General features: G+C 64.6%; 39 protein-coding genes. 20 read left to right on the forward strand and 19 right to left on the reverse strand.

Annotated features, from left to right (window positions below):
* The coding region (locus tag BN1233_RS15520) for an alpha-amylase family glycosyl hydrolase (protein ID WP_046864431.1) at nucleotides 1-615 on the reverse strand (615 nt) is incomplete at its 3' end.
* Nucleotides 616-1,088: 473 nt separating this feature from the next.
* On the opposite strand from BN1233_RS15520, the gene BN1233_RS15525 reads away from it, so the two are divergent.
* Together BN1233_RS15525 and BN1233_RS15530 are read left to right on the forward strand one after the other, a co-directional pair.
* On the forward strand, nucleotides 1,089-2,246 hold the full coding sequence (locus BN1233_RS15525; protein WP_046864432.1) for a DUF3182 family protein: 1,158 nt from the start codon (nucleotides 1,089-1,091) through the stop codon (nucleotides 2,244-2,246).
* Nucleotides 2,230-3,039 carry an alpha/beta hydrolase family protein gene (locus BN1233_RS15530; protein ID WP_046864433.1) on the forward strand — a complete coding sequence of 270 codons (810 nt, stop codon included), beginning with the start codon at nucleotides 2,230-2,232 and terminating at the stop codon, nucleotides 3,037-3,039. Before BN1233_RS15525 ends, BN1233_RS15530 begins: the two co-directional genes overlap by 17 nt.
* Nucleotides 3,040-3,429: 390 nt before the next feature.
* Here the strand turns inward: BN1233_RS15530 and BN1233_RS15540 are convergent, their stop codons facing one another.
* From BN1233_RS15540 to BN1233_RS15550, 3 genes are all read right to left on the reverse strand, one after another.
* Entirely contained in the window at nucleotides 3,430-4,020 is a 591-nt protein-coding gene (locus tag BN1233_RS15540) for an NUDIX hydrolase (RefSeq protein WP_048709248.1), read from the reverse strand.
* A 59-nt stretch (nucleotides 4,021-4,079) separates the two neighbouring features.
* Nucleotides 4,080-5,465 carry a cytochrome P450 gene (locus BN1233_RS15545; RefSeq protein ID WP_046864436.1) on the reverse strand — a complete coding sequence of 462 codons (1,386 nt, stop codon included), beginning with the start codon at nucleotides 5,463-5,465 and terminating at the stop codon, nucleotides 4,080-4,082.
* Between the two features lie 200 nt (nucleotides 5,466-5,665).
* Entirely contained in the window at nucleotides 5,666-5,953 is a 288-nt protein-coding gene (locus tag BN1233_RS15550) for a hypothetical protein (RefSeq protein ID WP_147707273.1), read from the reverse strand.
* 326 nt (nucleotides 5,954-6,279) lie between these two features.
* Here BN1233_RS15550 and BN1233_RS15555 point away from each other — a divergent pair, with 326 nt between their 5' ends.
* From BN1233_RS15555 to BN1233_RS15565, 3 genes are all read left to right on the forward strand, one after another.
* Entirely contained in the window at nucleotides 6,280-6,768 is a 489-nt protein-coding gene (locus BN1233_RS15555; protein WP_046864438.1) for an aminoacyl-tRNA deacylase, read from the forward strand.
* A gap of 59 nt (nucleotides 6,769-6,827) precedes the next feature.
* The gene (locus BN1233_RS15560; protein ID WP_046864439.1) at nucleotides 6,828-7,169 is read left to right on the forward strand and encodes a hypothetical protein; all 342 of its coding nucleotides are present in this window, start codon (nucleotides 6,828-6,830) and stop codon (nucleotides 7,167-7,169) included.
* Nucleotides 7,170-7,317: 148 nt separating this feature from the next.
* Entirely contained in the window at nucleotides 7,318-7,608 is a 291-nt protein-coding gene (locus tag BN1233_RS15565) for a hypothetical protein (RefSeq protein ID WP_046864440.1), read from the forward strand.
* A 28-nt stretch (nucleotides 7,609-7,636) separates the two neighbouring features.
* Here BN1233_RS15565 and BN1233_RS15570 read toward each other — a convergent pair whose 3' ends face one another.
* Nucleotides 7,637-7,900: a DUF1127 domain-containing protein gene (locus tag BN1233_RS15570; protein WP_082145487.1), complete on the reverse strand. Its 264-nt coding sequence runs from the start codon at nucleotides 7,898-7,900 to the stop codon at nucleotides 7,637-7,639.
* A 106-nt stretch (nucleotides 7,901-8,006) separates the two neighbouring features.
* On the opposite strand from BN1233_RS15570, the gene gcvA reads away from it, so the two are divergent.
* The gene (gene gcvA, locus BN1233_RS15575; RefSeq protein WP_046864442.1) at nucleotides 8,007-8,921 is read left to right on the forward strand and encodes a transcriptional regulator GcvA; all 915 of its coding nucleotides are present in this window, start codon (nucleotides 8,007-8,009) and stop codon (nucleotides 8,919-8,921) included.
* A 280-nt stretch (nucleotides 8,922-9,201) separates the two neighbouring features.
* Here the strand turns inward: gcvA and BN1233_RS15580 are convergent, their stop codons facing one another.
* From BN1233_RS15580 to BN1233_RS15600, 5 genes are all read right to left on the reverse strand, one after another.
* Nucleotides 9,202-9,588 (reverse strand): RidA family protein, encoded by a 387-nt coding sequence (locus BN1233_RS15580; protein ID WP_197094602.1) that lies wholly within the window; start codon nucleotides 9,586-9,588, stop codon nucleotides 9,202-9,204.
* A 105-nt stretch (nucleotides 9,589-9,693) separates the two neighbouring features.
* Nucleotides 9,694-12,411, reverse strand: a complete 2,718-nt coding sequence (locus BN1233_RS15585) for an ATP-binding protein (RefSeq protein ID WP_244470925.1) — start codon at nucleotides 12,409-12,411, stop codon at nucleotides 9,694-9,696.
* Complete coding sequence (locus tag BN1233_RS15590; protein WP_048709250.1) at nucleotides 12,408-12,671, reverse strand: hypothetical protein; 264 nt, start codon at nucleotides 12,669-12,671, stop codon at nucleotides 12,408-12,410. Before BN1233_RS15590 ends, BN1233_RS15585 begins: the two co-directional genes overlap by 4 nt.
* A 2-nt stretch (nucleotides 12,672-12,673) precedes the next feature.
* Entirely contained in the window at nucleotides 12,674-13,042 is a 369-nt protein-coding gene (locus tag BN1233_RS15595) for a response regulator transcription factor (protein WP_046864445.1), read from the reverse strand.
* 97 nt (nucleotides 13,043-13,139) lie between these two features.
* Complete coding sequence (locus BN1233_RS15600) at nucleotides 13,140-14,774, reverse strand: helix-turn-helix domain-containing protein (RefSeq protein ID WP_048709252.1); 1,635 nt, start codon at nucleotides 14,772-14,774, stop codon at nucleotides 13,140-13,142.
* A gap of 163 nt (nucleotides 14,775-14,937) precedes the next feature.
* Between BN1233_RS15600 and BN1233_RS15605 the strand changes: the two genes are divergently transcribed.
* From BN1233_RS15605 to BN1233_RS15640, 8 genes are all read left to right on the forward strand, one after another.
* Nucleotides 14,938-16,290 carry a substrate-binding protein gene (locus tag BN1233_RS15605; RefSeq protein WP_046864446.1) on the forward strand — a complete coding sequence of 451 codons (1,353 nt, stop codon included), beginning with the start codon at nucleotides 14,938-14,940 and terminating at the stop codon, nucleotides 16,288-16,290.
* A gap of 187 nt (nucleotides 16,291-16,477) precedes the next feature.
* Nucleotides 16,478-17,506, forward strand: a complete 1,029-nt coding sequence (locus BN1233_RS15610) for a branched-chain amino acid ABC transporter permease (RefSeq protein WP_046864447.1) — start codon at nucleotides 16,478-16,480, stop codon at nucleotides 17,504-17,506.
* A gap of 4 nt (nucleotides 17,507-17,510) precedes the next feature.
* Nucleotides 17,511-18,647 (forward strand): branched-chain amino acid ABC transporter permease, encoded by a 1,137-nt coding sequence (locus BN1233_RS15615; protein ID WP_046864448.1) that lies wholly within the window; start codon nucleotides 17,511-17,513, stop codon nucleotides 18,645-18,647.
* Between the two features lie 17 nt (nucleotides 18,648-18,664).
* Nucleotides 18,665-19,441 carry an ABC transporter ATP-binding protein gene (locus BN1233_RS15620; protein ID WP_046864613.1) on the forward strand — a complete coding sequence of 259 codons (777 nt, stop codon included), beginning with the start codon at nucleotides 18,665-18,667 and terminating at the stop codon, nucleotides 19,439-19,441.
* Between the two features lie 8 nt (nucleotides 19,442-19,449).
* Nucleotides 19,450-20,202 (forward strand): ABC transporter ATP-binding protein, encoded by a 753-nt coding sequence (locus BN1233_RS15625; RefSeq protein ID WP_046864614.1) that lies wholly within the window; start codon nucleotides 19,450-19,452, stop codon nucleotides 20,200-20,202.
* A 192-nt stretch (nucleotides 20,203-20,394) separates the two neighbouring features.
* Nucleotides 20,395-21,639, forward strand: coding sequence for a metallophosphoesterase family protein (locus BN1233_RS15630; RefSeq protein WP_046864449.1), 1,245 nt, complete (start codon nucleotides 20,395-20,397; stop codon nucleotides 21,637-21,639).
* Complete coding sequence (locus BN1233_RS15635; protein WP_048709255.1) at nucleotides 21,636-25,229, forward strand: YhaN family protein; 3,594 nt, start codon at nucleotides 21,636-21,638, stop codon at nucleotides 25,227-25,229. The genes BN1233_RS15630 and BN1233_RS15635 overlap by 4 nt, the downstream gene beginning before the upstream one ends.
* A gap of 409 nt (nucleotides 25,230-25,638) precedes the next feature.
* Complete coding sequence (locus BN1233_RS15640; RefSeq protein ID WP_046864616.1) at nucleotides 25,639-26,562, forward strand: DMT family transporter; 924 nt, start codon at nucleotides 25,639-25,641, stop codon at nucleotides 26,560-26,562.
* Nucleotides 26,563-26,705: 143 nt separating this feature from the next.
* Here BN1233_RS15640 and BN1233_RS15645 read toward each other — a convergent pair whose 3' ends face one another.
* Entirely contained in the window at nucleotides 26,706-26,927 is a 222-nt protein-coding gene (locus BN1233_RS15645; protein WP_046864450.1) for a tautomerase family protein, read from the reverse strand.
* Between the two features lie 196 nt (nucleotides 26,928-27,123).
* On the opposite strand from BN1233_RS15645, the gene BN1233_RS15650 reads away from it, so the two are divergent.
* Nucleotides 27,124-27,822, forward strand: coding sequence for a winged helix-turn-helix transcriptional regulator (locus BN1233_RS15650; protein WP_046864451.1), 699 nt, complete (start codon nucleotides 27,124-27,126; stop codon nucleotides 27,820-27,822).
* A gap of 32 nt (nucleotides 27,823-27,854) precedes the next feature.
* On the opposite strand, the gene BN1233_RS15655 is transcribed toward BN1233_RS15650, so the two are convergent.
* The 3 genes from BN1233_RS15655 to dctP form a co-directional block, all read right to left on the reverse strand.
* Nucleotides 27,855-29,225, reverse strand: coding sequence for a TRAP transporter large permease (locus tag BN1233_RS15655; protein WP_046864452.1), 1,371 nt, complete (start codon nucleotides 29,223-29,225; stop codon nucleotides 27,855-27,857).
* Between the two features lie 3 nt (nucleotides 29,226-29,228).
* Complete coding sequence (locus BN1233_RS46915; protein WP_046864453.1) at nucleotides 29,229-30,338, reverse strand: TRAP transporter small permease subunit; 1,110 nt, start codon at nucleotides 30,336-30,338, stop codon at nucleotides 29,229-29,231.
* A gap of 82 nt (nucleotides 30,339-30,420) precedes the next feature.
* A complete protein-coding gene (gene dctP / locus BN1233_RS15665; protein ID WP_046864454.1) occupies nucleotides 30,421-31,542 on the reverse strand; it encodes a TRAP transporter substrate-binding protein DctP in 1,122 nt (373 codons plus the stop codon).
* 633 nt (nucleotides 31,543-32,175) lie between these two features.
* On the opposite strand from dctP, the gene BN1233_RS15670 reads away from it, so the two are divergent.
* Complete coding sequence (locus BN1233_RS15670; RefSeq protein ID WP_046864455.1) at nucleotides 32,176-32,481, forward strand: hypothetical protein; 306 nt, start codon at nucleotides 32,176-32,178, stop codon at nucleotides 32,479-32,481.
* A gap of 92 nt (nucleotides 32,482-32,573) precedes the next feature.
* On the opposite strand, the gene BN1233_RS15675 is transcribed toward BN1233_RS15670, so the two are convergent.
* Complete coding sequence (locus tag BN1233_RS15675) at nucleotides 32,574-33,560, reverse strand: DUF808 domain-containing protein (RefSeq protein ID WP_046864456.1); 987 nt, start codon at nucleotides 33,558-33,560, stop codon at nucleotides 32,574-32,576.
* Nucleotides 33,561-33,820: 260 nt separating this feature from the next.
* Nucleotides 33,821-34,615 (reverse strand): class I SAM-dependent DNA methyltransferase, encoded by a 795-nt coding sequence (locus tag BN1233_RS42945; RefSeq protein WP_147707275.1) that lies wholly within the window; start codon nucleotides 34,613-34,615, stop codon nucleotides 33,821-33,823.
* Nucleotides 34,616-34,717: 102 nt separating this feature from the next.
* Between BN1233_RS42945 and BN1233_RS15685 the strand changes: the two genes are divergently transcribed.
* Nucleotides 34,718-35,110 (forward strand): phage holin family protein, encoded by a 393-nt coding sequence (locus tag BN1233_RS15685; RefSeq protein WP_046864457.1) that lies wholly within the window; start codon nucleotides 34,718-34,720, stop codon nucleotides 35,108-35,110.
* Nucleotides 35,111-35,152: 42 nt separating this feature from the next.
* On the opposite strand, the gene BN1233_RS15690 is transcribed toward BN1233_RS15685, so the two are convergent.
* The 3 genes from BN1233_RS15690 to BN1233_RS15700 all read right to left on the reverse strand — a co-directional run bounded on the left by BN1233_RS15690 (nucleotide 35,153) and on the right by BN1233_RS15700 (nucleotide 38,916).
* Nucleotides 35,153-36,934, reverse strand: coding sequence for a Rieske (2Fe-2S) protein (locus BN1233_RS15690; RefSeq protein ID WP_244470926.1), 1,782 nt, complete (start codon nucleotides 36,932-36,934; stop codon nucleotides 35,153-35,155).
* Between the two features lie 137 nt (nucleotides 36,935-37,071).
* On the reverse strand, nucleotides 37,072-38,148 hold the full coding sequence (locus BN1233_RS15695) for an MBL fold metallo-hydrolase (protein ID WP_082145470.1): 1,077 nt from the start codon (nucleotides 38,146-38,148) through the stop codon (nucleotides 37,072-37,074).
* 213 nt (nucleotides 38,149-38,361) lie between these two features.
* Entirely contained in the window at nucleotides 38,362-38,916 is a 555-nt protein-coding gene (locus BN1233_RS15700; RefSeq protein WP_046864459.1) for a L,D-transpeptidase, read from the reverse strand.
* Between the two features lie 309 nt (nucleotides 38,917-39,225).
* Between BN1233_RS15700 and BN1233_RS15705 the strand changes: the two genes are divergently transcribed.
* The 3 genes from BN1233_RS15705 to BN1233_RS15715 form a co-directional block, all read left to right on the forward strand.
* Nucleotides 39,226-41,211: a transglycosylase domain-containing protein gene (locus BN1233_RS15705; protein WP_052763804.1), complete on the forward strand. Its 1,986-nt coding sequence runs from the start codon at nucleotides 39,226-39,228 to the stop codon at nucleotides 41,209-41,211.
* Nucleotides 41,212-41,311: 100 nt separating this feature from the next.
* The gene (locus BN1233_RS15710) at nucleotides 41,312-42,715 is read left to right on the forward strand and encodes an amidase family protein (RefSeq protein WP_046864460.1); all 1,404 of its coding nucleotides are present in this window, start codon (nucleotides 41,312-41,314) and stop codon (nucleotides 42,713-42,715) included.
* 105 nt (nucleotides 42,716-42,820) lie between these two features.
* Nucleotides 42,821-44,095: App1 family protein phosphatidate phosphatase (locus BN1233_RS15715; protein WP_048709259.1), on the forward strand; the 1,275-nt coding region annotated here is incomplete at its 3' end.

The raw sequence follows: 44,095 nt of genomic DNA on the forward strand, positions 1-44,095 counted from the left end.
CGCGTGATAGTAGTACTGGCCCGTTGCCTCGTCCCATTCCCAGGCACTGCCGCCGAAGCGACTCAGCCAGTTGTTCGGCGGGCCACCGTCCGGCCCGGGATCGCGCCAGATATACCAGTCGCGTTTCGCACTATCGCGAGACGAGCGGCTCTCCTGAAACCAGGGATGTCGATCGGACGTGTGGTTCGGCACGAAATCGAGGATGAGTCTGATGCCGCGAGCGTGCAGGCGCTCTGTCAGCTTGTCGAGATCATCGACTGTTCCGAAGAGTGGGTCGACATCGGTGAAATCGGCAATGTCATAGCCGAAGTCCTCCATTGGCGAACGGTAGACTGGCGAAAGCCAGACAGCGGAAACTTCGAGCCAGGAGAGGTGATCGAGCCGCGACAGGATACCCGGAAGATCTCCCTTTCCGTTGCCATCGGTGTCCTGGAACGACAGAGGATAGATCTGATAGGTGACGCCCCAGCGCCACCACGGCAGCGCGCCGTGCTCGCTTGCCGGAAAGATCCGGCTCTCGGACCAATCTGCTTCGGTTGCAGCCTGACTTTTCTGCGCGGTTGCGGATGGCCCGAAAGATGAGCGGGATGAATGTCGAGAGTTCGGTTGCTGCATCGCGAGTGGCTTGGCCGGGTGCTGCCGAAGACGGGGTATGCCAACAGTTGAAATCGCAAAAAGTTCGAAAACGAGTGCGAACAATCAGCTCACTGTACGAAACTTTAACATGAGTTATTCTTGCGAACTGTCATCCATGTTCCCGGTTGCGCAGCAAAGCATTGAAGTGAGTGGAAACAACTGGCCGATCCCTGTGTGCTCGCGTGATACGCTCAACCATAAGAGAAGCCCCACCGACACGAGGGATGTCGGCGGGGCTCAGTCCGAGGAGGGACGTGCGGAGCTGCACTTTTGGAATCCTACCTCCTGGAATGAGGACGATCACTGACACAGGTGAAACTGGGCTGGAAATTTGCAGATCCAGGGACGAGCCGGGCGAGAGCGAGCCCGGAACCTGGACGACCACTCCCGACGTTGATTCTCGAACGTGCAATTGCTGGCCGAATGCAGAGCGGCACGAGGAGCGGGGTTGATTGGCTGGTCTCTCTACGAGCGGTGCTGGAACTCCTGCCCCTCTTGGGCGGCAGGGATATGTCGTCCTTTATGCACCCGATGCTCGCAGCTTCTCCCACACCCATGAAAGGGCCACGCGCACCGAGATCGCGAGGCGCCTCGCGGCGCTCAAGCGGTTCGACTTTACGGGCGATTACGATCCGTCGAGGTGTTACGCGGCTCCCGTCTATTTCGTGCCGAGCGATACGCTGGTCGGCGTTAGGACCGTCGATGAGCTTGGCATCCGGAGCGAGCATGACCTGTTCGGCGGCGTGGTTCCCCATTCTTTCGTTGCCACGAAGGCAATCACCCATCCGCTCGTCGAACCCGATCCCTGTTCGCCTGCCGGCTGGTCTCACGAGTTCAGTCGCCGCGTGTGCGACGCCGTCCTCTTCGGCTTTACGGCATTCGCGTCTGAGGATGCGCGCCGAGCCGGATTGCGCGTCATGGAGCGCGGACCGGTGCGCATCAAGCCGGTGCGGGCAACCGGCGGACGCGGGCAGGTGGTCGTCTCCACGCCTGCAGAGCTCGACACTGCCCTGGCCCTGATGAATTCCGCCGAGCTCTCCGACCATGGCCTCGTGCTGGAGGAAAACCTCGGTGAGGTGACGACGCGCAGCGTCGGGCAGGTGCGCGTTGCGGAGCTCGTCGCGACATATCACGGCACACAATCCCTCACGACGGACAATAGCGGAGAGACCGTATATGGCGGGTCCGAGGTCGTGATCGTGAGAGGTGGTTTCGACGCGCTGCTTGAGCTCGATCTTCCCGAGGAGGCGCGGATCGCGGTGGCTCAGGCGCGTGCCTACGATGCCGCGGCGACGGAGTGCTTCACCGGCATGTTCGCATCGCGCCGGAACTATGATGTCGCGCAAGGATGGGATGCCGCGGGACGCTGGCGGTCCGGCGTTCTCGAGCAATCCTGGCGCATGGGCGGCGTGAGCGGCGCCGAGGTTGCCGCCCTGGAAGCCTTCCGTACCCAGCCCGCGCTCCGGGCCATGCGCGCCCGTTGTGTCGAGATCTACGGAGAGAGCGATCCGCCGCCCCCGCAGGCGGTGTTATACTTCCGCGGTATGGACGAGCGGATCGGACTGCTCACCAAATACACGTTGGTAGAGGCCTATGACGACGCGCGATGAGTCGGTCGAGATTCGGGTCGGGGAAGATCAGCATATCGCCGGCACTCTGATCGCCCCCCGGACGATGATCCCCGGCATGCTGTTCGTGCACGGCTGGGGCGGCAGCCAGGAGCAGTATCTCGCACGCGCGCGCGAGATTGCGGCGCTCGGCTGCATCTGCCTGACCTTCGATCTGCGCGGCCATGCGGAGACGGACGCGCAACGCGAGACCGTCACGCGGGAGGACAATCTTCGCGATCTCGTTGCGGCCTATGATGTGCTGGCCACCCGACCGGGCGTCGATCCATCGGCGATCGCCGTCGTCGGAAGCAGTTACGGCGGCTACCTGGCCGCGATCCTCACCTCGCTGCGGCGTGTTCGATGGCTCGGGCTGCGAGTGCCTGCGCTCTACAAGGACGACGACTGGGCCCTGCCGAAAATGCGGCTCAAGAAGCCCGAACTCGCGGCATATAGGCGGCGCGCCGTCAGCCCCAACGAGAACCGGGCGCTCGAAGCCTGCGCGGCCTTCAAGGGGGACGTCCTGATCGTCGAATCCGAGCACGACGACGTGGTCCCTCATCCGGCGGTCGCCAGCTACATGGCGGCTTTCGAGAACGCGCACTCAGTGACATACCGGGTGATCGAAGGAGCCGATCACGGGCTGTCCGAGAAGGCGTGGCAGCAGGCCTATACGTCCCTCCTCGTCAACTGGGCGACGGAGATGGTGCTCGGGGCCAGGGAAGGCGGATCTGCTCCGGAAGCCCAGACTCAGGTCAGGCCCTCTCCGAGCAGGGAACCGCCAAGTCCGGGTTGAGGCAAAGCTGGCGGAGGTCCGAGGCCTGGCGCAAGGCTGCGCCTCGCTCGCGCTGCGGCGAACCTTTCATCCTCTGCCGTGTTCTCGATGAGACATGCTTTGAGGAGCGCTCGCCTCTTCGCCATCGCGAACGGAGTGAAGCAATCCAGGAGCGCATCCGTCGACGGGTAGATTGCTTCGCCTGCGGCTCGCAAGGACGGAGTGGATCCGCGTCAGGCCTGATGATTACAGGCCGCAATGACGCAGTGCGTCCTGCACTACTCCATTCCTGGCAATGCTCCACCCGCTCTCATTTCCTCCTCGTCATTGTGAACGAAGTGAAGCAATCCAGACCGCAGCCTCAGGATGAAGCACTCCGCCTGCGGCTTGCGATGACGGAAGCGCGTTAAACTACTTCACGCATGAATCCTGAATCCCGTCTCGCAGAGCATCGGCGGCATGGAGGCCGATCATCAGCAGGCCGACATGCGGGGCGTCGATGATCTCCCCGCTCAGGGCCATCCGGATCGCCTCGCTGACGGGCACGCGCACCACGACGACATTCTCGTCGGGCTCCGGGGTGGCGGGCCCGATGAAGCGCGCGGGCTGCGCAAGGACGAGGTGCACGCGATTCGTATGCGTGGCCGGGTTGGGCGAGAGGCTGGTCACGAGGCGGAAGGCATCGGCCGTGTAGCCGGTTTCCTCGGCGAGTTCGCGCGCGGCCGCCGTAATGGGGCTCTCGTCACCGGCATCCATGATGCCGCCCGGCAGTTCGAGCGTGAACCCGCCATAGGCATGCCGATATTGCCGGACGAGCAGGATGTGATCCTCCTCGTCCAGCGCCACGACATGTGCCCAATCGGGATATTCGAGGACGTAGTAGGGCGCGACATCCACGCCGTCGCCAGTGACGCAATCGTCGGCCCGCAGGCTGATCCAGCGGTCGCGGTGGATGTGCCGGGAGGCTCGCACTGTCCAGGGACTCAAGGGGTGTTTCGTCATGTCGCCTGGATAGCAGAATCGGGCCTGGATGCATCCGTCGGGGGCAGAGACCTTGCGCCTTATCGCGGCACCAGTCTCGCCCAGACTCCGCCCTTCGGGCGCAGCGTAATGGATGGCATCGGCGTGACGGGGCGATCCGATTGCCACTCGAGCCGATAATGCTGCGCGACCATGGCGAGGATCAGCACGGCTTCCGTCATGGCGAAGCGATTGCCGATGCAGATGCGGGGCCCGCCCCCGAACGGCATATAGGCGAAGCGCGGCAGGCGTTTCGCGAAATCGCCGTTCCACCGCTCGGGGCGGAATTCCAGCGGTTCGTCGAACCAGCGCGGATCGCGATGCATGACCCAGGGGCTGATATAGACCGTCGTGCCGCCTGCGACCGGGTAGCCGCCGATCTCGCAATCCGCGACCGCCTCGCGCCCGAGCGCATAGGCCGGCGGATAAAGACGCATCGACTCGGTGACGACCTGCTCCGTGAAGCGCAGGCGCGGCAGGTCGTCGAAGGTCGGGGTGCGGCCCTGTAGGATATTTCGGACTTCTTCAGCCAGTCGCGCATCGACGGCGGGATGCAAGGCGAGCAGATACCAGGTCCAGGACAGGGTGAGGGCCGTGGTCTCGTGCCCGGCGAGGAGCAACGTGACGACCTCGTCTCGGATCTGGTGCGTGCTCATCGGCTGGCCGAGCTCGTCTCTCGCCGTCATCAGCGTCGAGAGGAGATCCCCGCGATCGTCCGGTGCCTGCTGCCGTTCCTCGATGATCCGGGCGACGAGTTCATTCATGAACCGGACGCCGCGACGGTAGCGAAGATTTCCCGGGAGAGGGAGCCAATCGGGGATGCGGAAGGGGCGGCGAAAGCGAAGAGCGATCTGCTCGAGGACCTCATCGAACCGGTCGTGGATCGTCTTGATGTCCTGATCGGATTCGGCGCCGAAGAGCGTCTGTGCGGCGATCCGGAAGGTCAGGCCCATGGCCTCGAAATGAAGATCGCGACTCTGCCCCGGCTGCCATTCCCGGAGTATGGCGTCCGTGTACTGCGTCATGGTCTCGCTGTAGCGGCTCAGGTGTGGGCCCGTGAAGGCCGGCGCCGCCAACCGGCGCTGCCGGTGCCAGAATGCGCCTTCGCTCGTCAGGAGCCCCTGGCCGAAAATCGCTTCGACATGCCGCCAGAAGAGGCGGTGCTTCACGAAGTTCGAGGCCTCCTTGACGAGAACCTTTTCGGCGAGGTCCGGATGGCCGAGGAGGATGGCAGGCCACCCCGCGAGGTGAAAGCTCACGACGTCGCCGTATTCCCGCACGCATTGCGTGAAGAAGCCCAGGATGTCGCTCCCGAGCGCGGGCAGGCTGCCGAGAAGCGGAACTCCTTTCGGCCCGGGTGGGCGAACTTCCGTTGGCTTCGTGTATCCTTCGACAGCCGGTTGGCGGGATGAAATGTCTGGGGCCATCGCTTGCGCCGGATTGCCGGGACGAGAGCATGAGCCGTCCGCTGGTCAGGTCAACAGCACTTTGGCTGTTCGGCTTGGTGCGGGATTTTACGATATTCGATGACGTCGCGCAGCCGGGTGAAGAGAGAAACACTGCTCCGCATCACGAAAGTTGCAACATCCGATCAGCTTCACTCCTCCCGAAGAGGAACTCGCTCGTCCTATCGCAAAGGACGCTCTCTGACACGACCGATCGGGATTGCATCATAAAGGCGCAGGGCTGCATCGACGCGGCCGAGCGCGCAATAGGACTGCGCAGTGTAGAAGAGCGAGATGATATGGCCGAACTCGGCGTCGCTGAGATCGGTTGCCTGTCTGTGCTGCTCGATGAGATCGCCGATGTGGGCTTCCCAAGCCTTGCAGGCTTCCGACAAAGGCGGGCGAGCGGGCCAGGACAATGTCTGCGCGGCGCATGGCTCGTGAATGGCAATCGCCATCACTCCGCTCATGCAGGCTCGAGCGCACCGGCGAAGGCAGGTCGGACAGGGTCGGGCCGTCATGATAGCCTCGGTCCGCGAGCGAAGCAGTTTACGCGCACTACATTGTCTTTTCCAAAGAAATGCGGTGCTCTCGCGAACACGCGAGTCAGGCGCTTCGATCAGCGCAAGCTTAGCCTTGAAACCTGCCGCCGAACGATACTCTGCGGGTGGGTCGACGCATTGTAGGGCCCCGGCAACAGGCGTATCATGCCGGGCAGTGAGCAGCCGTGCGTCCGAGCCGGCGCGTGGAGTCCCCTTCCGGCTGTACGGCGCATGACGACGCCAGGAGGGACATCATGACCATGACTCCGACACTGCAGCAATATCTGTCTGACCGACAGATTTCCTACGACATCGTCCCACACGAACCGACCATGTCGTCGACACGCACGGCCGAGGCCTGCCACATTTCCGGAGATTGCCTGGCCAAGGGCGTCCTCATTCGCAACAAGGGTGGCTACATGCTCGCCGTCCTGCCGGCGTCGCATCATGTCCGCCTCTCGGACCTCCAGGATCTGCTTGGCCCGGATGTCGAAATCGCCCAGGAGACCGAGCTCGGCAGGTTGTTCCCCGACTGCAATCGCGGCGCCGTTCCGCCTGTCGGTTCCTGCTACGGTCTCGACATGATCATCGACGAAAGTCTTGCGTCGCAGCCCGAGATTTATTTCGAAGCTGGCGACCACGCGACCCTGGTTCACATGAGCAAGGACCAGTTCGCGAAGCTGGCCGATCGCGCCCGGTATTGGCGCTTTAGTACCCGTGACGCCGGCGTCTCGGTGCACTGAGCGAGCATGGTCGACGAACGGCGAAGTTGCCTGACCGCCGCGAGGGAGTGGACGAGCCCATGATCCGCGCATCCTGCCACACGGCCGATAATGCGCTCTGCGTGGATTTCGACGCGACGGACTGGTTCCGGGACGCGGACCCTCACAGCATTCGTGAAGTCGCGGCGCGGAACTGGTCCTGTCCATGGATCTCCGACGCCCTCGAGACGCGTCCGGGTTACGAGAGGCTCCACCGCCTCGTCGATCATGCCCGGTATCGGCTACAGGCGGAGTCGCTCGAGGATCCGCTCTGGTCGACGTTCGAATGCGTGGTGAACGGAGCCGAAGCCATGGCGTGGCTGGACGAGAATCGACCCGAGATTACGGCCATGCTCCGCGATCGGTTCGGACCGAAATCCTGATTGTCCATGACTCGTCAGCGCTCAGGCGATTCTTCGACTGAGCGCTGACGAGCGGTCTGCTGCATTGGCACGCGGGGAGTCGTGCTTTCCGCGCGATTGTGCGATTCTCCTTCGGGGCTGCGCATCCTCGATGGAACGGAAGGCGGCCATGTACATGACCATCCGGAAGTTTTCCCGCATGCGTTCGGTGTCCGAGGCGGCCCGGCGGGCCGAGTCCGGGATCGGGCAGATCCTGAGGCGCTCACCCGGATTCCGGGGTTATTACGTGTTCGATGCAGGCGACGGTGTCGGCGGTTCGGTCACTCTGTTCGAGAGCAAGGAGACCGCGCTTGCGGCGAACGAGAAGGCGTTGGCGTGGGTCCGGGCGAGCCTGTCCGATCTCCTCGATGGGGAGCCCGAGATCACGACGGGGGAAGTGCTGGTCGTCATCTCGGGATGATGTGCCGCTTGCCTCTTTGCTACGGCTGTCAGAAAGCGCGATTGCGGCGATCGTCCCCTTGGGACGGCAGCAGCAGAGTATGCCACGACGTCGTCGGATCGAGATGTTCGACATCGTTCCGCGTCAGGCCGATATCGGCCAGTGCACGGTCGTCCAGCTGATGGAGAACGCGGCGCGTGGCTCGCGCATCGAGCCAGGCCTCGACGCGCAGCAGAATGCGCAGGAGGCGGCCGCTCTCGGCCGGCGCAGCGGGAACATGGCGAAGATTTGCTATGGTGGTTCCGAAGGCCATGATGGTCTCCTTCGACGGCATTTCTCTATGCGGAATACTGCTCCTGTCGTAGGATCGGAGCAAACGAGAAGTCCTTCACCTTTGCCCAAGTTGGGCTTGGCCTCCGATGCAACGCCGTCGTCTTCCACCCCTGACATCCCTGCGAGCCTTCGAAGCCGCAGCGCGGCACCTCAATTTCGAAAAGGCCGGGGATGAGCTCGCCGTCACGGCGAGCGCCGTCGGGCAGCAGGTGAAAACCCTCGAGGCGTGGCTCGGGCGTCCTTTGTTCGATCGGCTTCCGAGCCGGGGAGTGGTCTTGACGAGCGTCGGTGAGCGCTATGCGTCGTCCCTGTCCGAACTCCTCGACCAGCTGCACGAGGCGACTGCACGGGCGCTGCGGCCGGAAACGTCACGCGTCCTGACGGTCAGCACGATGCCGAGCTTTGCCGCGAACTGGCTCATCCCGCGCCTCGGACGTTTGCGCGAGCATCACCCTGATCTCGACGTGCGGGTCTCGGTCACTACGGAACGTACGGATTTCGCGCGTGAGGATGTCGATGTCGTGGTCCGGTTCGGCCGCGGCGTCTGGCCGGGCCTGCGCTCGGATCTTCTGATGGAAGAGACTTTCTTTCCGGTCTGCAGCACCGCGCTTCTCGCCGATCCTGCACGTCCGCTGCGGGAGCCGGGCGATCTGCGCCATCACACCTTGCTGCACGAAATCGTCGACGGAGTGCCCGATTACATTACATGGGATCGCTGGCTGGCCGCGATGGGCGTGGAAGGCATCGACACGTCACGCGGGCCGCGTTATCCCCATACCTATCTGACCCTCCAGGCGGCTGCTTCGGGCCAAGGGGTTGCGCTCGCGACGAGCGTTCTGATCGGCGATTATCTCGACGCGGGCCGCCTCGCGAGACCATTCCCTCACGAGGTGAAGGGCACGTATCAATACTACGTCGCATGTCCGGAGGCGTTCGCGAACAGATCGGCGGTCGTCGATTTTCGGACCTGGATTCTGGCGGAAGCAGACGCTCAACGGTGAGAAGGTGACCTCTCAGCGCACCCGTCGACGGGTAGATTGCTTCGCCTGCGGCTCGCAAGGACGGAGGTGTGGCGGAAGTGGCAGTGCATCGTGCCTGCGACTCGCAAGGACGGCAGTGGGTCCGGCGCTACTCCGTTTCCGGCCCTGCTCTTCCCGCTCTCACACCCTCTTCGTCATTGCGAACGAAGTGAAGCAATCTACCCGTCGACGGGTGGTTCGCCTCGTCCGCAACTCGCTCTCAGAACAGAAGCATCAGCCGCGCGATGGACAAGGCCGCCCACTACGGCCGGCGTGCAACGAAGTCGATCTCCACCAGAGCGCCGACGGCGAGCGCGGTCACGCCGACGCAGGTCCTCGCGGGAAGCTTTCCCGGCGCGAAATAAGCCTTGTAGACCTCGTTCATCGCGTCGAAGTCCCTCTCGAAATGCGTGAGGAAAACACGCGCCGACGCGACATTCTCGAGCGTCAGCCCGAGCCCTTTGAGAACGAGGATGAGGTTGTCCATCACGCGCCGCGTCTGGGCCTCCACGCCCTCGGGTAACGGCGCGTGATCATGATCCGGGTCAGTCGGCATCTGTCCCGTCAGGAAAATCCAACCATCCGTCTCGGTGGCATGGCAGAAGGGCCCGACGGGCGTTGGCGCCGCTTCGACCATATGAAATGTAATACCGGCCATCTTTGACTCCTTGTGGGATGTGGTTCGTAGAAAAGAAAGGGGTATCGGACAGACGATCGCGTGGCGGGCGAAGCGCTTGGCTTGACGAGAAACCGCTCACGCGTCCTGCAATTCCCGCATGAGTGGAAGCGTCAGCCGGAAGCATGCGCCCGGCTGTGCGTCCTCGACGAGCTCCAGCGTGCCTCTCATCCGGGCGACGATCCGGTGACTGATGTTGAGGCCGAGACCGAGGCCCGGCCTCGTCGCCATGTCGTGATCGCCGCGGGCGAAGCGATCGAAGAGGTTGGCGCGGATGGAGGGGGGCACTCCGGGGCCGTTGTCGGAGATTTCCAGGATGTATGTGCCATCCTTCGCGTGCGAGCGAATCCGGACTACCGGATCGGGGGCGTCGTTGTACTTGGTTGCGTTCGAGATGATGTTGATGAGCACCTGGCACAGGCGGTCCGCATCCGCGAGAACGGTGCTCTCGGCAGCTCGCTCGACGAATTCGATGCGCATGTCGCGCTGGCGCGTCAATGCCTCGCAGACTTCGAGAGCGCGATCCAGCACCCGCTCGGCCTCGACGGCTCGGTTCGTCCAACCTCTCTCGCCCTGTTCGAGTGCGCTGAGATCGAGAATTTCGTCGAGTAGCCGCGTCAGCCGCACGCTCTCGTTGTGGATCGTCAAGGCGAAGCGGGCGCGCTGCTCGGGGGTCAAATCGTCGTCGTGGAGGAGGATCTCGGAGAGAGAGCGGATCGAGGTCATCGGCGTGCGAACCTCGTGGCTCACCTGGGACAGGAAATCGTCCTTCTGTTGGTGCAGCTCGCGCAGCTGCGCATTCGCCTGTTGCAGCTTCTGAGCCGTCGAGCGCAGCTCCGCCGATTTCTGCTCGAGCTCGTGCGAGTATTCGATGACCTGCTGGGTCTCGTCCGCGATCCGCATCATCTCCTCGAGCGAGACCCGGTCGCCCGACGCCACCTTGGAGAGCAGCGCGTGCGCCGAGGCCGCTCCGATCGAGCCGGCGAGCTCGCGCTCCACGCGGCCGATGAATTCCGGTGACGTCTCATGCTGGCGTATCCCGGTCCCGCTTTCCCGCGCCACGGCCTCGAAGAGGGCCTGGGCCCGCTCCCAGCCGAGGACACGCTCCGCGACGAAGAAGAGGTCGTTCGCGGCCGCCGATCCGTGCATGGACACCGGCTGGCTGTCCGGCGGGCGCCGGAACACGTCGACGAACAGGGTCGCCTGGATGCGCTCGAGGGCGCTCTGCCGGGAGCACAACGAGACGGCGATCAAGGTCGTCGCGTTGAGGAACAGGCTCCAGAAGACGGCATGCACCAGCGGATCAAGACCCTTGAAGCCGAACAGCGCCTCGGGACGGAGGAACGCGATCCCCCATGGCCCTTCGGCCATCAGAGCCGCGACCGCGGGGCTCGCGGATTCGAAGCTCGGGAGGAAGGTCGTCCAGGCCCAGACCGCGGAGCCGACGATCATGCCGGCTATGGCGCCTTTCACGGTCGCTTCGCGCCAGTAGAGCGCGGCCAGCATCGCAGGCAGGAACTGCGCCACGCCCGCGAAGGAGATCAGGCCGATCGGGGCGAGCGCGTCGGAATCGCCGGTCAGCCAGAAATACAGAAAGCCGAGAAACAGGATCACGCCGATGGAGATGCGGCGGGCCCTGAGCAGGAGGCGGGCGATCGCGAGCTCTCCCGCGGATTCGAGCTTCGCCGAATGGCGTAGCGCAATCGGCAGGACGATATGGTTCGACACCATGATCGAGAGCGCGATCGAGGCCACGATGATCATCGAGGTCGCGCTCGAGAACCCGCCGATGAACGCGAACAGCGCGAGGCCGGTGTTCCCCGTCGACATCGGTAACGTGAGTACGAACATGTCCGGGTTCGAGCCCGCAGGCAGGCTCGTCATGCCGAACAGGGCGATCGGCGCCGTGAAGAGGCTCATCAGGAGCAGGTAGGTCGGGAAAGCCCAGCCGGCCGTGCGCAGATGCTCCTCGTTTGAGTTCTCCACCACGGTGATCTGGAATTGGCGCGGGAGACACAGGACGGCCGTCGACGACAGCACCAGGATGGCGGCCCAGCGCGCGGAGGATGTGCGCTCGGAGTAGATCTCGATGCCCTCCGCCTGCGCCCGTTCGTAGATTTCCGCGAAGCCGCCGCCGATTCCGAACACGACGAAGATCCCGACCGCGAGCAGGGCCAAAAGCTTCACGACGGCCTCGAAGGCGATCGCTGCGACGACGCCGAGGTGCTGCTCTTTCGCATCCACGTGGCGCGTTCCGAACAGGATCGTGAACAGCGCCATGCCGGCGGCGACGCCGAAGGCGAGGCGGGCATCATCGAGGCTCGCCAGAGCTCCGGGTTCGCTTGCCGCGGAGACGACCTGGATCGAGGTGGTGATCGCCTTCAGCTGCAGGGCGGTGTACGGCGTGATGCTCACGAGCGCGATCAGGGTCACAAGGACCGCAAGGCTGCTCGACTTGCCGAAGCGCGAGGAGAGGAGATCGGCGACTGACGTGATCCGCTGCGTCCGGCCGATGCGAACGAGCTTGCGCAGCACGAACCACCAGCCGACGAAGATCAGCGTCGGGCCGAGATAGATCGCCAGGAACTCGAGCCCGTCGCGGGCCGCCGTCCCGACGGCGCCGTAGAAGGTCCAGCTCGTGCAATAGACCGAGATCGACAGCGTGTAGATCAGGGGCGAGCGCAAAAACCGGCTTTCGCCGCGGTGCGCCCGGACATCGGACACATAGGCGAGGATGAAGAGGAGGCCGACATAGGCGACGGCCGTCAGAATGACGAGATCGGGCGACAGCATCATCCGCCGTCCTGGCTCGCATTCTGCGTCTGGCGCCGTTCCGGCCGGGGCATGCGCCACGACACGAGCCCGGCTCCCACGATCAGCAGGATCCAGACTGCGAAGAGGTAAAGCACCTCGATCGGGATTCCAAAGAGGCGGTCGCGAACCGCAAAGGCGTCGAGCAGGGGCGGGAGGAGCAGGACGGCCCCGAAGACCGGCAGCATGAAAGCGGCGTGTTCGAGCTTCCGATGGTCGCCGGATCCCTTGCCGGGCCGAGCCACCGTCAGCCCCCGCCGAGGAGCCTGCGCACGGCTCCGACCACTTCGTCATTGGCGTAGGGCTTGGTCACGAACCCGCTCGCCCCGAGATCCTCGGCGACGCGCCGGTCATGCTGCTGGCCCTTGGCGGTGAGGACGAGGACGGGGATCGTCCGCGTGCGCTCCTCGGCCCTGATCTGCTTCAGGACCTCGAAGCCGGAGCGCTTGGGCAGCATCACGTCGAGCACGAGGACGCGCGGTTTCAGCCTCACCACGGCTTCGAGGACGGCCTCGCCGTCGGTGACCGAGCTGATCGACCAGCCGGCCCGCCGCAAAATGAAGTCGAGCGATTCGAGAATGCCCGGTTCATCTTCGGCAATGAGCACGTCCACCATCGCCGCCCTCCTTCCTGCCCTCTCGCTGTCAGGGCGTCTGTGCGCCCATGGCGGTCCTAACCGCGGTTCGGCCGCCGTTTTGCCAAGCTTTTCCGACTTAAGCCGAATCATGCTTCCGCGCCAAGTCCGGGGCAGGGCCTACCAAGGGGGTGCGCAAGGTCGCGCCGCCGCTCGGGTCGAAGGCTTCCTCCTGCCGATGGGTGCACTCCCGACGGGTGCACAGCCGGCAGGAGGGCCCGACCGGAACGGCCTCCGCCGCATGCCCGAGGTCGAGCCCGCGCCCATAGACCGTGCGGTCCGCGTCCAGGACATCGCAGGCGAGCATGATGGAGGAATAGAACGGAGGGTCCCGGAACGTAGCGAGTCGTTTCGAAACCGCCTTGGCGATGAAGAGGTAGCGTGACCTGTCGGAAAACGTCACCAGCTGCCGAGCGATCTGGTCGGTGTTCCGGAAAGCGGCATAGATCGCCCAGAGCGGACAGGCATGGCCCGTATTGGGGAGCAGAAGCCCGGGCAGCGGGAACTGCTTGGTGAGCCGCCCGGCGGGATCGGATCTCAGGAAGCCGAAGGGAATTCCCTGTTCGCCCGGACGGCGCAGGGTCACGAGCCGGTGCGCGATCTGCTCGAAACTCGCCGTGTAGATCTGCCCGAGAAGATCGATGTCGTAGCCGTGCGTCTCTGCGTCCTCCAGGAAGCGCGAATAGGGGAGCACGATCGCCCCGGCGAGATACGAGGCCATGAAGCGCTGCGCGACCCGCCGCGCGGTTGGCGAGGTGAGACGCGGGTCTTCGGCATGGGCCTCGATCACCTGCGGGAGGGCGAGCTCGGCGAGGAGCCGCGCGAGCTGGAACTGGCGCGTCTCGGGCCTTGCCCCGCCGTAGAACCACATCACCTTCCGGTCCGGGTCGAACCCGTATTCCTGGGAGAAGCCGCCGTTATGCCTCGGGGCTGCCGTTCCCTTCTCGAAGGAAATCCCGAAGCGGTGCTCGAGCAGCGTGGCGAGCATCGCCTCTCCGAAGGGGCCCGCGGCCTCGACCTCGCGGCGAAGGGTGTCGGCGGCCTCCTCCAGAGCCGGAAAATGGCTCTTTTCCGCGATGATGAGGTCATCGACCTCGAGGCCGGGCGATACCGCGCGATGCGCAACCACCGACTGCTCGAAGGCACCCACGAAGGCGCGGGTCTTTTCCGAGAGCGCCTGTCCCTCGCGATTGATCGACGCGATGAAGCGCCGGCGGTCGGCTTCGTCGACCTCCGGAACGCTCTCGAGGATTTCGGCGGCGGAGCGCATCGCCGTGATCTGGCTGAGGATCTGATGGAGCAGCTCGGAGAGCAGCGGATCCGACCGGATCCGGTTCGCATAGACTTCCGCATTCGCGGAGGCATCGGCATAGGCCCGCCGGAACCGGGTCAGCGCCAGCGCCGCGTTCGGGAACTGCGCCACGAGATCGCGTGCCTCGCCCGCCGGGAAAGGCGTTCCTGCCAGGATAGGGTCCGAGAAGGCTTCCGTGACGGCCTGCACGAGCCGCTGTTCTCGATCTTCGGAGAGCTGCTCGAGCGGGAGCCCGAGCTGATCGGCGATGCGCCGCAGGAGGGTGCCGCCGATCTTCCGCCGGTTTCCCTCGATCAGGTTGAGATAGCTCGCCGAAACGCCGACGGCCCGTGCGAGGCCGGCCTGCGACAGGCCGAGCGCCTTGCGTCGGTTTCGGATCTTGATGCCGATCAGCGCCCGCACGGTCCCCTCGAAGTGTCAAGTGTTGACAGATTTTGACGCTGCCGCTGTGCAATGATTTACAAAAAATATCAACTGCGGCAAAGGCATATTGCTTTATTTTCCATTCGCAGCACTGTCCGCTGAAGCGAGCTCGAAGGCAGTCGCTCGCATCGCGGAGGAAGCAATGACGGATTTCGGAAACCGCCCGAGCCGGCGCACGATTCTCAAGGGGGGAGCCGTCGGACTGGTGACGGCGAGCGTGGCGCCGCTGGTCTTCAGCCGGGGCGCGTGGGCGCAGGACTTCTGCAACAATCCCACCGGCAAGAACGTGGTCTTCGGCTTCAACATCCCGCAGACCGGGTCCTATGCCGAGGAGGGCATCGACCAGCTGCGCGGCTACCAGCTTGCGGTGAAGCACCTCAACGGCGAGGGCGACGGCGGCATGCTGAACACGCTCAAGCCCTCCGCGCTCAAGGGCAACGGTGTCCTGGGCAAGAAGGTCACCTTCGTGACCGGCGACACGCAGACCAAGACCGACGCGGCCCGCGACAGCGCCCGCCGCATGATCGAGCGCGACAAGGCGATCATGATCACCGGGAGCGTCTCTTCGGGCGAGGCGATCGCCACGCAGAGCCTCTGCCAGGAGATGGGCGTCATCTATATGTCGGGGCTCACCCACTCCAACGACACGACGGGCAAGGACAAGCGGCGCTACGGCTTCCGCCACTACTTCAACGCCTATCAGTCGGGCGTCGCCATCGCGCCGTTCCTCGCCAAGGAATACGGCAGGGACCGTCGCGCCTATCACATCACCGCCGACTACACCTGGGGCTGGACGCAGGAAGAATCGATCAAGAAAGCGACGGAAGCGCTCGGCTGGCAGACCGTCGCCACGGTCCGCTCGCCGCTCGGGATCGGCGACTTCTCGCAATATCTCACGCCCGTGCTCAATTCCGGCGCGGACGTGCTGATCCTGAACCACTATGGCCACGACATGGTGAACTCGCTGCCGCAGGCGGTGCAGTTCGGGCTGCGTGATCGCCAAGCCAACGGCAAGGACTTCCAGGTCATCGTGCCGATGTTCTCCGAGCTGATGGCGGTCGGCGCCGGCGATGCGGTCAAGGGCATCATCGGGACCTCGAACTGGCACTGGAACCTGCCCGACGAGGGCTCGAAGGCCTTCACGAAGTCCTATGGCGCGGAATACGGGCAGCCGCCGTCGCAATCCTCGCATACCGGCTACGTGCAGGCGCTGCTCTATGCCGATGCTTGCGAGCGGGCTGGGACCTTCTATCCCCCGGAGGTCATCAAGGCGCTGGAAGGCTTCGAGTTCGACGGCCTCGGCAACGGGCCGACGCTCTATCGCGCGGCCGATCACCAGTGCTTCAAGGACGTGCTGGTCGTGCGCGGCAATCCCGAGCCGACGAGCAAGTTCGACGTGCTCAACATCATCGGCCAGGCCTCTCGCGAAGCCGTCACCTACGACCCGGCGATGTTCGGGGGCGAACTGGGTCCGTACGACGCCAAGAAGTGCTGAGGCCCGAGGCCCGCTCCGGGCGCATCAGCACCCGGAGCGGGCCCAACGGACCACCTGTGCGCGCATTTCGCCTCGGCAGTAAGAGCTCGCACAGGACCGCGAACCTGCAAACGAATTCAAGAGAGCAACGCGCCCCGGATGCGGGAGCGCGGCGCGCTTTGCCGTCCCGTTCGGGCGGGAGGAATGGATGGATGCGATCTTAGCGCAGTTGCTGAACGGCCTCGACAAGGGCGGCGCCTATGCTCTCATCGCGCTCGGGCTGACGCTGGTGTTCGGGACCCTGGGCGTGGTGAATTTCGCCCATGGAGCGCTGTTCATGCTCGGCGCCTTCTGCGCCGTCACCTTCCGCAAGCTGATCACGATCGAGACCGTCACCACCGACCCGCAGAAACTGTCGCCCTGGGGTGCGCCGCTTCAGATTCGGACACCCGTCGTCCAGAACTGGCTCGGGGATTTCGGAGCCTTTCTGATCGACTACTCGGTTCCGATCTCGATCCTGCTGGCGATTCCGGTGATGCTCGCGATCGGCATCGGCATGGAGCGCGGGCTGATCAAGCACTTCTACAAGCGCTCGCACGCCGAGCAGATCCTCGTCACCTTCGGTCTTGCGATCGTTCTGCAGGAGATCGTCAAGGCGTTCTACGGCGCGAACCCGATTCCGCAGCCGATGCCGAAGGATCTGCGTGGGGCGGCCGATGTCGGCGCCTGGTTCGGCATGGCTCCGCAGGTCGTGACCTATCCCTGGTGGCGGCTCGTCTACTTCCTGTTCTCGATCGGCGTGATCGGAGCCGTCTTCGCCTTCCTGCGCTTCACGACTTTCGGCATGGTCGTGCGCGCCGGCATGGCTGACCGCGAGACCGTGTCCCTGCTTGGGGTGAACATCGACCGCCGCTTCACGATCACCTTCGGCATCGCAGCGGTCGTCGCGGGCCTCGCGGGCGTGATGTACACGCCGCTTTTACCGCCCAACTACCACCTGGGCATGGATTTCCTGGTGCTCAGCTTCGTGGTGGTGGTCGTCGGCGGCATGGGCTCCCTCGCGGGCGCGGTCATGGCGGGCTTCCTGCTCGGAATCCTGCAGTCCTTCGCCTCGATGACCGAGGTCAAATCACTCCTGCCGGGGATCGACCAGATCATCATCTATCTCGTCGCCGTGACGATTCTGCTGGTTCGCCCGCGTGGCCTGATGGGTCGCCGCGGCGTCATGGAAGGCTGATCCGATGTTCGACCTGTCCAGAAGAGATCTCATCGTCCTGGGGCTATTCACCGTCGTGGTGCTGGCGATGCCGATCTGGCTCGCGCCGTTCGGCGCCGGCTATCCCGGCCTGCTCCAGAAGTTCGCGATCTATGCGATCTTCGCGATCGGCTTCAACATCCTGTTCGGGCTGACCGGCTATCTCAGCTTCGGCCATGCCGCCTTCCTGGGCGTCGGCTCCTACACGGCGGTCTGGTCGTTCAAGCTTCTGACCATGAATCCGATTCCGGCCGTGATCTTCGCCGTCGCGTTGTCGGGGTTGTTCGCGCTCGCGATCGGCTATCTCAGTCTGCGGCGATCCGGAATCTACTTCTCGATCCTGACGCTCGCCTTCGCGCAGATGTCGTACAGCCTCGCCTATTCGGTGCTGACGCCGATCACCAACGGTGAGACCGGGCTGCTGCTGAAGGTCGATGATCCGCGGGTGATCGACTTGATGTTCACCGAGCGCGGAGCCGGCCTGCCTGTGCCGTCCCTGTTCGGCATTGCGATGAACGGCTATGCAGGCTTCTACTTCTGCGCGGCTCTGCTCATCGCCACGTTCTTCCTCTCGCAGAAGATCTTCGCGTCGCCGTTCGGGCTCATGCTGCGCGCGATCAAGTCGAACCAGACGCGCATGACTTATACCGGGTTCGATACCAAGCCCTATACGCTCGCCGCCTTCGTGATCTCCGGCATGTTTGCGGGGCTCGCAGGTGGCCTGCTCGCTGTCACGGATCCGCTCGCCGGCGCCGAGCGCATGCAGTGGACGGCTTCCGGCGAGGTGGTCCTGATGACGATCCTCGGCGGCGTCGGCACCCTCGTGGGGCCGGTCGTCGGGGCCTGGCTCATCAAATATGCGGAGAACATCTTCTCGGCGTTCAACGAAGCCACGCTGCAGCGGTTCTTCTCCTTCCTGCCCGACGGCCTCGCCGATGTGATGGTCGCCATTACCAGCAAGTTCGTGGGCGAGGGATGGCATCTCACGCTCGGGCTGATGTTCGTGCTCGTGGTGGTGTTCCTGCCGGGCGGTGTGATGGAGGGCGTGCGCCGGGTATCGCAATGGCTCACGCGACGGCCCGACGCGCGCGCCGGCGCTTTCAAGGCTCAGCCGGCCGCGTAGCCGGAAAGGAACGCACGATGACCGCCACGAACACCAGGAACATCGTTCTGCACGTCGCGGACGTTCACCGGCACTTCGGGGGATTGCGCGCGCTCTCCGACATCGACCTGCAGGTCGAGGAGGGGAAGACGCACGCCATCATCGGACCGAACGGGGCCGGTAAGTCGACGCTTCTCAACGTCGTGATCGGCCGGCTGCCACCGACGAGCGGTGCGGTGATCTTCGACGGCCAGATCCTCACCGGCAAGGCGCCGCACGAGATCAATCAGATCGGGATCGCGCGGGTATTTCAGACGCCGGAGATCTTTCCTGATCTGCCGGTCTTGCACAACGTGATGGCGCCCGCGTTTTCGAAGCGGGACGGCGCCTTCCGGATTAATCTGTTCCAGCGGCTCGACACCGAGCGTGCCGTGCGCGAGGAGGCGGAATCGCTTCTCCAGGATGTCGGCCTGTTCGAGCGGCGCAACACCAATGCCGGCGCGCTTTCGCGCGGCGACAAGCGCCGGCTCGAGCTCGCGATGTGCCTGATCCAGCATCCGCGTCTGCTCCTGCTCGACGAGCCGACGGCGGGCATGTCGCGTCACGACACCAACACCACGATCGAGCTTCTTCAGAAGATCAAGCAGCGCGGCATGACCAAGCTCATCATCGAGCACGACATGCACGTGGTGTTCTCGCTGGCCGACCGGATTTCCGTGCTCGCCCAGGGCCGGATCATCGCCGAAGGGCTCCCCGACGAGATCCGGGGCGACCCGCGGGTCCACGAGGCCTATCTGGGAGGCGCAATCCAATGAACGTGATCATGATGGATGCGAATGTGATCGCAACAGCGCAGCGGCAGGATCCGGTCCAGCCGTTCTTCGCCGCCCGGGATCTGCACGCCTATTATGGCGAAAGCTACATCGTGCAGGGCGTCTCCCTCGACATCCGCCAGGGCGAGATCCTGGCGCTCCTGGGGCGCAACGGCGCCGGCAAGACGTCGACGCTGCGCACCATCGCGCGAACGGACCTGCCGGCCCTGATGACTGGAGAGATCTGGCTGCAGGGCGCTCCCCTGCACCGGATGAAGGCCCATGCGGCGGCCCGCGCCGGCGTGCAACTCGTCCCCGAGGATCGCCGCATCATCCCGGGCTTAACTGTCGAGGAGAACTTGACGCTGGCCCGGGTGGCTCCGGGCCATGGCTGGGATCTGGAGCGGATCTATGCGCATTTCCCGCGGCTCGCCGAGCGGCGGCGCCAGGAGGGTGTGACGCTCTCGGGCGGCGAGCAGCAGATGCTCTCCATCGCCCGCGCTTTGGCGCGCGAGGTCAAGCTTCTCCTGCTCGATGAGCCCTACGAGGGGCTCGCCCCTGTGGTCGTGCGCGAGATCGAGCGCATTCTGCACGACATCAAGAAGCTCGGGATCACTACCATCATCGTCGAGCAGAATGCCGTCGCGGCTCTCCAACTCGCCGACCGTGCCGTCATTCTCGATACCGGCGAGGTGGCCTTCACGGGACTGGCAAAAGAAGTCCTCGACAACGCCGAACTCCGGCGGGAATACCTCGCGATCTGACGGGGGATCCGTCGAAATCGGAGCAGGAAAGGACCTATCCCGACGCGGGAGCCCAGAGGACATTGAACGGGCGGCCGTTCGCCGCGCCCGCGTAAAGGCCCCCTCAGAGGTGCGTGGCTCTCGGGCAACAAGGAAGAATGTTCCCGATCCGTTCCGGATGACAAGCTTGGCCATGGCTGGCCAGCATCGGCCATGCGTTTCATTCATGCAGCCGATCTTCATCTCGACAGCCCGCTCTCCGGCCTGCGCGAGCGTGCCGGAGAGCGGGCCGAGGATATCGCCGGAGCGAGCCGGCGCGCCTTCGACAATCTGATTGAGTTTGCCGTTGCGGAGCGTGTCGATTTCGTCGTCATTGCGGGCGATGTGTTCGACGGCGACTGGAGCGATTACAGCTCCGGATTGTTTCTGGTCAGGGGACTCGATCGCCTGAACCGCGCCGGGATTCCGGTGATCATGATTCGCGGCAATCACGACGCCGCAAACCAGATGTCCCGGCGGCTGACCTGGCCGTCCAATGTCCGCGAGTTGTCGTCCCGCACACCGGAAACGGTGGTGCTCGAATCGCTCGATGTCGCGATCCACGGTCAGAGCTTTCCGGCCCGTGCGGTGACCGAGAATCTCGCCGCGTCGTATCCGGCGCCCCGCGCCGGACTGTTCAATATCGGCGTGCTCCACACCTCTGCGGACGGCCGCGCGGGGCACGATGTCTATGCGCCCTGCGAGCTCCGCGATCTGACTCTCAAGGGCTACGATTACTGGGCTCTCGGCCACATCCACACGCGTGAGATCCTCGCCACCGATCCTTACGTGGTCTTTCCCGGCAACCTGCAGGGCCGGCATGTCAACGAGCCGGGCGCCAAGGGTTTCAGTCTCGTGACGGTCGCGGGCGGACGTGTGACGAACGTCGAGCATGTGTCCGTCGATGTCGTGCGTTGGGCGACGCTCGTCGTCGACGTGTCCGGCGCCGAAACGCTCGAAGATCTTTGCCCGCGCGTCGGACAGGCGATTGCCGAGGCCGTCGCAGATGCCGATGGACGGACGCTCGCGGTGCGACTCGTTCTGAGGGGAGCTTGCGCGGCTCACCGGGCGCTGGCGGGAGACCCCGAGCGCCTCGCTGCGGAATGCGCCTCTCTGGCGCTCCAGTCCTGCGGCGATGTCTGGATCGAGCGCGTCGACGTCGAAACCGACCCGGCCCCACTGCGCACCGAGACGGGCGCCCTGGCCGATGTCACGCAACTCATCAGCCATGTCCGAACCGACCCGGCGGATATGGACCAGATCCGTGTCGCGTTGGAGCGCGGCCTCGACAAGATTCCTCTCCAGCTTCGGACTGAAGCCGGGTTCGCCGGCCTGTCCGCCGAGCAATGCGCCCGAGTGCTGGCCGATGCCGAGGCCCTGATCCTGCACAAACTGTCCCCTGGGGCCGCTCATCCATGAAATTCGAAGCGCTCCACCTCGAACGCTACGGCGCGTTCGAGGACGTCACCTTCGACTTCAGCGGCGACGATGTTGGGCTCCACATCATCTACGGGCCGAACGAGGCGGGAAAGTCGACAATCCTCTCGGCGATCGGTGACCTGCTGTTCGGGATTCCGGCGCGGACGCCGTACAACTTCCGGCACGATTACTCCAAGCTCCGGATCGGCGCCGAGATCGTCGACAGCACGGGCCGGACGCTCGCCTTCAAGCGCCGCAAGGCGAATGCCGGAACGCTGCTGACTGCAGGAGCGACAGAAACGACGCTTGCGGACTCGGTCCTGACTCCCTTCCTGGGCGGCGTCTCGCGCGAACTGTTCACGCGGATGTTCGGCCTCGACCATGCGCGCCTGCGTGAAGGCGGCGATCAGATGCTGCGCTCCGGCGGCGATCTGGCGCGCAGCCTGTTCGAAGCCGGCAGCGGCCTCTCCGGCATTGGAGCAGTCTTGCAGAGCCTGGAAGCCGAGATCGAGGCGATCGGCGATCTGACCCGACGCGCGAAAACCAAGCCGATCTGGCGCGAGATCGACACCTTCGTCGATGCGACGCAGAGCGTCCGCCGCGACGGCCTCAAGGCCGAGGAGTGGCGGCAGGCCGAGCAGGCGCTCGAGCGGGCGAGAAGCGAGCGTGATCGTATCGATGAAGACCTCGCGCGCATCCGCCAGCGCCGGGCGCAACTGGAGCGCGTGCGCCGCGCCGCGCCCCTGTTGAATGCGATGGAGCGGCTCGCCGCGCAGCTCGCGCAGTTCGGCGATCTTCCTGCGCTGCCGGCCGGATTCGCCGAGGAATGGCGCCGACGGGACCAGGCCCTGCGCGACGCGCGTCTTGCGCTCCGCAATGCCGAGGAGGCTCTGCGCGACGCAACGAGCGAACTCGAGCGGATCCCGGAGGCGGAGTCCATCATCGGCTTTGGGACCGAGATCGAGGCCCTGCAGGAGAACCTCGGAAAATATCGCAAGGGCGTCGCCGACGAGCCGAAGCTCATCCGGGACATTGCCGCGGACGACGCGCTGATCGGACATCATCTGGAATCTCTCGGATCGCCGCGGGATCCGGGCATGGTCGACGCGTTGGTGCCGCCCACGCCTCTGGTCGCGCGGGTCCGCGAGCTGATCCGGCACGGGGAGGGGATCGAGCTCGCCGCAGGCACGGCCGCGGCGGAGCTCAGGAAGGCGCAGGAGTCTTGGCGCCGCGCGCAGGAGAAGCTCGATGCGCTCCCGACCGTGGCCGATCCGGCCTCTCTCGTCACCATGACCGAGGAGGTGTGGCGTCTCGGGGATCTCGCGGCCCAGCACGCGAAGGTGGAGCGGGACCTCGCCGCGGCGGACCGGAACCTCGCCGAGGCGCTCCAGCGGCTGCCCCGATGGAGTGAGCCAGCCGAGGCCCTGGCCGCGCGGCCCTTACCCGATGCCGAGACAGTGCGCCTCTACGAGGACGAGCTCCGCAAGGCGCAGGAGCGGGTCGCAGCCGCGGAGCGGGCCCGCGCCGAGAAGGAGGACGAGTTCCGGCGCGTCGAGTCCGATCTGGCGGGACTTGCCGCGGCGGGCGAAGTCCCGTCGCCCGCGGCGGTGCAGGCCGCCCGGGATCATCGCGATCGGATCTGGCGGGTCGTGCGTGCGCGCCATATCGAAGGGCGAGAGCCGTCCGCCGAGGACTGTGCCGCTCTCGGAGAATTGGATGAGGTTGCCCCGCGCTACGAGACGGCAGCGCGGCACGCGGACGAACTGGTCGACCGGCGCGAAAGCGATGCGCAGCGCGTCGCCCGCTTCAGCGAGCTGCAGGCGCAACTGCTGCGCTTCAGCCGCCAGAAAGAGGTCGCGGAATCCGAGCACAAGCAGTCCACGGAGGCCCTGAGAGCGGCCGAGGCGCGCTGGCAGGATCTGTGGGCGGAGTGCGGATTCGTGCCGGGTCCGGCGCCGGGCATGCGGGCGTGGCTCGCCCAAAAGGACGAGGTGCTGCGCCTGCTCGGGGCGGTTCGGCAGGCCCGCGCGGGCGTCGAGGATGTGACGGCGATCGCCGACCGCGCCCGGACCATCCTCCTCCGGGCGGGGGAGACTCTTGGGCTGGCAACCGACGAGGCGCTGCCGGTTGCGGAGCTTGCCCGCCTCGTGCGGCACCGGATCGCGGAGACCGAGCGCGCCTGGGGCGAGCGCCGGAGCGCTGCCCAGAAACTCGACGACGAGGCCAATCGGGTTCGCGAGAAGACACTGGTGGCCGACGACGCGCAGGTCACGGCCGACCGCTGGAAATCCCAATGGGTAGAGGCCGTCGCCAAACTCGGGTTGCCGGCCGTTGCCGGGCGCTCGGAGGCGGAAGCGGCACTGACGGCCTGGGACGAGATCCGGCAGAGACTGACGAACAAGAGCCAGACCGTGCGGCGTCTCGAAGGGATTCGCCGCGACAACGCCGAGTTCCGCGACGCGCTCTCCCGGCTCGTTCAGGAACTCGGAGACTGCGATCTCGATCCTGCCGCGAATCCTGAAGAGACGGTCAGGACGCTCGTATCGAAGCTGGGCGCCGCCCGCGAGAACGCGACCCGCCGCGCCCAGGCAGCCGCTGGCCACGCGGCGTCGGTGACGGCTCTGGAGAGGGCGCAGCGTGCCCTCGAGGCCGCCAGCAGGGCCGCCGATGAACTCCGGACGGCCTACGGGCTGCCGCCCGATGCGGACGTGCTCGCTATCGCGGACCAGGTCGAGGCCCGCCGCCGCTGTGCCGCGGATCTCGAGGAGCGACGCCTCGCCTTCGTCGAATCCTGCGACGGACTCGGCGATGATGCGGTGCGCGCGGAGGTGGCTGCGATCGCGCCGGATGCGGCCGTGGCGGAACTCGCGACCCTGGATAGGGACGAGGCCCAACTGGTCGAGGAAAGCCAGGCTGCCGCCCAGCAGGAAACCAGCGCCCAGCATGCACTGGATGCGCTCGCCGGGCGCAAGAGCATCACTGCCGCGGTCCAGCAGGCCCGGAACGCGGCCCAGGCCGCGACCTTCCATCTGGAGCGCTGGCTGCGCCTGACGGCGGCCAGGAAGATGCTCGAGCGGGCACTCGAACGCTACCGGGCGGAGAACCAGCATCCTCTGGTTCGCCGAAGCAGCGAGATCTTCTCGGCCATGTCGGGCACGGGAGACAACCCGGTCGTCCGGCTCGATGTCGCCTATGGCGACGGACGCGATCCGACTCTGGTCGGCGTGCGCCGGGACGGTTCGGAATGTCCGGTCGACGGGATGAGCGAGGGCACCCGTGACCAGCTCTACCTGTCGCTGCGGATCGCTGCCGTCGAGCAGCATGTCGCGGCGAACGAGCCCTTGCCCTTCATCGCCGACGATCTCTTCATCACGAGCGACGACGAGCGCGTCCTGCCGGGCCTTGCCGCGCTGGCCGATCTCGGCCGCTCGACCCAGGTGATCCTGTTCACCCACCACCGCCACGTCATGGCGGCCGCGTCGACCTTGCCGCCGAAGGTCGTCAAGGTGCATCGCCTGCCCGTGCCGTCCCTGCCGGCGACAGCCGCGGCGTTCTCAGTCGGAGGGGCGGAGGCGGGGTTACGAGCGTGATCTCGCGCGGTAGTCCGTCAGGGATGCCCGAACCCACGGCATCTTTTTGATCGTCCGACGAACCGGTACAGAGTCCTGATCTGGACACGAACGGGTTTGCTCAGGTGACGCTATCGTTCACATATGCGGAAGGTCGATGACAACATGACGCCAGACGTCGTCGCTGCCACCTTCACCCGCCGCCCTGCGGGCGTCGACCTCTCCCTCCGGGGGAGAGGCGGAGCTTCACCTCTCCCCTGGAGGGAGAGGTCGGACGCGAAGCGTCCGGGTGAGGGGGGAAACTCTGCGCGCAGTATTGCCATCGCAGCGAGAAACTTGCGAGCTCACCGATGCTGCGCAATGTCTCTTATGTCGCGGAATCTCGTGCAATTGCGCGGAGAGCATGCCGTCGAAAGCACGCAACACTTCGATGGCTGAGTCCGCCCACAAGCGTACCAAGCGCAGCCTCGTCGACCAGGCGTGGCTCCTGATGATGCTGCCCGCCCTGTTCTGGGCCGGCAACGCCATCGTCGGCCGCTCCGTCGCAGGCGAGGTGCCGCCGGTTGCGCTTGCGTTCTGGCGATGGGCCACGGGGGCGCTGCTCCTTCTGCCGCTCGCGTGGCGACATCTCGGCCGCGATCTTCCCATGATGCTGCGGGCATGGCCGATCCTTCTGGTGCTGTCCGCGCTCGGCATCGGCGTGTTCAACACGTTCCTCTACATCGGCGCGCAGACCACCACCGCACTCAACATCGTCATGATCCAGTCCGCCATGCCGGCGCTGATCGTCGTGTTCACGTTTTTGATCTTCCGGGAGAAAGTGACCCTTCGACAGGCGCTCGGGGTCCTGGTCTCGATCGCGGGTACGCTGACGCTGGTCACGCATGGCGACGCGTCTGTGCTCCTGCAGTTTGCGTTCAATCGCGGTGACCTGTGGATGCTGGCGGGAACCGCGAGTTACGCGATGTATACGGCTCTTCTGCGCCGCCGCCCCGCCGTTCACGGTCTGAGCTTCGCGGTCGCGACATTCGCGATCGGCGCGCTGATGCTGCTGCCGTTCTACATGATGGAAACGCTCTCCGGCCACCCGATGCCGCTCAACGCTGCCTCGGTGCTCGCTGTCGGATATGTCTCCGTCTTTGCCTCGATCCTGGCTTACCTCAGCTATAATCGGGCCGTTGCACTGATCGGGCCGAACACGGCAGGCTTGACGATCTACCTCGTCCCGGTCTTCGGAACCATTCTGGCAATCGTTCTTCTGGGCGAGATTCCTCGCCTGTATCACGGTGTTGGAATTGCGCTGATTGCGATTGGCATCGTGCTCGCCACACGCAAGACGGCGAAAGCTTCGTGACGTTTCGTGATCGTAGAATTTGGAGAGCCAAATAGCAGCAAGCATCGTGGCTCTCACCTCACCCGGCTGCTGCGAAAGCAGCCGGGTGAGGTGGCGGCGCGACGTCACCAGTTATGTTTTCAATCGAACCATCCACAGCACCGCTATCGGCTCTGCTCCTGCAAAGCCTTCACGTCTGCGGTCGTCAGCGCTCTGCCGCCGATGGCCCATTCTCCACTGGCGACTTCGTAGACGCGGACCCAGGTGACGCCGCGCATAGCTTCGCCTTCGATCTCCACCATGGCATCCGTGATCTTGTTGATCATCGCTTGCTTCTGGCTCTTGTCGAAGGCGCCTTCGATGAGGTGAATGTCGACGAGTGGCATGTCGGTTCCTTTCGATGCTGGGTCTATCGCTTCGGGTCGATCCCGCGGCGTGGCCCGAACATCCCATGCCTTCCGGCCGAACGGCCAGTTCAGGAACTGAATCGCACCCGGTATAGAAACTGAACTAGCCTACGAGGCCCATACCGCGTACCCTCGCTTGGCCTTGGATGGCGCCATGCCGTCGAGGAGGCTGACCATGACCGACAGCAGCTATGAACAGTTCTGTCCCGTGGCGATGGCCGCGGAGGTCCTGTGTGCCCGGTGGACGATGGTTCTCCTGCGCGAGTTCGTCGCCGGGTCGACCCGCTTCAACGAGCTGAGGCGCGGCGTGCCGAGAATGTCGCCGGCGCTACTGTCGAAGCGCCTGAAGGATCTCGAAACAGCCGGGATCATCGAGCGCTCCCGGGTGGCCGGGGAGCCGGATCTGTTCGAATACCGATTGACCGAGGCGGGACGGGATCTGAAGCCCGTCATCGAGGCCGTCGGTAGTTGGGGGCAGAGGTGGATCAAGACCGAAGCGTCGCTGGAGAAATTGGATCCCAATCTGCTGATGTGGGATATGCGGCGCAACATCGACCCCTCTCCCATGCCGCGCCGCCGGAACACCATCCAGATCATCTTCACCGATCTTCAGGAAGCGCAGCGAAACTGGTGGCTGATCGTGGAGCCGGATCAGGACGTCGATCTGTGCTCGGTCGATCCGGGGTTCGACGTCGACCTCTACCTGTCGACCGACCTGCGGACCATGACCGAAATCTGGATGGGCTACACGCCGATCGCCCGCGCCAAGGAACAGGGGAGGCTCATCCTCACGGGAAACCGGCAGCTCGAGGCCGATCTGGGGCGCTGGTTGAGCTTGAGTCCGTTTGCGAAGGTCGGGAAACTGGTCGCGTAGAGAACAGTCCCGGCATGGAGCCAGGGTCTGCCTCAGCTCCCGGCATAGACGAGGCGCGGCAGCCAGAGCACGATTTGGGGAAACACGATGCAGAGCGTGACCCCGATGGCCTGGAGGCACAGGAACGGGACTGCGGAGCGGAAAATCATGGCCATCGAGATCTGCGGCGGCGCGACGCTCTTGAGATAGAACAGCGAGTAGCCAAAGGGCGGGCTCAGGAAGGCCATCTGCATGTTGACCATGAAGATGACGCCGTACCAGAGCGGCACGTCCGCGGATGCGAGCCCTGACATTCCGAAGACACCGTCGAAATTGAGGCTCTTCAGGATCGGCAGGAAGATCGGCACCGTCAGCAGCAGGATTCCGACCCAGTCGAGAAACATGCCGAGCACGAACAGGATCACCATCATCAGGGCGAGCACGCCGTAAGCGGCCAGCCCCGTGCCGAGGATCGACTCGGCCACGAAGGTCTGGCCCCCCTTCAGGATGAAGAAGCCGACGAACATCGTGGCGCCGAAGAAGATCCACATCACCATCGCGGTGGCCTTTAGCGTCGCGATGCCGGCATCCCGGATCGTGTCCCAGGTCAGGCGCCGGTGCACGGCGCAGACGATGAATGCCCCGAAGGTGCCGATGCCGGCGGCCTCCACCGGCGTAGCGATGCCGAAGAAGATGACGCCGAGGACGAGCAGAATTAGCAGAATCGGCATGACGGTGCCGCGCAAGAGCCTGATCTTCTCGGCGAAGTTGACCCGCTCGTTCCGCGGCAGCGCCGGGCCGAGTTTCGGGTTGATGTAGCACCGCACGGTCACGTAGGTGATGTAGAGTCCCGAGAGCAGGAAGCCGGGAAAGACGGCACCGACGAGGAGCTCGCCGAGCGACTGCTGCGCCACGACCGCATAGACGATCGCCATCACCGAGGGCGGGATGAGAATGCCGAGCGTGCCGCCAGCGAGGAGCGCGCCGCAGGCGAGCTTGGCGTCGTAGTTGCGCCTTAGCATCGCCGGCAGGGCGATCATCCCCATGGTGACTTCGGTCGCGCCGACGACGCCCACCATGGCGGCGAGCAAGGTGCAGGAGATCACCGTTGCCGAGGCGAGGCCGCCCTTCACGCCGCCGAGCCACTTGTAGACGACGTCGAACAGCTCCTCGATGATGCCGGCCTTCTCGAGGATCGCCGCCATGAATATGAACAGTGGCACCGCCGAGAGCTGATAGTCCGTCATGAACGGGAACACCCGCGCCGGCAGCATGTTCAGCATCTGCGGTTCGCCGAACACGTAAAGAAAGATGATGGCGAGGCTGCCGGTGCAGAAGGCCATCGGCAGGCCGAGAAGGAGCAGCACTCCGAGCCCGCCGAACATCAGCACGCTCAGCCATTCGATCGGCAGAGTGAGGCCCATGGCTCAGTCGATCCTTCGGGTGACGATGGCAATGTCGCGTGTGAGGCGGGCGAAACCCTGCAGCAGCAGGAGCGCCGCGCCGATCGGAATCGCGAGCTTTACGGGCCAGTACTGGACACCCCATTCGGTGAACGACGATTCACGCACCGCGATCGCATCGTGCGCGAAGGTCCAGCCGGTCACCATCATGGTGCCGACGAAGATGAAGAAGAACACCGACGTGATCACGTCGCAGATCGCGCGGCCGCGCGGCGACAGCTGGCTATAGAGGATGTCGACGCGTACATGCGTCTCGTCCCGGTAGGCGTAGGCACCGGCGATCATATATTGCATGCCGAACATCAGGAACATGCTCTCGTGGACCCAGTTGGTCGGAGAGTTGAAGACGTATCGGGCCACGACTTCGTAGTAATAGGCAAAGACGGCGAGCACGGCCCAGTAGGCCACGAATTCGCCCGACACCCGCACGAGCCGATCGATCAAACCGAGTCCCTTGGCGGCGGGCGAATGCACCAAATTGCTCGGAACCGCGGTATCGAGCGGCGCTTCAACGACGGGCGGAGGCGGCAGGGGCTCGCGCTTGCGCGCCTCCCGCACCAACCCGGGGATCAGCACGGCATCGCCGAGCAACATGAGGCCGAGCACGATCGCGGCGATGCGGGCCAGCGTGGAGGCGCGATCCTGCGTGGCTTCGGCGGCCGCGGAGGCCTCCCTGGCGGGTGCGACCTTGGCTTCGGCCTCCCGGATGCGTGTTTCGGCGCCCTCGGGACGGCGGGCAGCGCTCGCCTTCGCGCGGGCGAGTGCCCGCTCGGCCTGCTCGAGTTCGACGCGCGTACGGGAGATCGTCTCCCGCCCGTCGCGCACTTGGCCAGCCGTCCAAAGCACGGCCAGGAATACCGGGATGAACACGAAGCCCCAGCGGTTTCGCAGATAAAAGCGGTGCATGCCCGCGAAGCCCGCCGTGACGAGAAACAGATAGGCCAGGAAGAAATTCGGCCGGCCCGCGTCCGGCCGGCCGCGCTCGCGAGCGACGAGCCAAGCCGCGATCAGGGGAAACACGGCCAGTGCTGTCCAATAGAGCCAGTGCGACAGGATGAAGGTCAGCGACGGCATGGAAAACGCCTGAACGCGGAGGGAGACACCCGCGTCGCGCGGGTGCCCGGGAATCACGGAGCGATCGTCATGTCCTGGTGGATCAGAGATCGACCTTCATGCCCTGGTACATATCGGGCGTGACGTAGCCGACGCTCGGATTCTCCATGATCTCGAGCTGCTTCTGGAACAGGCGCGCGGCGTCCTTGTCCTTGTTGGCCCATTTAAACCAGATCGGCACGGCAACGCGCTGGAACTTTTCGAGATCCTCGGGTTCGAGGCGGTTGACCTCGGTACCGGCCTTCTCGAATTTGGGCCAGGTCTCCATGTCGGCCTTCTGGATGGCGCCGAAATGGATGTTCGAATAGACCTGCACCTCGTCGTCGACAAACCGCTTCAGCTTGTCGGGCAGCTTGTTCCAGACGTTCATGTTGACCACGAGATCCATCAGGTCGACCGGCTGGTAGATCGACATCAGGCCCTCGGGTCCCATCGAGATGTATTTGGTCACCTGCTGGAACCCGAGGTCCCAGTTGACGGCCGGGCCGGTATAGTCTGCCGCGTCGATGGTGCCCTTCTCGAGCGCCGAGAACACCTCGCCGCCGGGAAGCAGCGTCGTCTTGGCGCCCGCGGCCGCGAAGGTCTCGGCGATCATACCGCCGGGCACGCGCAGCTTCAGATCCTTGAAGTCCTCAAAGGAGCGGATCGGCCTCTTCGAGTGGATGATGTTGGCGCCGTGGTGGATGCGATTGACGTAATGGAGGCCCTGTTTCGCAAAGATCTCGCGCGCTGCCTGCAGGCCTCCCTTCGCGTAGAAGAACATGTCCCATTCGTGCGGGTGGCGGAGACCGAGCGTGTAGGAGCTCAAGAAGGCGGCCGCAGGCATCTTGCCGACCCAGTAGAGCGTAAACGAGTTCATCGCCTCGAGCACGCCGTTCTTGACGCCATCGAGAAGCTCGAAGTCGCCGACGAGTTCCTTGGCGGCGAAGGGCCTGAACTCGAGCTCGCCGCCCGTCTTCTCTTTGATGGTGCCGCACCAGTCCTTGAAGGTCTGCAGGCCGACGCCAGCTGGCCAGGACGTCTGGACCTTCCAGACGATGGTCTCAGCGGCAACCGCATTGCGCACGTGTGGCGCGGCGATCCCTGCGGCGGCACCGAGTGCAGTGGTCTTCAGGAACTTGCGGCGGGTCGTGTCCGACGTATCGCGATTACGGGTGTCCGTCATGATCTTTCCTCCCTCTCCAGATGTCTGTTCTTTTTCTATTTGGCCCCGGAGACCGCCTTACCTTGCAGCCTTGGCAGGGAATGCGCAAGATGATGTTGCAAGTCGTGCCCGGGCCTCTGGAAGGTTGGGCAGAATTTGGCCAAGTAAGTGGTCATTACCGGCCGGGTCGGGTATGGATGTCGACAGGTCGTCGACCACCATCTGGACAGTATCCATCTCCTCGGATGGGCGCTGGTCGCGCCGCAGTGCCTCCCCCCGACATGGGTTGCCGCGGGAATACTGAGAAAGGATGATGCTCGGGACCATCCGAAAGGAGGGGCTGTGGTCGTTGCGAGGATGGCGAAGCGATCTGGACATTGGCGCGCACGACTCCTGGATTGCCTCGCCTGAGGCTCTCATGCCCTCTTCGTCATTGCGAACAAAGTGAAGCAATCCAGGCGACCGCCACAGAACGGATGCTTTCGCCTGCGGCTTTCGAGCACGAGAAGGGCATGCGAGCGTGCGACGACAGCCCAATTCTCCTTTGCCTATATCTGTTCAAGGGATGTCACGACGAATCTCTCCTTTGCGCAGGCCCGGAGTCGGAGTGATGATCGATCCGGAGGAACGCAGGAGTGACAGAAGGAGAACGCAATGTATCTGGCCCGCTTTTCCTATGACGTGCTGCCGGTCAATCGCCAGCGCGCCATCGACTTCATCCGGCGCGAGGTCGAGGCCGCCCGGAGCAATGGCTTGAACGCTCGGTTGCTCATACCACTGACCCGCGGGCAGGGCGGCGCGGCGCTCCAATTCGAGGTCGAACTCACGAACCTCGACCAGCTCGATCAGTTCCGCAGTCACGGCGTTGGATCGAATCAGGAGACCGGTGACTGGATGCACGCTTTCAGCGAAATTCTGCTCACGCCGCCCATGGTTGAGATCCTTCGCGTCAACCCGTGATCGGATCAATCTGATCGGACGGCAACACATCACGCTCGGAGAGGGCCTGGACGGCGAGTTTGCGCGCGATCGCCCTCGTTTCAAGCCGGCAGTTACGATCTCCGATGCCCCTTCAATGATTTCCAGAGGGGCGCCAGGACAAACTCGGTCACCGGAATCAGCACCGCGCCGACGAGCAAACCGAAGATTCCCGAGCCTGCTGCCGTGACCAGCCATTCGATGGCTCCAGCGACGGCCGGCAGCGCGTGGGAAACGACCTCTGCAGCGTGGTGGATCAGGTCGCCGATCAGTCGCAGGCCATATTCCTCCAGGCCATGCAAGATGATGCCGCCTCCGACCCAGATCATCGCAGCCGTGCCGACGACGGCGAGCAATTTCAGGAAGACCGGCATGCCGCGAACGAGGCCGCGCCCGATCGCCCTCGTCAGGCCGCCGAAGGCCGAGGCCGATCTGCTCCGGGCGAGCGCGACGCCGACGTCGTCCGCCTTCACGATCAGGGCGACGCCGCCATAGACGGCCGCCGTGATGCCGACGGCGACCACCGCCAGAACGACGGCTCGCATGAGAAAGCTGCCCTCCGGAACGGCTGCAAGCGTGATCGCCATGATCTCCGCCGAGAGAATGAAATCGGTCTTGATGGCGCTCGAGACCTTCTGGTCCTCGAGAGTCTGCGCATTGCCCACCACGGTGCCGAGATGTGCCTCATGAGTATGCGCGCGATGCGGAAAGGTGGCCTCGAAGACCTTCTCCGCGCCCTCGTAGCACAGATAGGCTCCACCCAGCATGAGCAGCGGTGTGATGGCCCAGGGGGCGAAGAGGCTGAGCGCCAGGGCCGCCGGCAAAAGGAACAGCAGCTTGTTGCGCAGGGAGCCGACTGCGATCTTGCCCACGATCGGCAACTCGCGTGCGGCGGTGAAGCCGACCACATAGCGCGGCGTGACGGCCGCATCGTCGATCACGACGCCTGCGGCCTTGGCGCCTGCCTTGGCGGCCTGGCCGGCCACATCGTCCAGCGAGGCGGCCGCGACCTTGGCGAGGCTGACGACGTCGTCGAGAAGCGCGATCAGTCCGATGCTCACGGGTGTTCCTTGCGATGGCCTCCGGCAGGGCTGCCAGATGAGGGATGATGTCGAGACAGGCAACGAGCGAAATCAGCTGCCCGCGCGTTCCAGTCAATCTGGACGCGGACCGCTGCCTTCGCTGATAGCGGCAACGCTCTGCCGGGCTGGAAAGGTCCGGTCAGGGGTGACGGGCTCCTCTCCTGAGCGCGGAAGTTCGCAAGACGGGATCGGGCTCCCTCATCCGCCCTCGATCCTGTCACGCCAAGGCCGCGCTCACGTCAGCGCCGGCAGAGATAATGAATCCAGGGGTCCCGGGTATTCGCGTAATCACGCGGTTCCAGCAATCGGCCATCGAGAGCGACCGCTCGGCAGTCACGGAATCCTGCATCCGCGAGCTGACACATCTGATGCTCGATGTGGATGTAATAGGTAACCAGCGAGTAGTGCTCTCCCTCGTCGTTGCGAAGCTCGTAGGTTTCGGCCTGCCTTTCATGTCGCCTGTTGACCGATGCGTTTCGGATTCCTCTCGTGTACCGGACGAGCTGGTGTGCGAAGGATCGTAGCTCTCTGAAGGGATTGGTTCGGAGCGGGAGATGATCCGGGCTCCAGGCCGAACGCACCGATGCGGCACGGTTGTGTGACGAGAAGACAAAGGCTCCGCCAGCCGAGAGCACGTGTCTTACGTCGGCAAGGACCCGGATTCGGTCCTCGTGCTCGATGTAGTCGATCCCGTTGTAACTGAAGAGTACGAGGTCGAACGTGCCTTCGCCGAGTTGCGAAAGATCGCGGACGTCGAATGTCCGGAGGTCTACGCCGGGGTAGCGGCTCCTGCACTGCTCGATCATCTCTGGGGAATAATCGATGCCGAGATAGTTCCTGCTGATCTCGATCAGGAAGGGAGTCGTCCTTCCGCCCCCGACACCGATATCGAGAATGCGCCTGCCGCTAAACTCCGACTGCAGCCGTGACAGAATCTCCATCTCCGGCGGCTGAAGCCCCGCGGCCTTCCCGTATTCCGAGACGACGCGCGCGTTGCTGTAGGCCCTCAGGTTCAGCGAGGAGATGTCCGTCACGGGTTCCAACCCGAGGTTGTGCACTCATCATCCTGCGCGGGATGCTCGCGCCGTGCTACACTCGGCACGGGACCAATGGATTCCGGAGGAAGGCGCATTGCAATGGCAGGATTCCTGCTTCGTACACTGATCGCAGCGCTCGGGCTCTGGCTGGCATCTGAGCTGATCCCCGGCATCGACGTGCAGAACGGCGCGACTTTGGTGGTCGCGGCTCTTCTCCTAGGTCTCGTGAATGCTTTCGTGCGGCCGGTGGCCGTCATCCTGACGCTGCCGCTTTCGATTATCACGCTGGGCCTCTTTCTGCTCGTCATCAATGCCGGCATGCTGGGGCTCGTGGCTTGGCTGCTCGACGGATTCAGCATCGCGGGCTTCTGGTCGGCGCTGTTCGGTTCCCTCGTGATTAGCATCACGAGCTGGCTGGCATCCTGGTTCATCGGCCCGCGCGGGCGCGTCGAGGTCATGGTCACGCACCAGCGCTATGACGGAAGGCCCTGACGCCCACCCGTGTGCTCCGGCGCGATGCCGGCATGGGCCCGGTCATGTCCCGGCGTTCTCGTGCAATTGGCCTCCTCGAAGCAATCGCCGGGCCATGTCCGCGGTCTGCAAGGCAGAACGCTCCGTCGGGAAATGGGCCGCCAGATAGCGGGCGATCGCGACCAGGATGTGCCGGCCTTGGTCGGTGTTCCCCCACGCGTGAAACTGACGAACCCCTGCTTCGAGGATCTGATAGGCGTGGAAGCCCGCATCTTCCCTGAGGAGCGCTCGTGCAAGAGTGGCGATGAGGGCTGAAGGCGGGTGGCCCAGCCTGAGATGGCGCGCCACCAATCGACCCGCCGTTTCGACCTGCTGCTGCCGATCGAAGGCGTCGAGCAGTGCCGCTCTGATCTCATCCTGAGCGGCCGGAAGATCATCCAGCCGATCATCGCCATCACCGGGCAACCGGGCCGGTGGGACGTTCAGATACCGCGCAAGGTAGATGGCCATGGCGCCGTGGAGAACGCCTCTGACCGCCTCCGTCGCGGCGCCGGCGCGCGCACGACCGGCTTCGATCCGCTTCAAGGCCTGATGGGCGGCATTGCAGTAGGTGAAGACGTGATGAGCCGTCTCCCAATCAGCATGCTCGTTGGCCGTGCCGAATTGGGCGACCCGCAGCGCCGCCGCATAGACGAGCGAGCGCCCGAGATCGGTGGGCGCAGCCCCGTCCCGCGCCGCTGCCTGCAGCGCCTGCAGGATGGCCGAGGGATCATCACCCAGCAGGGACTCGGCCAGAGACACGTGGCCGGTCCAGGGAGCCTCGCCCCGGTTGGCCTCCAACGGATCCCGCAATTCGTCGGCTGCCGTCCCACACAGGGTGACGAGGTCGATAGGATGGCGCCAGGCAGTCATCTCTTCCGCACCGCGCGCTGCCGTCATCTGTCCAACGACGCTCGGCAGGACGGAAGCCGCATGCTCCCATCCGATGAGATCCAGACATTCGAACGCCTTGCTGACGAAGTCGAGCGAGTGCCCCGAATCGGCATAGATGCGATCCGTCGCAGTCGAGAACAGAAGGTCGGCCAGTTCGGCTTGGGGCATGCCCGTCGCGATCGCCGTGAGAAGCGTTCGTTCCGCCGCCTCCCGGTGACGGACCCCGCTCCAGCGCCGGAGCCAGCGCTCGAGGGCAGCGGGATCGGGATGGCTCGTGAGCGGCATCCGTTCCCGGCGCAGCGGCTGTCCCTCGCAGTCGGCAGCCACGCGGCGAATACCGTGGAACAGGGCGAGGTAGACCTCCTCGTCGGGCAGGATCGGCAGCAGGTTGCCGAGCCCGGTGAGGATCGTCAGGCCAGTGCTCCAGTCGTCCCGGTTCTGCACTCCGAACAACACCGCCTGCCGCAGGATGCTCGCGGGCGAGACGCCGGCTGCGAGCTGCCCCTGCACGGCCTTTGCAATGACCAGGCTCAGATCGTGGGCAAGGCCATCGTCGAGCCGCTTCTGCCAGTGACGGGAGGGATCCGCGTGGCCGAAGGCCGGCCTGATCCAGACTTCGTGGCCGTTGCGGATCTCTACCGGACAGGTCGGAACATCATCGGCCCATAGGTCGAAGGTGCAACCACTCGCAAGATCGAACCGGGCGTGGTGCCAATGGCAGGTGAGGATTCCATCCTCGACGCTGCCCCGCTCGAGCGGGAAACCCATATGCGGGCAGCGGTTGTCCAGAGCGAACACCCGTCCACCATCATGGATCAGGAGAATGGGCGGGTGGCGCCCGTGGACGACGAGCCGCCCCTTGGCCTCGAGCTCATCGAGGTTGCACGCCCACACAAAATCTGAGGCCGGCATGTCCATCGCCGAACTCCGTTCGACAGCGGCAGGATCTGCATCATAGCAGGCCCGACACCGGGGCGTGAGCATCTCGGAGCGGGCCAAAATCTGGAGGCATCTTCGAAGTGTCCGTGCCGGGATTGGCGCGCCTGAATTCACCTCTGGCCAGTGCTCTGATTATTCATCCAGATCTGCCCCGGCCTCATGGCAATGAAGCGCTGATGAGAGATGCCCAGGTTTCGCAAAGCGGTTGCAAGATCTTGTGGTGGCTGATCGACGCCCTCGTTTGTGAGCCGAAAAGTTCCCCAATGAAACCCAAGGGCGGATCGGGCTTCGAGAATACGGAACGCGCGAACCGCTTCTTCGGGGTTCATGTGCTGGGGAGCCATGAACCAGCGGGGCTCATAGGCGCCGATCGGCAGGAGGGCGATATCCAGACGGCGATGACGGGCCGCGATGTCATGAAAGTGCCGGCCGCCGGCGAAGCCCGTATCGCCTGCAAAGTAAACGGAACGACCTGCACCGCGCAGAACGAAGGATGCCCAGAGCGCATGATTTCGATCGTTGGTGGCCCGAGCCGACCAATGATGGGCTGGCTCGGCGAAAGCCAGAACACCGGGTGCGAGTTCGATGCGGTCGCCCCAATCCAGACCCGTTACCGCGATGTCCGGGTGTTGTGCGCGGATGATGGTGTCATTCCCGAGCGGAGTCAAAATTCTTGGTTGGTCGCGTTTCCAGAGACGCACAAGAGTTGGGATATCCAGGTGATCGTAGTGGTTATGCGAGACCAGCACCGCATCGATGCGGGGCAAGTTATCGAACGCAACGCCGGGCGGGTTGTGTCGTCGAGGCCCTGCAAACGGCACCGGGCTGGCGCGCTCTGACCAGATGGGATCCGTGAGGATGTTGCGGCCAGCCATCTGGATCAGGAATGTGGCATGCCCGATGAAGCTGATGCGCAGGTCGCGTCCTCCGACGCGTGCCGGAGGCGTGTCCTCGAACGGGCTCGGATAGATCTCGGGCCACGGCACCGCGCGTTCGGTGAACTGCCAGCGCAGGAAGTCACCGAAACCTCGGGGTGGCTGGCCTCCGGGGTTGAAGAAGCGCTGACCGTCGAAGTGATCGCTCAGTGGACCGCTGTAATAGAAGCCACCCTGGTTGGCGCGTGCGCTCGTAGCGCCAAGAAACGGAAGAGATCCGAGCAGTTGTATGAACCTTCTGCGGGATAGCACGTCACGCCTTTCGATCTGGATTCCGGTCCGGCATGGCTCGGCTCAGGACGCCCTCCTTCAGCAGACACCACGAGAGCAAGCAAAATCCCCGCGAGGGCATCTGCCGGTGGCTGGGATTGTCACTGATGCGGTGCAGGTCGCCGTACCTCGGCCTTATGCCCCGGAGCCGCTCAGGGCCGGAGGTCTATCGCAGCCCAAGCCGAACCGTTCGCCTCACGGACCTCTGCGGGGCCCGTAGCTACCGGACATGATCCCGACTGCGAGCGGGTCGAAGCTGGTGATCCGGCTGTAGTCACGCCCCATCCCGGACCCGCCTCCGAGCCCGATCCCGATCGAGTCCACACCCGTGATCTCGATCCGGACCTTATCGAGCCCCTCCGCCTCGACGAGGCTGAAGAGAGTCTTGGCGTTCGCCGGCGCCAATCGCACGCAGCCGTGGGAGGCGGGTGTGCCGAGGCGGCCGACGGCATGGCTTCCGTGGATGGCATGGCCTGCATCCGTGAAGAAGATCGAGTGCGGCATGGGGGCGTTGTCCCACTCCCTCGAAAAGTGCGTCCTCGCCATGCGGGACGGCGTGAAGTTGCCGGCTGGCGTGGCATAGTCGGCCATTCCGGTCGATACGGGCCAGGAATATCGTTCCTTCCCATCGACGGACACACTCATTCGCTGCGTAGTCTTGTCGATCGAAATGAACACCTCAGCGCCCGCTGCCGGAGCCAGGACCAAGGCTCCGAGAAGCATGATCACGGATGGCATCAGATCTCGCATCGGCCAGCCTCCCCTTGCTGCGCGAGTTCCCCCGACGAGGACAGTAGGAGAATTACGGCGAGAAACCGCTAAGGTTCCAATCCGGTCAAATATTCGACTGCGTGATCCGGCCGATGAGGTCCGCCGCCCTGCCGCGAACCTGTAAACCGTAGAGGGTGGCGGGCCCGCTCTTTTGCGGCCACGGAATGGTGATCGGCCGGCGGTGCCGCTGGGATGGCCCGGTCGTGTCCGGCTCTCTTTTCAGCCACAGTTTTTCTGTTTGTAGATGGACTCGGTGCCGGATGGTCCGGCGCATCGCAAAGGCTGAGGATGTCCCGTGCCTTGTTGGCTGCGCTGCTCGCGATCCTGGCGCAGCTCCTTCCCGCACAGGCCGCCGATCAGGTCTTCTTCTGGGATCTCAAACCCAGATCCCTTCAGCTCCTCGTCGCGTCTCCCCAGGTCATGGTCACGCGGACCGATTCCGGATGGGATGCGTATTGCCGCTGCCCGGTCATCCTGAAGCCGTCGGAAATTCCCGCCGTGATGAAGAAGGCCATCGTGGCGGTCGAGGACAAGCGCTATTTCGATCACGGCGGGGTCGACGTCGTTGCGCTGCTTTCGGTCTTCAAGGGCGGGCTGAAACGCGGCGGCAGCACGATCCCCATGCAGCTCCTGAAGAACTTGGTCCTGCACGATCTGCGCGGGCGTGACACGCTCAGCCAGCTCGAGCGCAAGGGAACGGAGTTCTGGTACGCCGGGCTCTTCGATGAGGCCGTTGGAAAAGAGGAGCTTCTGGCCGCCTACCTCAACCAGGTCGAATTCGGTGGCCGCGAGATCGTGGGCCTGTATCGCGCCAGCCGGCACTACTTCCGGAAGGAGCCCAAGGATCTGACACTCTACGAGGCGGCTCTGCTGGCCGGAATGGTGCAGGCTCCCGCCCGTTTCAATCCCTTGAAGGAGACCACGCGCGAGCGGGCTCACAAACGCGCTCTGCTGGTTCTGAAGCTCATGCTCGACCAGGGGAAGATCAGCGAAGCGGAGTACCGCCACGCTGAACAGACCGGGGCTCAGCCCGGCGTGCTTGCGGAGTTCAAGATCCAGTCGCAGGCCTTCACGGAATGGGTGGTGCAGAGCTGGGGCGAGAAATACGTGCAGCCCGGCGAGACGGTCCGGTTCTTCGTGACCCTCGATCCGTTTCTCCAGCACCTTGCCGAGCGACATCTCGATGAGCTTCGCAGGAGCGGCACCATTCCCCCGCGATACGATGTCGGCGCAGTGATGTTGGCGCCGAGCGGGCGCGTGCAGGCGATGGTGGGCTCGACGGACTGGCCGGAGCGGCAGTTCAACAACGCCGTCAAGGCTAACGTTCAGGCCGGCTCGACCGCAAAGCTGCCTCTGCTGATCGCGGCTTGCGAAAGCGGCAGGACACCCGAAAGCCGCGTCGTCGACCAGCCGATCTCCGGGCGCTGGCCGTCGAACGGCGCACTCGGCTACCGGGGTGAAACGACCCTCAAAGAGGCGATCGCTTCATCGCGCAATGCCGCGGCGGTTCGGCTCGCTCAGGAGATCGGAACCGGGAAGGTCGCAGAGGTGAGCCGGCGCCTGGGTCTCGATCCCGGGTCTGCGGACGATCCGACCTTCGTCCTCGGCTCCTATTCCACCAACGTGCTGAAGATGACCGCGGCCTATACCGCCGTGGCGAATGGCGGCTATCGCGTGACCCCGTCGGGCGTGCTGGCCGTCGTCGATGGCCGCGGGCATGTCCGCGCCGACTTCCTGACGACGACGCGAGCCAGGGTCATCCCGGAGAAATGCATCGAGCCGACCCGGTCCGTCCTGCGGGAGGTCGTCCGCAATGGGACCGGCCGGGCGGCCGGGCTGAAGCGCTGGGCCGCGTATGGAAAGACCGGCACGTCGTCGGGAAATGCAGATGCCTGGTTCGTGGGCTGGAGCGAGGACCGGGTGCTGGGGATCTGGATGGGGCGTGCCCGCGACGCGGACGGACCGGCCCTCGTGGGGGCAGGAGCCCCGGCGGCGTATTTCAAGCGCGTCACGGAGGCCGCGATCGAACGAATCGAGCAGCAGGACAAGCTCGAGGCGCAACGGATCGCCACTCTCCGCAAGCGGCAAGGGATGGATCCGGGCGAGCTTCTGGACTGGTTTGCCAGCATGGCCCGATCCATGACGGCCTCGGCAACCCGGGCATCCCGGGACGGGATCCTCGAAGCCCCGATTCCGCCGCCTCGCCCGCGGGGCGAGCCCGCCTCGCGCGATCCGACCCCATGGCCGCTACCGCCACCACGCCCGCAGGGCTGACCATCAAGCCGGGGTGCATGCTGCGAGACAGAGGATTTGACTCCCGGCCACGGTCTGCGCTGCGATACCCCTTGCCCTCTCTCGAGAAAGCTTTCCAAACATGCATGATTTGTGGCGTCTTTCCGGAAGTGCCATTGCGGCCCTGGTGCGTGCGCGGGACGTGTCCGCGACAGAGGTCGCGCAGGCTGCCTTGGCCCGCCTCGAGGCTGTCAATTCCTCGATCAATGCCGTCGTCGATCGTCGTCCGGAGGATACTCTCGCCCAGGCGGCGCGGGTCGATGCCGCTCTGGCGCGCGGCGAGGATGTCGGGCCGCTCGCCGGAGTCCCGATCACCGTGAAGGTCAATCTCGATCAGGCGGGATTTGCGACCACGAACGGCGTGCGCCTGCAAAAGGATCTGATCGCCTACGAGAACAGCCCGGTGGTCGATAACATGCTCGCGGCCGGAGCCGTCATCCTGGGGCGGACCAATACGCCGGCATTCTCCTATCGCTGGTTCACCTCCAACTTGCTGCATGGCGAGACCCGGAATCCGCATGATCCCGGTCTGACGCCCGGCGGCTCCTCTGGGGGAGCGGCAGCCGCCGTCGCGGCCGGGATCGGAGCGATCGCTCTCGGCACCGACATCGCGGGCTCCATTCGCTATCCGGCCTATGCCTGCGGCATCCATGGCCTGCGTCCGTCTTTGGGCCGGGTTGCCGCGTTCAATGCCTCGTCGCCGGAGCGGAGCATCGGCGGTCAGATCATGGCCGTTTCCGGACCGATCGCGCGCTCGATCGAGGATCTGAAGCTCGGACTCGGCGCCCTGGCGCAACCGGATGCCCGGGATCCCTGGTGGGTGCCCGCTCCCCTCGAAGGGCCCGCCATGGAACGCCGCGTCGCGCTCTGCGCGAACCCAGGACAGCTCCAGACCGGCGAGGAGGTGAAGAGGGCACTCGGTGTCGCCGCTACCCGCCTCGAGGATGCCGGCTGGCATGTCGATGAGGTGACCGATCTGCCGCCACTGGACGAAGCCGTCGAGCTTCAGCTCATCCTGTGGCTTGCGGACGGCTTTACCGGCAAGCTCACGGATGCCGAGAAGGAGGGCGATCCGGGAGCTCTCACGGTTCTGCGTGCACACGAGGCGCTGGGTCGGTCACTCGACCTGACCTCGCTCTCGTCCGCGTTGACGCGCCGCGCAACCCTGATCAGGCAGTGGCAGCTCTTCCTCGAACGGTATCCCGTCGTCCTCATGCCGGTTTCCGGTGAATTGCCGTTCGAGAGCGGCCTCGATCTCCGGGATGCCGACTCCTTCCAGCGTGTCTGGCGAGCCCAGACACCGCAGATCGGCATTCCCTTTCTGGGACTGCCGGCGCTCGCCGTCACGACAGGGTTCGAAGGGCGGACGCCCGTCGGCGTTCAGGTCGTCTCGGCCCGGTTCCGGGAGGATTTGTGCCTGGCGGCGGGAGCCGCGATCGAAGCCGGAGGCGAGCCGCTGACGCCGGTCGATCCAGCCGCCGACTGATCATCGCGTGGGGGACGCCTCCTCGAGCGCCATGGCGCTCGAGGAACCGGCTTGCGCCCCGGGCATTCGGGTTGAAGGGGCAACCGCCCGGGGAGTCACCTGCCCATGTGTCTTGCCGGTACTTTTGAACGCTGGACAAGAGCAGCAGACCGGATCCTGCGCCTCGTGACCCGGCCGGTTCGTTTCGCGCAGGGTAAGGATGGCGTGGTTCTCGAGCCCTATCGAGGCTATGGATCCCGTCAAGAGATCTTCCTGATTGGTCGTGTATTCTGGCAGTCCGAACGTGCGACCGGCAACGATGGCCCGTTGCTGCAGTTGCGCAATGTCCGCCGTCGTCTCGTGCGCCGTGCGATTTCCGGCGCGGTCGTAACGGCCCGGTTCTGCGGCGCCGAGGTGCGCGTCACGGCTGATCGCGACGGCTACTTCAGGATTCACCTTCATCCCCGAACCGAACCGCCTGCCGATCCGCCCTGGCACATCGTGGATCTCGTTCTCGAGGAGCCTCAGCGGGTCGAGGCGCGTGGCCAGATCTTCATTCCACCCGAACGTTGTCGATACGTGCTCATCAGCGACATCGACGACACGATCATGCGCACGGGCGTCGCCAACAAGATCGCGATGCTCTGGCGGCTGTTCGTTCAGGGAGCCGACAGTCGCGTCGCGTTTCCCGGCGTCGCTGCCCTCTACAGGGCTTTTCACGGCGGCGTGTCCGGCACCGAGGATAATCCCATCCTCTACGTCTCACGAGCCCCATGGGGCATCTACGACATGCTGGACGAGTTCTTCAGACTGCACGGGATTCCGGTCGGCCCGATCCTGTTCCTGAGAGAGTGGGGCGTTTCCTGGAAAAGCCCACTGCCCCGCAAGGCTGAGGATCACAAGCAGGACCTGATCCGAAATATGCTCGCGCTCTACAGCGACCTGCCTTTCGTGCTGATCGGCGACAGCGGACAGCACGATCCCGAGGTGTACCGGCAGATCGTCGAAGAGCATCCCGGCCGTGTGCTCGCGGTGTACATTCGCAATGTTTCTCGGGATGCGAGCAGGATCGGGGAGATCGAAGACCTCGCCAAGGTCGTTGCTACAGCCGGCAGCAGCCTTGTCCTCGCCGCTGACTCTATTGCGATGGCGGAGCATGCCGCAAAAATCCGGCTCGTTCCCTCCGAGACGGTTGAAGAAGTCGCGCGGGAGAAAACAGTGCAACGTGACGAGCAGCCGCCGGTCGAAACGCGACAGATCAAGCGTCCGGCGCCGGAAGAAACCGCAGAAGCGGTTGCCGAAGGCAAACTGCACGACGTGCTCGACAGCGCTAAGGAAGGCCCACCGCCGAATGTCGTCGTCGAGCCTGCACGGCGGGATGTGCCGAGGAAGTTTGAGAAT

Source organism: Microvirga massiliensis, assembly GCF_001006805.1.
In the GTDB taxonomy this organism is placed as follows: Bacteria; Pseudomonadota; Alphaproteobacteria; order Rhizobiales; family Beijerinckiaceae; genus Microvirga; species Microvirga massiliensis.

Bases quoted from the DNA above. Each gene is read 5' to 3' on its own strand.
- BN1233_RS15650 (WP_046864451.1), top strand. From the start codon at position 27,124: ATGACCGACAGCAGCTATGAACAGTTCTGTCCCGTGGCGATGGCCGCG.
- BN1233_RS15625 (WP_046864614.1), top strand. From the start codon at position 19,450: ATGATGGATGCGAATGTGATCGCAACAGCGCAGCGGCAGGATCCGGTC.
- BN1233_RS15620 (WP_046864613.1), top strand. From the start codon at position 18,665: ATGACCGCCACGAACACCAGGAACATCGTTCTGCACGTCGCGGACGTT.
- BN1233_RS15585 (WP_244470925.1), bottom strand. From the start codon at position 12,411: ATGATGCTGTCGCCCGATCTCGTCATTCTGACGGCCGTCGCCTATGTC.
- BN1233_RS15565 (WP_046864440.1), top strand. From the start codon at position 7,318: ATGTACATGACCATCCGGAAGTTTTCCCGCATGCGTTCGGTGTCCGAG.
- BN1233_RS15615 (WP_046864448.1), top strand. From the start codon at position 17,511: ATGTTCGACCTGTCCAGAAGAGATCTCATCGTCCTGGGGCTATTCACC.
- BN1233_RS15530 (WP_046864433.1), top strand. From the start codon at position 2,230: ATGACGACGCGCGATGAGTCGGTCGAGATTCGGGTCGGGGAAGATCAG.
- BN1233_RS15710 (WP_046864460.1), top strand. From the start codon at position 41,312: ATGCATGATTTGTGGCGTCTTTCCGGAAGTGCCATTGCGGCCCTGGTG.
- BN1233_RS15610 (WP_046864447.1), top strand. From the start codon at position 16,478: ATGGATGCGATCTTAGCGCAGTTGCTGAACGGCCTCGACAAGGGCGGC.
- gcvA (WP_046864442.1), top strand. From the start codon at position 8,007: ATGCAACGCCGTCGTCTTCCACCCCTGACATCCCTGCGAGCCTTCGAA.
- BN1233_RS15655 (WP_046864452.1), bottom strand. From the start codon at position 29,225: ATGGGCCTCACTCTGCCGATCGAATGGCTGAGCGTGCTGATGTTCGGC.
- BN1233_RS15555 (WP_046864438.1), top strand. From the start codon at position 6,280: ATGACCATGACTCCGACACTGCAGCAATATCTGTCTGACCGACAGATT.
- BN1233_RS15635 (WP_048709255.1), top strand. From the start codon at position 21,636: ATGAAATTCGAAGCGCTCCACCTCGAACGCTACGGCGCGTTCGAGGAC.
- BN1233_RS15545 (WP_046864436.1), bottom strand. From the start codon at position 5,465: ATGGCCCCAGACATTTCATCCCGCCAACCGGCTGTCGAAGGATACACG.
- BN1233_RS15700 (WP_046864459.1), bottom strand. From the start codon at position 38,916: ATGCGAGATCTGATGCCATCCGTGATCATGCTTCTCGGAGCCTTGGTC.
- BN1233_RS15670 (WP_046864455.1), top strand. From the start codon at position 32,176: ATGTATCTGGCCCGCTTTTCCTATGACGTGCTGCCGGTCAATCGCCAG.
- BN1233_RS15685 (WP_046864457.1), top strand. From the start codon at position 34,718: ATGGCAGGATTCCTGCTTCGTACACTGATCGCAGCGCTCGGGCTCTGG.
- BN1233_RS15550 (WP_147707273.1), bottom strand. From the start codon at position 5,953: ATGAGCGGAGTGATGGCGATTGCCATTCACGAGCCATGCGCCGCGCAG.
- dctP (WP_046864454.1), bottom strand. From the start codon at position 31,542: ATGACGGACACCCGTAATCGCGATACGTCGGACACGACCCGCCGCAAG.
- BN1233_RS15705 (WP_052763804.1), top strand. From the start codon at position 39,226: ATGTCCCGTGCCTTGTTGGCTGCGCTGCTCGCGATCCTGGCGCAGCTC.
- BN1233_RS15630 (WP_046864449.1), top strand. From the start codon at position 20,395: ATGCGTTTCATTCATGCAGCCGATCTTCATCTCGACAGCCCGCTCTCC.
- BN1233_RS15595 (WP_046864445.1), bottom strand. From the start codon at position 13,042: ATGGTGGACGTGCTCATTGCCGAAGATGAACCGGGCATTCTCGAATCG.
- BN1233_RS15540 (WP_048709248.1), bottom strand. From the start codon at position 4,020: ATGACGAAACACCCCTTGAGTCCCTGGACAGTGCGAGCCTCCCGGCAC.
- BN1233_RS15690 (WP_244470926.1), bottom strand. From the start codon at position 36,934: ATGCCGGCCTCAGATTTTGTGTGGGCGTGCAACCTCGATGAGCTCGAG.
- BN1233_RS15605 (WP_046864446.1), top strand. From the start codon at position 14,938: ATGACGGATTTCGGAAACCGCCCGAGCCGGCGCACGATTCTCAAGGGG.
- BN1233_RS15645 (WP_046864450.1), bottom strand. From the start codon at position 26,927: ATGCCACTCGTCGACATTCACCTCATCGAAGGCGCCTTCGACAAGAGC.
- BN1233_RS15560 (WP_046864439.1), top strand. From the start codon at position 6,828: ATGATCCGCGCATCCTGCCACACGGCCGATAATGCGCTCTGCGTGGAT.
- BN1233_RS15570 (WP_082145487.1), bottom strand. From the start codon at position 7,900: ATGGCCTTCGGAACCACCATAGCAAATCTTCGCCATGTTCCCGCTGCG.
- BN1233_RS15640 (WP_046864616.1), top strand. From the start codon at position 25,639: ATGGCTGAGTCCGCCCACAAGCGTACCAAGCGCAGCCTCGTCGACCAG.
- BN1233_RS46915 (WP_046864453.1), bottom strand. From the start codon at position 30,338: ATGCCGTCGCTGACCTTCATCCTGTCGCACTGGCTCTATTGGACAGCA.